Source organism: Methylobacterium cerastii (genome assembly GCF_022179125.1).
GTDB lineage: Bacteria > Pseudomonadota > Alphaproteobacteria > Rhizobiales > Beijerinckiaceae > Methylobacterium > Methylobacterium cerastii.
Genome location: NZ_BPQG01000006.1, coordinates 220,826 through 269,374 on the forward strand (window position 1 = coordinate 220,826; position 48,549 = coordinate 269,374).

Genomic DNA, 48,549 nt, shown 5'->3' on the forward strand with positions numbered 1-48,549 from the left:
ACCCGCGGCTGCGCCGCCTTGAGAGCGTTCGGATCGCGCGGCCCACAATCGACGCCGATGTCGGCGCGGCGGATCTGGCCGGGCAGCGTCTCGACGCTGCCGTCACCGGTGAACGGGCGGCATCCGCTGCCGCGCAAGGCCGTGCGCAGCCAAGCAAGGACGTTCACGACGATGTCGTCGTGGACGTTGCGAGCACCCGCCATCATCCGTACCGGCACTCCGCCGACGAGCTCGTAGCGCTCCGCCTGGGCTTCCTGCCAGGCGAAGAACGCATCCAGGCTCATCGGGCTCTCGCGGCGGTCCAGCATCCCGGGATCTGCGGTGGTCGCGAAAACGGGCAGTGTAGCGCGGGCGGCGGACAAGCCCTAGCCGGCCAGCGCTTCCGCGACCGCACCCTGGTCGAAACCCTTGAGGCCGATCACCACCAGGGTGCCGTCGCGCGGCTCGCTCGCGGTCCAGGGCCGGTCGAAATGATGGGTGATGCGGCGGCCGACGCCCTGCACCACGAGGCGCATCGGCTTGCCCTCGACGGCGCAGAAGCCCTTGATCCGCAGGACGCCCTTGGTCTCCGCCGCCTTCTCGACGCGGGCGGCGAGGTCGGCGGCGGTGATCGCGGTGCGGACCGGGAGCGCCACGGTCTCGAAGTCGTCGTGGTCGTGGTCCTCGCCCTCGCCGTGATGCGACGGGCGCGCGTCGAGGTCGTCCTCGGCGGCGGCCTGGAGGCCGAGCAGCACGCGCGGGTCGATCCGCCCGTGGGCGGTCTCGACCACCTTCACCGCGCGGGGAAGCTGGCGCTCCACCTCGACCCGGACTGCGGCGAGGCCGGCGGCGTCCATCATGTCGGCCTTGTTGAGCACGACGAGGTCGGCGCAAAGGAGCTGGTCCTCGAACACCTCTTCCAGCGGGTTGTCGTGGTCCACGGCCGTGTCGGCGGCGCGCTGGTTCGCCAGCGCCTCGGGGTCCTCGGCGAAGGCGCCGGACGCCACCGCCGGCCCGTCCACCACCGCGACGACGCCGTCCACGGTCACCCGCGAGCGGATCGCCGGCCACTGGAAGGCCTGGACCAGGGGCTTCGGCAGGGCGAGGCCGGAGGTCTCGATCAGGATGTGCTCGGGCGGGTTCGGGCGGTCGAGGAGCGCCGTCATCGCCGGCACGAAGTCGTCCGCGACGGTGCAGCAGATGCAGCCGTTGGGCAGCTCGACGATCGAATCCTCGGTGCAGCCCTCGATGCCGCAGGCGGCCAGGAACGACTTGTCGAAGCCGACGTCGCCGAACTCGTTGACCAGGATCGCGAGCCGGCGCCCGCCGGCGTTCTCGACCACGTGGCGCACCAGCGTCGTCTTTCCGGCACCGAGGAAGCCGGTGACGATGGTGCAGGGGATCTTCGCAACGATGGTCATGGGGATCTCGCCGATGGCTCAGGCCGCGCGCGGCGGAAACGGGGGGATGCGGGCGACGACGCCCTTGCGGAACTCTTGCGGGCGCTGCTTCCACGGCACGATCCCGTCGGGCGTGCCGGCGTAGAGCCCGACGCCGTCGAGGATGATGCGTGCCGACGCCGCGGGGTCGAGGTCGCCGTAGACGTAGGTCCAGCGATCCTCCGCCGCCACCGCGACGGTGCAGGGCCGCTTGCAGACGGAGAGGCACTCGACCGCCTCGATCGTCACTCCGTCGGGCGCCGGCAGCGCGCGCAGCGCGTCGAGCAGGCGGGCGCCGGCACGCGGGCCGTCCGGTGCGTCGCCTTCCATGCGGCAGGTGGTGCAGACGTAGAGGACCGTGTCAGCCACGGGCGCCTGCCGCGGTCTTCGGCCCGAAGGTCTGCCACGCGCGGCCGAACGCCAGCCCGATCACCGCCCAGAACACGAAGGCGATGGCGAGCGAGCGCGCGGCGAACTGCGCGGCGAGGCCGGCGGGAAGCTCGGAGGGCGTCGCCGCCACCTCCGGCGCGCCGGCCAGATGCGGCGCGACGATGAGCACAAGTCCGCCGAGGATCGTGATCGGCACCCGGCGGATCGCGATGAGGTAGATCCCCATCGCGGTGGCGGCGGCGGTCATCAGCCACCAGACCTGGCGCGCGACCAGAGGAGCCGCCTCGCTACCGGGCAGCTCCGGCGGCAGGCCCAGCGCCGGCGCGAGCGCCACGGCGAGGAAGCCGGCCACCGCGAAGGCGAGGCCGCGTTCGGGCGACGGCTCGCGGCCGGTCGCCAGCATCACCGCGCCGAGCAGCAGCGCGTAGCCGATCCCGCCGACGAGGGTCGCGAGCCCGGTGAACAGCATGCGCGGCAGGCCCGCGCCCGGCTGCCACTCGGGCGCGGCCTTGGAATCGTGGTCGTGCCCGGCATGCGCCAGCACGATCGGCAGGCGATCGGGCATCGGGGCGACGGCGGCTGCGGAGCCGGGGGTGGCCTGGGTCTCGTAGCGCTCGGCCGCGATGATCAGCGGCGAGGTGAGCGCGAGTTCGAGGCCCGTCACCAGGACGGCCGCGAGGAAGCCGGCGGCGAGCGCCGCCGACAGGAGCCGGATGAGCATGGGAGCGCCTGGGTTCAGGCGGTCAATGGCAGGGGAAGTTCTGCGTGTGCCGGAAGTCGTGCGCCGCGTTGTGCAGCGCCGAGGCGGGCGAGAAGCCGGCGAGGAACACGAGCCCGAGGCCGAGCATGGCGGCGACGGCGATGGCGACGAAGCCTTCGTTCGCGCGGGTGCCGGTTTGGGTGAGGGTCTGGGTGGTCATGTCGACAACATCTCCGGCCGCCCCGCCGGCGGCGTTCGAGAAAGCGCGGGGGACGGCAGGTCTCCTGGCTCGCGGATCGCCGCGCCTGCCGCCTTCCCGAAACATCGGTGGCCGAGGGCAGGAGTTAACCGCTCACAGTTGCGGGGGCAGCCGCGGAATCGGGTTTCCCCTCACCGCATTCCCTTTTCACCCCGTCTCCGGGGCACCGTCTCCACCAGCCATAGCCTGTCCGGCGCACCCGCACAACGGAGGCTTTGACGGGCACGCCACGGTTGGGGCATGGGTCTTCGCCATGCAGCAGGCCGCGCCTCGGACGACCCTCGTGCTCGGCGGTGCGCGCTCGGGCAAGAGCGCCTACGCCGAGAGGCTGATCGAGGCGGAGCCCGGCCCCTGGTTCTACCTCGCAACGGCGCAGGCCTGGGACGACGAGATGCGCGCGCGGATCGCCCTCCACCGGTCCCGCCGGTCCGGCGACTGGATCACGCGGGACGTGCCGACGGCGCTGGCCGCGGCGATCGCCGACGCGCCGGGACCGGTGCTGGTCGACTGCCTCACGCTGTGGCTCACGAACCTGATCCTCGCCGACGCCGACCTCGACGCCGAGACGCAGGCCCTGGTCATCGCCTGCCGGGCGGCGCGGGGCCCCCTCGTTCTGGTCTCGAACGAGGTCGGCCTCGGGATCGTCCCGGACAACGCGCTCGCCCGCCGCTTCCGCGATGCGGCCGGGCGCCTCCACCAGGCCCTCGCGGCCGAATGCGACCGCGTCGTGCTGACGGTCGCCGGGTTGCCGCTGACCGTGAAACCGCAGGGAACGTCATGACCGACGACGCCAAGCCCGACGACGCCAAGCCTGACGACGCGACGCGCCATCGCGAGAAGATGGAGAAGCGCAAGGCGGTTCAGGACGCCGAGGTGGCGGCCAAGACGATCGAGAAGGGGCTCCTCATCGTCAACACCGGCCCCGGCAAGGGCAAGACCACGGCGGCGCTCGGCCTTGCGCTCCGCATGCTCGGACGCGGGCACCGGGTCGGCATCGTGCAGTTCATCAAGGGCGCCTGGGACACCGGCGAGGCGCATGCGCTCAAGGTCTTCGGCGACCGGGTCGCGTGGCACGCCATGGGCGAGGGCTTCACCTGGGAGACGCAAGACAAGGCTCGCGACATCGCCGCCTGCCTCAACGCCTGGAACCAGGCGACCGACCTGATGGCCGACCCCGGCATCCGCCTGCTCATCCTCGACGAGCTCAACATCGCGCTGCGCTACGACTACCTCGACCTCGATGCGGTGGTCGCGACGCTCAAGGCCCGCCGCCCGGACCTCCACGTCGTCGTCACCGGCCGCAACGCCAAGCCCGCGCTGATCGAAGCCGCCGACCTGGTCACCGAGATGGGCAGCGTGAAGCACCACTTCGCAGCGGGCGTGAAGGCGCAGGAGGGCATCGAGTTTTGATCGGTCGTCGGCGCGGCGTGGTGCGCCTTCCAGGCCAGCCAGTCCTCGATGCGCAAATTTTCGACGCGGTCGAACTCGCGGCCGTTGTCCGCGAATGCGGGCAATGTGCGAGCGCCGCGCAAGCATCGGCCTACAAATCCACTGGGTCCGGCTCTGCCCGATCGACAGGCTCGATATCGCCTTCGCGATCGAGCGATGGAAGCCCGTCGAGCGGGGCGATCAGGGTCGGGTGCACGATCGTATCAATGGCGAAATGGTCGCCGTCGCTTTGCATGACGGCGTGGTTCCGATTTTCAGGAAGCACTCTGATCGTTCGCTTCATTGCATCCGATCGCTCCGCTTTCTGGCGAGCTTATGCCGCGCGGAAGGAGGAAGGACATCTTTCTTCCTTCGCCATGCCTTCGGTGACGGCATGACCCGCGCCCTGATGATCCAGGGCACCGGCTCCGACGTCGGCAAGTCGCTGATCGTCGCCGGGCTCGCGCGGGCCTTCACCCGGCGCGGGCTGCGCGTGCGCCCGTTCAAGCCGCAGAACATGTCGAACAACGCCGCCGTCACCGCCGACGGCGGCGAGATCGGGCGGGCGCAGGCGCTGCAGGCGCGGGCGGCCGGCGTCGCGCCGTCGATCCACATGAACCCGGTGCTGCTCAAGCCGCAGAGCGAGGTCGGCTCGCAGGTTGTGGTGCAGGGCCGCATGGTCGCGACCGTGAAGGCACGCGACTACCAGGCCTGGAAGCCGAGGTTGCTGGAAGCGGTGCTCGACAGCTTCTCGCGGCTGAAGGCCGAGGCCGACCTCATCCTCGTCGAGGGTGCTGGCTCGGCCTCCGAGGTGAACCTGCGCGCCGGCGACATCGCCAACATGGGCTTCGCCCGCGCCACCGACACGCCCGTGGTGCTGCTCGGGGACATCGACCGCGGCGGGGTCATCGCCAGCCTCGTCGGCACCAAGGCGGTGATCGACCCGGACGACGCCGCGATGATCGTCGGCTTCCTGGTCAACCGCTTCCGGGGCGACCCGACCCTGTTTTCCGACGGGATGGACCTGATCGCGCGCCACACCGGCTGGGCGAGCCTCGGCCTGATCCCGCATTTTCCGCAGGCCGCGCGCCTGCCGGCCGAGGACGTGCTCGGGCTCGTTGGGTCGGCCGGCCCGGCCGCGACCCGCATCGCCGTGCCGGTCCTGCCCCGGATCGCCAACTTCGACGACCTCGATCCGCTTCGCGCCGAGCCGGCGGTGGAGGTGGTGCTGGTGCGTTCCGGCGAGCCGATCCCGGGCGACGCGGCCCTGGTGCTGCTGCCGGGATCCAAGACCACGATCGACGACCTCGATTTCTTCCGCGCGGAGGGATGGGACGGGGATCTGCGGGCGCATCTACGCCGCGGCGGGCGGGTCCTGGGGCTGTGCGGCGGCTACCAGATGCTCGGGCGGACGCTGTCCGACCCAGACGGCATCGAGGGCGCGCCGCGCACCGTTCCGGGGCTCGGGCTGCTCGAGGTCGACACGGTGATGACGCCCCTGAAGCGCCTCGAGGCGGTTTCCGGCACGAGCCTGCCCGACGGCATCCCGTTCTCCGGCTACGAGATGCATGTCGGCGACACGACCGGCGCCGATTCGAGCCGGCCGCTGCTGCGCCTGGCCGACGGACGCGCCGACGGGGCGGTGTCGGCCGACGGGCTGGTCTGCGGCACCTACGTTCACGGGCTGTTTTCCGACGACCGGCAGCGGGCCGCCTGGCTCGCCCGCCTCGGCGCGCGATCCGACGGCGCCTCCTACGAGGCCGGCATCGAGCGGGTGCTCGACGCGCTCGCCCTGCACCTCGAACGCCACGTCGACTGCGACCGGCTGCTGGCGCTGGCCCGGTAGGGACTCGCGCGCGTGACAGGCGAGCGGGTCCTGTTCCCGTCGCGGGTGATACGCGCTCCGAACCGCGCCACCGCCCGATAGGCAGGCGCCGCGTCCCGGCCTAGGCTCCGCCGAAAGCGCGGTCCTTCGCGAAGGGACCGCCGGACGCCGAGGAACGCCCTATGACGCCCATTGACACCGCGGCCGACGACGCGCTCGCCCGGCGCACGATCGCGACGGTGACGTGGCGGCTGATGCCGCTGCTCGGGGTGATGTACCTGGTCGCCTACATCGACCGGCAGAACATCTCCTACGCCAAGCTGCAGATGGTCGGGGATCTGGGATTGAGCGAGAGCGTCTACGGGCTCGGCGCGTCGCTGTTCTTCCTCGGCTACTTCCTATGCGAGGTGCCCGCCAACGTCATCCTGGAGCGGGTCGGCGCGCGGCTGTGGTTCGCCCGGATCATGGCGACCTGGGGCCTGATCACGGTGCTGCTCGGCTTCACCCAGAACACGGTGATGTTCTACGTGCTGCGCTTTCTGCTGGGCGTCGCCGAGGCCGGCTTCTTCCCCGGCGTGCTGTTCGTGCTGACCCTGTGGTTCCCGCAGAAGCACCGCGCCGCGATGATCGGCTGGTTCATGATCGCGAGCGCGGTGGCCAACGCCGTCGGCGCGGCGGTCGGCGGGGCGCTGCTCGACCTCGACGGCGCGCTCGGGCTCAAGGGCTGGCAGTGGGTCTTCGTCAGCACCGGCGTGCCGGCGCTGTTCCTTGCGGTGATCGTCCTGCTCGTCCTGCCGGAGGGACCGGAGAAGGCGCCCTGGCTCGATCGCGCCGGCCGCGACTGGCTCAGCCGGACGCTGGAACAGGAGCGCGAGGCCGGCGGCAAGGTCGAGCACGGCAACCCGTTCGCGGCGCTCCTCGACCGGCGGGTGTGGATGCTCGCCAGCGTCTACGTCGCGTTCCCGCTTGGCGCCTACGGCCTGAGCTACTGGCTGCCGACGGTGGTGCGGAGCTTCGGCGTCACCAACACCGTCAACGGCTTCATCAACATCATCCCGTGGGTGGTCACCGGGTTCGCCCTGTGGTGGGTGCCGCGGCATTCCTCGCGGACGGGCGAGCAGACCTGGCACGTGGTCGGGCCGGGGCTCGTCGCGGCCGCGGCGCTGGCGCTGAGCGTGGTTGTGCCGGGGTCGGGCCTGAAGTTCGCCTGCCTGTGCGTGGCCGCCGCCGGCATCTTCTCGGCGCAGCCGGTGTTCTGGTCGCTGCCGCCGACCTTCCTGAAGGGCGCCTCGGCCGCGGCCGGCATCGCGGCGATCAACTCGGTAGGCAACCTCGGCGGCTTCATCGCACAGAACGCGGTGCCGATGATCCGAGACCGCAGCGGCAGCGACCTCGTGCCGATGATCTTCCTCTCGGCCTGCCTCGTGGTCGGCTCGTGCCTCGTCTTCGTGGTGCTCGGCGCCCTGCAGCGCGACGCCGGCCGCCGCGCCGCGGTTCAGAGCGTAACGAGCAAGGCGCCGACGGTCGCGAGCCCCCACAGCAGTGCGCAGGCGGTGCGGTAGAGGCGCAGCGCCCGCGCGATGTCCTCGGCGGTGGCCGCCGCGCGGCCGTCGCCCATCCAGGCATCCTCGACCGCGACGCCGGCGTAGACCCGCGGGCCGGCGAGCCGCAGGCCGAGCGCGCCCGCCATCGCCGCCTCCGGCCAGCCGGCGTTCGGCGACCGGTGGCGGCGTGCGTCGCGGCGGATCGCGCGCCAGGCGCCGGCCGGCGAGGCGCCGCGATGGAGCCCGGCGGCGGTGACGATCAGCACGGCGGTGAGCCGCGAGGCCGGCAGATTCACGAGGTCGTCGAGGCGGGCCGAGGCCCAGCCGAACGCTTCGTGACGCGGGGTGCGATGGCCGACCATGCTGTCGGCGGTGTTGATCGCCTTGTAGAGCGCACCGCCCGGCAGGCCGCCGAGCCCGATCCAGAACGCCGGCGCGACGATGCCGTCGGAAAAGTTCTCCGACAGGCTCTCGATCGCGGCGCGACAGATCGCGGCCTCGTCCAGAGTCTCCGGATCGCGCCCGACGATCATCGCGACCGCACGGCGACCGCCGACGAGGCCCTCGGCCCGCAGGCCCTCCGCCACGCGGGCGACGTGCTCGTCGAGGCTGCGCTGCGCCGGCAGGCTGGCACTGGCGAAGGCGAGCAGCGCGATCGCGGGAAGCGTGCCGGCCAGTCCCGCCAGCGCCGTGAGGCCGAGCGCGACGGCGCCGACGACGGCGACGAGGATCAGGAGGGCGAGCACCCCGCCGAGCCGCCGCGCCCGGGCAGCCCCTCGGTTCAGCCCGCGGTCGAGCGCGGCGATCAGCCGGCCGATCCAGGTGACAGGGTGGCCGAGCGCCCTGTAGAGCGCGTCCGGATAACCGAAGGCCGCCTCGATCGCGAGGGCGAGGGCGAGGATGGCGAGCGTGTCGGGCGGATGAGCGAGCGCGGAGGACATGGCGTCTGGGATTTCGGTGTGCCCGAGGGGGAGCCGATCGCCCATGGCGGCGACCTCGACGCGGCGCGCCGGATGTTCCCGCAGGCGCCGGAGCCGTGGCTCGACCTCTCGACCGGGATCAATCCGGTCCCCTATCCCTGCCCGCCGCTCGACGCCACCCTGTTCCACCGGCTGCCCTCGGTGGCCGACCACGCGGCCCTGCGCGCGGCGGCGGCGCGGGCCTACGGCGCGGCGGCTTCCTGCATCGTGCCGGCGCCGGGCACGCAGATCCTGATCGAGACGATCCCGCGCCTCGTCGCGCCGAGCGCGGCCGCCGTCGTCGGGCCGACCTATGCCGAGCACGCGGCGGCCTGGGCGCGGGCCGGGCATGCGGTCTCGGCGGTGCGCGACCTCGGCGAGGCCGGGGACGCGCAGGTCGTCGTCGTGGTCAACCCGAACAATCCCGACGGCCGGACCTGGCCGGCGTCGACCCTGCTGGCGGCGGCCGACGACCTGTCCGCCCGCGGCGGGATGCTCCTCGTCGACGAAGCCTTCGCCGACTTCGAGTCCGTCGTGAGCCTGTGTCCCTATCTCCGCCCGGGACTCGTGGTGCTGCGCTCCTTCGGCAAGACCTACGGGCTCGCGGGCCTGCGGCTGGGCTTCGCCGTCGCCGAGGCGGGCCACGCGCGCCGGATCGCCGCCGCGCTCGGGCCGTGGGCCGTCGCCGGGCCGGCGCTGGCGATCGGCCGAGCCGCCCTCGGCGACGCGACGTGGCGCAGCGAGGCCGCAGCCGCGCGCGCCGCCGACGCGGGACGGCTTGACCGCATGATCGCGCGGGCAGGCGGTACGTCGGTCGGCGGGACCGTCCTGTTTCGCACCGCCGACTTCCCCGATGCGCCGGGCCTGTTCCGACGGCTCGGCGAGGCCGGCATCCATGTCCGGCGCTTCACGGAGGCGTCGGCGCGCCTGCGCTTCGGGCTTCCCGCGGACAAGGACGCCTGGTGCCGCCTGTCGCGGATCCTCCGGTGAGGGCGGATCCTCAGGTCAGGGTGGGGCGCCGATCGAACACGGCGACGAGGAGGGCGGCGACGGCGAAGGCGATGCCCACCAAGCAGACCCCGGCCCAGCCGGCGAGCAGGAAGGCCTGCGATCCGGCGTAGGCGCCGATCGCCCCGAACACGAACATCGCCGTGAACAGCACTGTGTTGATCCGCCCGCGGGCGCCGGGGACGAGGGCGTAGGCGCGGGTCTGGTTGGCGATCAGTGCCCCGTTCATGCCGATGTCGATCAGCAGCACGCCGACGGCCACGGCGCCGAGCGACCACGTGCCGCCGGCCCAGAGCACCGCGAAGGCCGCGACGACGAGGAGGCTGCCGCCGACCACCACGGGCCGCGCCCCGCGCAGGTCGGTGAACCGGCCCGAGACCGGTGCCACCAGCGCGCCGCAGACGCCGATCACCCCGAACAGCCCGGCGCCGGCCGCGGTCAGGTTGAACGGCTCGGCCTCCACGAGGAGCGCGAGCGTCACCCAGAACGCATTGAAGGCGGCAAACAACAGCGCCTGCGACAGGCTGGCGTTGCGCAGCACGGGCTGCGTCTTCGCCAGGTGCAGGATCGACAGCATCAGCGCGCGGTAGCGCAGACGCTTGGCCTCCGTGCGCGGCAGGGTCGCCGCCGCGATCGCCGCCATCCCGAGCGAGACCGCGGCGGCCGCGAAGAACACCGCCCGCCAGCCGAGATGCGCGCTGACGAAGCCGCTGACCGTCCGGGCGAGCAGGATGCCCGAGAGCAGCCCGGTCATCACCTGCCCGACGACGCGCCCGCGGCTGGCATCCGGCGCGAGTTCCGCCGCGAAGGGCACCGCCTGCTGCGCCGCCGACGAGAGGAAGCCGATCAGCAGGCTCGCGAGCACCAGGACGGATAGATTCGGGCTGAGTGCCGCGACCACCAACACCACGCTCAGCGCGAGCAACTGCGCGATGATCAGCTGGCGCCGGGGCCAGGCGTCGCCGAGCGGCACGAGGCCGACGATGCCGAGCCCGTAGCCGACGAGGCACGCGGTCGGCACCCACAGGGCGGCGCGCGGCCCGAAATCGGCCACGAGCAGCCCGAGCAACGGCTGGTTGTAATAGATGTTGGCGACCGCACCGCCGGCGATCAGCGTCAGCCCGATCCGCGCGGTCGTGCTCAGAGCCGGATGCGGCGAAACCGTCGAGACGTCGCTCACGAGCGGGCTTTCGGATCGCGCGAGCGGTTCGGCGCTGTGAGCATGTCGGTCGGCTCTCGCATGGTGGGTGATCGAAAGTCGCCTAGGCGGGGTCCGGTGCCATGGCAACGGCGGGTGGCGCAGGGCACGGCCGCGTAGGAGTGGCGCACCCGGTGTCGATTCCGGACCCGCCTCCCTATGTTCCTTTGCGGAACGTTGTTCCGCGCACGGCCCGATCGCTCGCAATCGATTTGTCGATCGAGGCGTTCCGGGTTCTGATGCCGTTCATGCGACGGATGACACCGATTCGTGCCGCGGAGCGCATCCGACGCTTCGAGAAGGAGAGGATTTTCATGCCGAACTACCGGGTGGATTTCGAGAAGCAGATCTTCGGGCTTCCCTTCACCATCGGATCGGTGGAGATCCATCGCGCGCGCGACCCCGACCGCGCCCGGCGGGCCGCCGAGCTGAAGTTCGCCCGCCAGTACGGCCTGGGCGACTGGCGCGAGCGCGCCGACAGCGCCGTGGTGGCGCAGGCCGGCGACGAGCGCCGATAGGGCGTCGTACCTCGCCCGGAGGGTCTGGTCCCGCGCGCCGTCACGCCGTAAACGGTGTGGCCGACGGCATCGCCGTCCGGGACGACCGGGGCCTCCGCGGCGGCCGGTTTCGAGGCGAGACGCGGACGGCGATCCATGGCGGCGATCTCTTTCTTCGGCGACCTCCTCCAGACCATCAGCGATCGCGGTCGCGACCTCATCGGCATCGGCCGCGGCGACCTCGCCGCCCGGGCCAACGCCGCCGAACTGGTCAAACTCTGCGACGACCTGATCTCGCGGCGCGGCGAAGCCTCCGGCGTCGCCCTGGCGCGGCTGATCCTCGACCGTTACGCGACGCTGGGCACCGACGAGCGCCACGCCTTCATGCGGCTCATCGCCATCGAGTTCGACGCGGATCACGACGCGGTGGACGCCGCGATCGAGGCCTACCGCGCCGACCCGACCCGCGCGCGCCTCGGAAGCCTGCACGAATCGGCCGAGCCGCGCTCCCAGGAGCTGATCCGCCGCCTCAATCTCGCCCGCGACGGGACGCTCAGCCTCGTGCGCATGCGCGAGGACCTGTTCGACCTGCGCCGAATCCTGCGCGACGAGGGCGAGCCCAACCTGATCGACGCCGCCGACAGCCTCGATTCGGATTTCGAGCACCTGTTCGCCTCGTGGTTCAATCGCGGCTTCCTGGTGCTGCGCCACATCGACTGGACGACGCCGGCCCACATCCTCGAAAAGATCATCCGCTACGAGGCGGTCCACGAGATCGCCGGATGGGACGACCTGCGCCGCCGCATCCAGCCGGTGGACCGGCGCTGCTTCGCCTTCTTCCACCCGGCGCTGGTCGACGAACCGCTGATTTTCGTCGAGGTCGCCCTGACGAGCGCGATCGCGCCGGCGATCGCGCCGATCCTGTCGCAGGCGCGCGACCCGCTGCCGCTGAAGTCGGCGACCACGGCGATCTTCTACTCGATCTCGAACTGCCAGAAGGGCTTGGCCGGCGTCACCTTCGGCAACTTCCTGATCAAGCAGGTGGTGGAGGACCTCGCCCGCGAGATCCCGACCCTGAAGACCTTCGTCACGCTCTCACCAGTCCCGGGCTTCGCGCGCTGGCTCGACCGCGAGCGGCGCGCGGACGCCCCGCAGGGCCTGACCCGCGACGACATCGAGGCGTTGCGCCAACTCGACGAACCGGATTGGGCGACCGATAAGGCGAAGTCCGACGCCGTGCGCAAGGCGCTGCTGCCGGCCGCCGCCGCCTACTTCCTGCGCGCCAAGAACGAACGGGGCCGACCGCTCGATCCGGTGGCCCGCTTCCACCTCGGCAACGGTGCCCGGCTCGAGCGGATCAACTTCCTCGGCGACGTCTCGGAGAAGGGGCTGAAGCAGTCCTACGGGCTGATGGTCAACTACCTCTACGACCTGTCGGCGATCGAGAAGAACCACGAGACCTATGCCAACCTCGGCACGGTGTCGGCCTCCGGCGCCGTTTCGCGCGAGTTGCGCGCCAACCTGCCGCCGCCGCGCTCCGTCGCCCTCGCCGAGGCGTGAGGCGGGTGGGCCGAAGTCGATCATCCGTTCCGCTGGGCGTTGTGTCATGACGAATCATCTCTTCGCGCTGATCCGCGAGGCCTTGCCGGCGGAGGCCGCGGCCAAGACCTTCATCGAGACTCCGGACGGGCGCCGCCACAGCTACGCCGACATGCTCGCGCGCAGCGGCGCCTACGCGAACGCCCTCGTTGCCGCCGGCGTCCGCCCTGGCGACCGGGTCGCGGTGCAGGTCGAGAAGAGCGCCGAGGTGGTGTTCCTCTATCTCGGCGCGGTCCGGGCCGGCGCGGTCTTCCTACCGCTGAACACCGCCTACACGGCGGCCGAGGTCGCCTACTTCCTCGGCGACGCCGAGCCCGCCCTGTTCGTCTGCGACCCGGCCAAGCGCGCGGCTTTGGCGCCGGTCGCCGAGAATGCGGGTACCACCCGCGTGCTCACCCTCGACGCCGCCGGCCGAGGCACCATCGCCGAGGCGGCTGACGCGCAAGGGGCGGACTTCGCGGACGTGGCGCGGGGGCCGGAGGATCTCGCCGCGATCCTCTACACCTCCGGCACCACGGGGCGCTCGAAGGGCGCCATGCTCAGCCACGATAACCTCGCCTCGAACGCGCGCACGCTGGTCGAGGCCTGGCGCTTCACCGCCGACGACATGCTGATCCACGCGCTTCCGGTGTTCCACACCCACGGGCTGTTCGTGGCGATCAACACCGTGTTGGCCTCGGGCGGCAGCATGCTGTTCCTGCCGCGGCTCGACGCCGGCCTGATCCTCAAGCTGATGCCGCGGGCGACCAGCATGATGGGCGTGCCGACCTTCTACACCCGCCTGCTCAAGGATCCCGGCCTGACCCAGGCGGCGACCGCGCATATGCGGCTGTTCACCTCCGGCTCGGCGCCGTTGCTCGCCGAGACCCACGCCGAATGGCAGGCCCGCACCGGCCACGAAATCCTCGAGCGCTACGGCATGACCGAGACCAACATGAGCACCTCGAACCCCTATGGCGGCGAGCGCATCGCCGGCACGGTCGGGTTCCCGTTGCCGGGCGTCGAGCTACGCGTCGTGGATCCGGACACGGGGTCCGCGCTCGGTCCCGAACAGGTCGGGATGATCGAGGTGAAGGGTCCGAACGTGTTCAAGGGCTACTGGCGCATGCCCGAGAAGACCGCGGCCGAGTTCAAGGTGGACGGCTACTTCGTCACCGGCGACCTCGGCAAGGTGGACGGGCGTGGGTACGTCCACATCGTCGGCCGCGGCAAGGACCTCATCATCACCGGCGGCTTCAACGTCTACCCGAAGGAGGTCGAGACCGAGATCGACGCGATGCCGGGCGTCGTCGAATCGGCGGTGATCGGCCTGCCGCACGCCGACTTCGGCGAGGGCGTCACCGCAATCGTGGTCGGCGCCGAGGACGCCCCCGACGAGAAGGCGGTGCTTGCCTACCTCGAAGGGCGCCTCGCCCGCTTCAAGTGCCCGAAGCGGGTGCTATTCGCCGACGACCTGCCGCGCAACGCCATGGGCAAGGTCCAGAAGAACATCCTGCGCGACCAGCACGCCGGCCTGTATCGCGACGGTGCCGGCGCAGCCTGACCGGTCAAGGATTGAGCGTTCGCCGCGTTCGCTTACCGAGGCGGCGTGCCGCCCGCGCCTCCGGCAGGCGCGTCCGAGCGAGAGCCCGCTGGATCACTCCGCCGCCTGCTGCATCCGCAGGCGCTGGTTCTGTCCGATGGTGCGGGAGATCAGGGAGCGGCGCGCGCTGTAGCTGGCCGAGACCAGGGGATAGTCCACCGGCAGGCCCCACTTGGTGCGGTAGGCCTCGGGCGACAGGCCGCGCAGCGTGAGGTGCCGGCGCAGCGCCTTGTAGGGCTTGCCGTCCTCGAAGCTGACGATCGTGTCCTGGCGGATCGAGGCGCGGATCTGCGCATCGGTCGGCTTGGCCAGCACCGGCTTCGGCGGGGTCGCCAGGCCCGTGAGCGAGCCGTGGACCGTGCGGATCAGGTCCGGCAGGCCTGTCGCCGGTACGGAGTTGCGCGCGACGTAGGCGGTGAGGATCTTCGCGGCGAGGGCGATGGGGTCCGTCGTGGTCTGCACGGTTCGTCTCCTTCCGAAGGCTGTCGGGTCGGTGCGTGTCCAAACGTGCTGTCGCCGGGAACTCGATGTCGGCGTCGTCGATCACCCGGAACGGTCGCGGCAGGTCGGCCTGCCCCGGCACGATTATGCGCGCGGAAGGCCGAAACACAACTTCTGCGCGACTCAATCAGTGATTTAAATCTACTTAGAATTGATTAACAGGCTCAAGTCGGTTGCAATAAGACGCCTCTGAGGTCGTCGCCCTGCGGTTTCGCGTTTGGGAGCATGAGGTTGGCCACCACCGACGCGTCGACGCCTCGACAGTCCAAGCTATACAATTCCCGGTTGCATTTGCGGTCATCGGCCGAGTGCGGCGGTTTGGGCGCGGCTCAGGTCTTTACCGCTGGGCGATCGTCGCCGAGAACCGGATGCGGAGGAGCGCATCATGGAAGTCCTGGTCGTCGGTGCGGGCGTCGTCGGTCTCGCGGTGGCGCGCGCCCTTGCACTGCGGGGACACGAGGTGGTCGTGGCGGAAGCGGCCGAGGCGATCGGCACCGGCGTGTCCGCGCGCAACTCGGAGGTGATCCACGGCGGGATGTACTACCCGGCGGGCTCGCTCCGGGCGAAGCACTGCGTCGCCGGCGCGCGGATGCTCTACCGTCTCTGCGCGAGCCACGGCATCGGCCACCGCGCCTGCGGCAAGCTGATCGTCGCCACGACGGACGCCGAGGCCGGGACGATCGCCGCGATTCGCGATCGTGGCGTCGAGAACGGCGTCGAAGGCCTGGAGCTGCTGGACGCCGCCCAGGCCCGGCGCCTGGAACCCAACATCTCCTGCACCGCAGCGCTGCTGTCGCCGCAGACCGGCATCGTCGACAGCCACGGCCTGATGCTCGCCCTGCAGGGCGAGCTCGAGGATCGCGGTGGGGCGATCGCGCTCCATACTCCCGTCACGGGTTTGGCGCGCAAGGCTGGCCGCTGGGTCGCGATCTTCGGTGGCGCGACGGCGGGCGAGTACCCGTGCGATGCCGTCGTCAACGCCGCCAGCCTCGACGCGCAGACGCTCGCCGCCCACACGGACGGGTACCCGGCCGAGCGGGTGCCGCGTCGCGTCCTGGCCCGGGGCAACTATTTCGGCTTCACCGGCAAGGCGGCCTTCGGACGCCTGATCTACCCCGCGCCGGTCGAGGGCGGGCTCGGCACCCATCTCACCCTGGATCTCGCCGGCCGCATGCGCTTCGGGCCCGACGTCGAGTGGATCGATGCGATCGACTACCGGGTCGACCCGTCCCGCGGCGACGCCTTCTACGCCGCGATCCGGCGCTACTGGCCGGGCCTGCCCGACGGATCGCTGGTCGCGGATTATGCCGGCATCCGGCCGAAGCTCACCGGCCCCGGCGAGCCGGCCGCCGACTTCCGCGTGGACGGGCCGGCGGAGCACGGCCTGCCCGGCCTCGTCCACCTGTTCGGGATCGAGAGCCCAGGCCTGACCGCGAGCCTGTCGCTCGCCGAGGACGTGGCCGACCGGCTGGCGGCGTGACGCGCACGGGCTCGGAAGGCCCGCGAACCGTCAGGACAGGATGCGCAGGGCCAGCGGCACGAAGATCGCGGTGAGGAAAGCGTTCAGACCCATGGCGATGCCGGCGAAGGTGCCGGCGACCTCGCTGACCTGGAACGCCCGCGCGGTGCCGACCCCGTGGGCCGCGAGCCCTACCGCGAAGCCGCGCGCCCGCATGTCCCGGATGCCGAGGGCCTGCATCAGCGGCGTCACCAGGATCGCGCCGGTGATGCCCGTCAGCATCACCAGCACCGCGGTGAGCGTTGGGTCTCCGCCGAGCGCCTCCGAGATGCCCATGGCGACGCCGGAGGTGACGGATTTCGGGCTGAGCGAGACGATCACCGCTTCCGGGATGCCGAGGGCGCGCCCGAGCAGGATCGCGCTTCCCAGGGCGACCGTGCAACCGGAGACCAGCGCCGCCAGCATCGGCAGGAGCGCGCGCATCACCGTGGCGCGGTGCTCATAGAGCGGCATCGCCAGCACCACCGTCGCCGGCCCGAGCAGGAAGTGGACGAATTGCGCGCCGTCGAAATAGGTGGCGTAGGGGGTGCCTGTGAGCGTCAGCACCGTGCTGGTGATCGCGATGGCGATGAGCACCGGGTTTACCACCGGGTGCCGCCCGCTCGCCGCCGAGATCCGGTCGGCCACGAGGTAGGCGACGAGCGTCACCGTCAGCCAAAGCAGCGGCGTGCGCGCGAGGTAGACCCAGACCGCGAACTCGCCGCTCACCGCTCGCTCCCCGTCCGCGCCGTCAACCGCGCGACCCAGAGGAAGACCAGGACGGTGGCGACCAGCGCAGCGGCGGTGGAGACCACCACCACGACGGCAAGGCGCAGGCCCTGCGCCTGGACCACGTCGAGGCGCCCGACGATCCCGGCGCCGGCCGGCACGAACATCAGCGACAGGTTGGAAAGCAGCCCGCGCGCCGTCGTCTCCAGCGTTCCATCGGTGAGCGGCTTCGGCAGGATTTGCGCGAGGCGCAGCGAGCGCCGGTCGCGCAGCACGAGGAAGGCCAGCATCAGCGCCATGCCGAGGACCGGGCCGGGGACGGGCAGGCCGGCGCTGCGAGCGAGGCCTTCGCCCAGCAGCTGCGCCAGCAGGATCAGGGTGAGGCTCGCGATCATCGATCGCCGCCGCTCAGGCCGGATCGAGGGCGATGCCGGGAACACCCTCGCCGCGGGCCCGCGCGATCCCGGCCTCGTCGAAGCCCAGGAGCTTGCCGAGGCGCCAGACCAAGGCCTCCTCGAACTCGTCGATGGTGCCGTCGGCGGCGGCCACCGACCACGCCATCGCCAGGATGCGCCCGCGCTCGCCGGCATCGGCCTCGTGCGGCAGCATCTCGACGAGGCTCGCCACGTCGCGGGTCTCCGAATCGAAGGCGGCGGCGCGTGCGATCAGGGCGTCGGCGGATTCGGCGCTCACGGCGTAGCGCCCGCGCACCAGCCGCGCGAGGCGCTCCGATTCCGCCGGCGCCAGGATGCCGTCGGCCCGCGCCACGTGGACGAGGAGCGCGGTGGCGGCCAGATGGGTGTCGTCGCCCGGCGCCTCGTGCGCGGCGACGCCGAGGGCCTCGGCGGCATAGGCCCGCAGGCGTGCGATCAACGACATGGCGATGTTCCGGCAACCGGCGCGCCCGGTACGACCGGACCCTTCCCGCCACATCCGCGCCCGTCAAGGACGCGCGGGGCCGCTCATGCGCTTCCCCGTCCCGGCGTGTCCCGCCTGCATCGCCGAGCGCGCGCTGCACGGTCTCGCCTTGCCAAGCGGGGACCGGACGGCTATGCACCGTGGCCTCGGCATCCGCCTTCGACGCGGCCGCCGACGGATGCCGCTTTAGCTCAGCTGGTAGAGCACCTCATTCGTAATGAGGGGGTCGGGGGTTCGAATCCCTCAAGCGGCACCACTACTTAGTGCTTTCCTCGTTTCCTTAAGACGATCGCAGGCCGGCGAAGGCTGAGCGGGCTCCACGGAACCGTTCGTCGGATTTCGCTGGAATATTCGAGTCGATGGCGCGACGCACAAGGCGGCGCTAAGGTGCCTGCGCGGCGTACAGGACCCTCGATATGCGAAGCTTCATCCTCGCTCTGGCGATCGCGAGCGCGCCATTCCCCGCGTTCGCGATCTGCAACTGCGCGTGCGTGAATGGCAACGCTGTGGCGCGATGCTCCTCGACGGCGGACAACATCCCGATCTGCCAGGTGCTGTGCCCGCCATCCGTCGCCACGCAGTCTATCTCCGGGCCTTCGGTCGCGCCCCCCGGTGCACCGCAGCGTCGGCCCGACACCGTGATCATCAACCAGCAGAACGACGAGCTGAGATCCCAAGGCATCACGCCAAGAGATGGGCAGCCGCTCCGCTGACCGGCGGACAGTCGGCTGAGGCGGAGCACGCGTTTCGGCGTGACGGAGCGGATGCTGGAGCGCGCGGCGACTGGTTGTTCTCAGGTCTGATCTCGAGTTTCAGAAGGCGCGGCTCCCTTCGGAAACGCACGCGGCGCGGCCGAGGGTCGCTGCGCCGACGATGTCCGGAACGGCGCCCCTGAACGCCGGGTTTGCCACCGACCGAGCGCGGCACGCAGGACGCGCCGCCCGATCGATGGGAAGACACGATGTCCAACAAGCATCTCAAGACCGACGTGCCGACCGATGCCGACCTGAAGGGGAACCCGGGGATCGGGCAGTCGAAGGGCCTGACCGGCCACGACATCGCGGACATCGAGGCGGACTCGACTGTCGAGGGCGACACCGCCAACGAGACCAAGCTCGACGGTGGCATCGATCCGAACCATCGGGGCCGGACGAACAAGTGACCGTGTCGTAGATCGAAGGCTGAGGCGGCTTGCGTCGGATGGCGGCCCGCCTCAGTCCCCGGCCTTCTTCGAACGCGGGCCAAGCGTCGATGCGATGCTCGTCCATCGCCACGGCTTCTGTGCTCTATCATCGGAAAGGTTTTAATCCCGAATGCTGCGTGCGCGTCGGCACGTCGAGACGGAAAGCGGCTCCCCATCTTGGGTTCAGGCAGAGAGAAACGAACCCAAATCCGGGTTTGACCTGCACAGGAGCCACGCCGTCACCATGAAGACCCGTATCGCCGCCTTCGCCGCCGCTGCTATTCTCGGCGTTGCCTCGATCTCGTCCGCGATGGCCTACGAGACCCCTTCCCGCTACACCGGCTATTCGCCCTACGCCGTCGAGACGACGGGTTCGTTCGGCGGATACGGCCCGCGCTTCGACCGCGACCCGGCCAACTGCCGCATGAGCTCGGCGGCCGAGGGCAACGCCAACCAGCAGAACTTCCCGGTGAAGCAGTACGGCCAGACCTCCGGCGGCAACCGCTGCTGATCGGTCGCGCGACACTGAGCGTCAGGTTCGAGCGGCGGGGTGCGAGCCCCGCCGCCTTCGTTTGCGCCTCCGCGGCTTCCCATCCGGCGTCCATGGCGACATGGTCCGCGCAGGTCCGATCCCGCGCGAGCTGCCGATGACCCCGTCCGACCCCGTCGCCGCCTTCCGCACCGCCCTCGGCGAGGGCGGCGTGCTCACCGGCTCCGACACCGCACGCTACACCCGCGACCAGCGCGATTTGATGCAGGGCGAGGCCGACGCCGTCCTGCGGCCGAGATCGGTGGCGGAGGTGCAGGCGCTCGTTTGCCTGGCGAAGGCCGAGGGTTTTGGGCTGGTGCCCCAGGGCGGCAACACCGGCTACGTCGGCGGGGCGACGCCGCAGGCCGGCCGGCGGCAACTGGTGGTGAGCCTGGAGCGGATGGCGCGCATCCGCTCCGTCGACCCGCTCGACTTCACGCTAACCTGCGATGCCGGCGCGATCCTCGCCGACGCGCAGGCTGCGGCGGCCGCGCACGACCTGCTGCTGCCGCTGAGCCTCGGCGCGGAGGGAAGCTGCCGCCTCGGCGGCAACCTCGGCACCAATGCCGGCGGCCTGCAGGTTCTGCGCTACGGCATGACCCGCGACCTCGTCCTCGGCCTGGAGGCGGTGCTGCCGGACGGCTCGTTATTTTCCGACATGAAGCGTTTGCGCAAGAACAACATCGGCTACGACCTCAAGCAGCTCTTCGTCGGCGCCGAAGGCACGCTCGGCATCGTCACCGGCGTGGTGCTGAAGCTGTGGCCGGCGCAAAACCACCGCGCCACCGCATGGCTGCAGCTCGCCGCCGACGCGCCGATCCCCGAGATCGCCGCGTTCCTCCGTCGCGAGACCTCGGACCTGGTCACGACCTTCGAGCTGATCTCGGCCTCCTCGCTCGCGCTGGTCGCCGAGATGCGCGGCGCCCCGACCGGGTTCGCCACCGGGGAGGGCGGAGCGGTGCTGCTCGAGCTCTCGTCCTCGTCTCGGCACATCCGCCTTGACGACGTGCTGATGGCCGCCCTCGAATCGCTGATGGAGCGGGGGTGGATCACCGATGCGGCGTTGGCGAGCTCCGAGGCGCAGCGCCGGGCGATGTGGGCCGTGCGCGAGACCATCCCTGAGGGCGAGAAGCACGCAGGCGGCTCGGTGAAGCTCGACATCGCCGTGCCGCTCTCGCAGCTCGGCGTCTTCCTGGTCCGGGCCGGCGCCGTGCTGGCGGAACGGATGCCGGGCGTGCGCCTGTCGTTCTACGGCCATGTCGGCGACGGCAACGTGCACTACAACCTGATGGTGCCGGCGGGCGAGGACCGGCTCGCCTTCACCCGCCGGGTCGAGGACGGCATCGCCCACGAGATCTACGCGGTGGCGATCGACCTCGGCGGCAGCTTCAGCGCCGAGTACGGAATCGGCCGCTTCAAGCGCGACCTGCTCCATCGCTACGCCGACCCGACCCGTCTGACCTTGATCGAGACGATCAAGCACGGCCTCGATCCGGACGGGCTGATGAACGCCGGGGCGATGACCGAGCGGCCTTGATGCCGGCCGCCGCCTTTCCACGACTCGCGCCTCTCATCGAGTCCACGCTTGGCGCCCGACGAAAATACATGCATATGCCTGTTTCGGGTGAGGCGCACCGATTCGCGCGAGGGTGATATGATCGTGGCCAGTCCGTCCCATGCCCTGTCGGGATCGCTCGCCTGCGTTCTGGCGCGCCGCGGGGTGCATTACGGCTGGGTCTCGGCCGCGGTCACCTTCCTGACCATGCTGGTGACGGCCGGCGCGGTCGGCGCCCCCGGGGTGCTGATCCTGCCGTTGCAACGGGAATTCGGCTGGGACACGGCCTCGATCTCGTCGGCGCTGGCGATCCGCCTCGTGCTGTTCGGCTTGATGGGCCCGTTCGCTGCCGCCCTGATGAACCGCTACGGCCCGCGTCGGATCGTGCTCTTGGCGCTGGCGCTGATCGCCTCCGGCCTGCTGGCCTCGCTCGCCATGACCCAGCTCTGGCAGCTGATCCTGCTCTGGGGCGTCGTCGTCGGCGTCGGCACCGGGCTCACCGCGCTGGTGCTCGGGGCGACGGTGGCGACGCGCTGGTTCTCGCACCGCCGCGGCCTCGTCGTCGGCCTGCTCACCGCGAGCTCGGCCACGGGACAGCTGATCGTTCTGCCGGTCCTCGCGGCGCTCACCGAGGCGATGGGCTGGCGTGCGGCCCTGCTCACGATCTGCGGCCTGCTCGGGCTGGCGGCGACCTTCGTGTTCCTGCTTCTGCGCGACCGACCGGAAGATGTCGGCCTGCTGCCCTATGGCGAGACCACCGCGAACGCCGCCCCGACGCGCGGGCTGGCCGTGGGCGCCATCGCAGCCCTGCGCGGGGCGGCGCGGACAAAGGTGTTCTGGGTGCTGTTCTTCACCTTCTTCATCTGCGGCGCGAGCACCAACGGGCTGATCCAGACCCACTTCATCCCGCTCTGTGCCGACTATGGGCTGCGCCCGGTCCAGGCGGCGAGCGTGCTCGCCGGCATGGGCGTTTTCGATTTCGTCGGCACCGTCGCCTCGGGCTGGCTGTCGGACCGCTACGACAACCGCTGGCTGCTGTTCTGGTACTACGGCCTTCGCGGGCTCTCGCTGCTGTGCCTGCCGTTCTCGGACTTCTCGTTCACCGGGCTGTCCCTCTTCGCGGTGTTCTACGGCCTCGACTGGATCGCCACAGTGCCGCCGACCGTGAAGCTCGCCGCGCAGCGGTTCGGGCGCGAGCGCGCCAACGTGGTCTTCGGCTGGGTCTTCGCCGGGCACCAGCTCGGCGCGGCGACGGCGGCCTTCGGCGCCGGCCTGTCGCGCACGGAGCTGCAGAGCTACCTCCCGGCCTTCTTCGCCGCCGGCGCGCTCTGCCTCGTCGCCTCGGCGCTGATCCTCACCCTGAGCCCGCCGCGGCGGGAGGGCGTGCCGGGCGCGTTGCCCGCCGCCGGCTGAAGCCTCATACCGGCCTCCGCGCCGCCGCGACCGGGCATCGACCCCCGTCGCCGCTGCGGCCCACAATGGAGGACGCAGCACGGTGTTCAGCCACATCACGATCGGCAGCAACGACCTCGCCCGGACGAAGGCGTTCTACGACGCGCTCTTCGCCGCGACCGGCGGAGAGCCCGGCTTCGAGGATGCGAAGAGACGCCTGATCTACGCGCACCGCGGCGGCCGACTGATCGTCACCAAGCCGGTCGACGGGAAGGCCGCGACCGGCGCCAACGGCGGCACCATCGGGTTCACGATGGAAAGCCCGGACGAGGCCAAGGCTTGGCACGACGCCGGCGTCGCGAACGGCGGCACGTCGGTCGAAGACCCGCCGGGCGAGCGCACGGGGTCCGCCGGCAGGATGTACCTCGCGTACCTGCGCGATCCGGACGGCAACAAGCTCTGCGCGTTCTACCGTTTCCCGGGCTGACGCGGCCGGCGGCTACACCGTCCGGTCGACGAGCCGCCCCTGGCCGGCGGGTGCCGGCGGCGAGGCGGACGCCGCCGTCTCCGCGACCAGGGCGGCGACCGCCTTCTGCGCGTCGACCTGCTGACGCGCGACCGCGGTGCCGATCGACTGAGACAGGGCGCCGCCCTGCATCTGGACGGCTTGGGCAACGAGGCTGGTCATGCCCCATCCTTGCCCCGCGACGATGAAGGACGGGTTACGCGGGTGCTGCGAGGTTCGTCGCGGTCTTCGGCAGGGGGCCGGCTTCGGCCCAACGTCTGCTTCGCGAGCCGAAGCCGGTAACGCCTAGGTCTTCTGCGGGTCCAGCATGACCCACAGTCGCTCGATCCGGCCGTCGACGACGTCCGCCACGTCCGAGCCGGTGACGACGACGGGTCCGCCGCTGGGGCCGGCACGCCAGCGCAGGACGCCGAAACCGTGATGCCCGACCGCGGCGCCGTCGGGCACGAAGCGGAAGTCCGGCCCGAACTGTTCGAGAAGCTTGCCGGCGACCTCGGAGATCGCCGCACGACCCCTGACGACGTTCGCGGGCTCGTACATGACGGGGTCGGCGCCATAGAGCTCGTCCAGAGCGCGCGCACGCATGCTGCCGTTACGTTCGTTGAACACCCGTTCCAGGTTCGCGCGGAGCAGGCGGTCGTAGTCCGGCACATCCGTCGTCGCGGGCGTGATTGCGTCCGGCACGGTGCATCCTTTCGCGGTAGTGATGTCACACGCGAGCGTATCGGCCGGGATGGCGGGTGAGAAGGTGCGGGCGGGTGGAGATCCGCCCATCGCAGACACGACGATTCGCTGTCTCGTCTGGAACCGTCCCCCGCCAGGTCACCCGATCACGATCCGCGTCCGCGGCCCCAGCCGCCGCAGCAGCCGCAACAGGTCCGCGCGCTTCAGCGCGACGCAGCCCTCCGTCGGCGTGTAGCCCGGGCGGGCGACGTGCAGGAAGATCGCGGAGCCGCGGCCGGGGCGGATCGGGCCCCGGTTGTGGTCGAGGTCGATCACCACGTCGTAGAGGCCGTCGTCGCGCCACATCCGCTCCGCGCTCACGCCGGGCGCGGGGAGGGCGATCGGGCGGTTGTAGCGCCGGTCGCGGACGTCGTCGCACCAGCCGTCGCCGGGGGCGGTCCGGCGCAAGGGTAGGGCGGTGACGGGGCGGGCGAGGTTGTCCGGCCTGTAGCTACCGCCGCGCAGGCGAAACCGGCCGCGCGGCGAGCCGCCGTCGCCCTCGCGCTTCACCTGCACGATACCGCCGGCGCCGAGCGCGCAGGGGATGATCGCGGCGCCCGCCTGCAGCAGGCCCTTGCGCCGGTCGCCGACCCGCGGATGCACCTTGAGCGTCGCCAAGGTTCGCGCCGTGCCGGAATCGCGGTGGCGTTCATGAGGACGGGGACGCTTCGTCATGATGCTGGGTGAACCGGAGGTGCGGGCGGCCGGAGGGCGGGAACGTGGCGTCCCTGCGCAGTGAAGCGTGGCGGCGGCGGGTTGGCTGTCACGAAAAGGGTCGTATAATTGTGCACAAGCCAATTCCCCGCCGCGAAAAGCACGTTATTCTAAGGCGTCTACCCGGGTCGAAGAACCCTCGGGTCCTTTGGGAGCGAGATCGTCCGAGCACCGGAACTCCGGGGCGCGATCCGTTCCGGTCGTGCCCAGTCGAAGAGTTCCACGGACGATGTCCAACGCCTACCGCCTCCTCATCTGCGACGACGACGCGATCCTGCGCGAGACCCTGACCGAACAGCTCGACCTCTGCGAGGAGTTCACGGTGGTCGCCGAGATCGATGCGGGCCGCGCCATCGCCCGCGTCGCCTCCGACCGGATCGACCTCGCGGTGATGGATGTCGGCCTGCCCGACATGGACGGCCGAGAGGCCGTCCGCCTGATGCGCAAGAACGGCTTCAAGGGCCCAGTCATCATGCTGACCGCCCAGGATTCCGAGGCCGACACCGTCGAGGGCCTCGAGGCGGGGGCCAACGACTACGTCACCAAGCCGTTCAAGTTCGCGATCCTGCTCGCCCGCATCCGCGCGCACCTGCGCAGCCACGAGGCCTCCGAGGACGCGGTCTTCCAGATCGGTCCCTACACCTTCAAGCCGGGGGCGAAGCTCCTGGTCGGCGAGCGCGGCTCGAAGCTGAAGCTCACCGAGAAGGAGACCGCGATCCTGCGCTTCCTCTACCGCGCCGGGCGCGAGGTGGTCGGCCGCGACACGCTGCTCGCCGAGGTCTGGGGCTACAACGCCCAGGTCACGACCCACACGCTGGAAACCCACATCTACCGGCTGCGGCAGAAGATCGAGCCGAATCCCGGGCTCGCCGCGATCCTCGTCACCGAGGGCGGCGGCTACAAGCTGCTGCCGTGATCCCGGCATGAGCGCCACCCCGTTCGCCCTGCTCCGCGAGACCCTGGCAAGCCCGATCGGGACGCTCGTGCTCCTGACCGATGCCGACGGGCGCCTGCGCGTCGCCGACTTCGACGAGGACCAGGACCGGATGGAGGCGCTTCTCGACCGCGCCTACGGACGCGGCGGCAGGTCGGTCTCCGCATCCCGGCATCTCAGCCGGGCACTCCGCGCATTGACGCGCTACTTCGACGGCGACCTCACGGCGGTCGACGAGGTCGAGACTGCAACGGGCGGCACAGTGCTTCAGCGCGCGGTCTGGGCGGCCCTGCGGACCGTGCCCGCCGGCACCACCGAGAGCTACGGCGCGCTTGCGGCGCGGATCGGCCATCCCCGCGCGGTGCGCCCTGTCGGCGCGGCCAACGGCGCGAACCCGATCTGCATCGTGGTGCCGTGCCACCGCGTCGTCGGTGCGAACGGCACGCTCACCGGCTACGGCGGCGGATTGGACCGCAAGCGCTGGCTCCTCGACCACGAGGCGCGCCATGCCGGCGTCGGCGACAGAAAACCGCCCACCGACTTGTTCGGGGCGGCCCTGCTCCGCTGACCCGGCACCCGGCCGCATCCGCTCGCCCGTGACGACCGGATCACGGACGAATCCAACCCGCTGCGTGGTCGCATTTACTTCATGGGCGCCGGTACCCACCCGGCTCCAAAATGCTCTAAGCATCGTCGATCGGACGCAAAGGATCTCTGCGGGTTGGGCATCGAAGACGACATCGCGATCCTCGCCGCCGCGCCGGTCTTCGAAGCGTTCGGGCGCGACGCCCTGCGCCTGCTCACCTTCGCCGCCGAGCGCCGATCGCTGGAACCGCGAGAGACTCTGTTCAGCCGCGGCGATCCGGCCGATGGCGGCTTCGTCGTCTTGTCCGGCACGATCGCCCTCGCGCCCCGTGTCGCCGGCGGCGACACGGTGCTGGCCGGCCGTTCGGCGCTGATCGGGCGCCTCGCGTTGTTCGTCCGCGGCGAACGCCCGGGCGACGCCGCCGCGCAAGGTGCGGCCGAGGTCACGCGCATCACCCCGACCCTGATGCGCCGCGTGCTGGAGGAGTTTCCCGATGCCGCCGCCGTGATCCACGACGCGCTGGCCGACGACCTGTCCGCGCTGAACCAGGATTTCGCGCGCGTGCGCGCCATGCTCGACGCGGATTGATCGGGCTCGACGCCTGGTCAGGTTTGCGGCAGCAATGCGCGGGCTGCCTCGACCACGGCGTCGCCGCGGATGTGATGAAGCATGTGGCCGATTCCCGCGAGGCGCTCGAAGCGCGCGCCCGGGATCATGCGGGCGGCCAGGGCACCGTGCATCATCGGGTTGACCACGATGTCGGCGTCGCCCGCCAGAATCCGAACCGGCACCCGGCAGGTGGCGTAGGCAGCCGCACTCCGGCTCAGCGCCGCCCAGAGCGAGAGCGCGTCCTCGGCCTCGGCGACGATCTGGCCCGGGCGCCCGGCGAAGCCGAACGGGAACGCTTCGGCGAAGGCGCGCGGCATGGTCTGGGGCAGGAACATCGCGTTCCACAGCAACGGCAGCAGCGTCGGGTCGGCGGAGGCGCCGAGCGCGTCCGACAGCATCGGCCCCGAGACGGGCGCGGCGCGCGGGCCGAACAGCACCTGCTCGAGGCGGAGTTCCGGGAAGCAGACCGGGGCGAGCGCCACGATGCCCGCGACGGAATCCGGGTAGAGCATCCCGTAGGCGAGGGCGACGGCGCCGCCGTAGGAATGCCCGAGGATGACCGGGCGATGCAGCCCCAACGCCTGCACGGCTGCGTGGATCAGCTCGGCCTGTCGCCAGGGCGACGCGTCGGCGCCGCGCACGCGGGCGCTGTCGCCATGCCCCGGCCGGTCGACGGCGACGACCCGGAAATGCCGGGCCAGCGCCGGCACCGGGCCGAACCACATGTCCTCCAGCGTCATCAGCGTGCCGTGGATCGCGACGAGGTCCGGCCCGGTCCCTGTCTCGGCGTAGGCGATGGTGCGCCCGCCCGGCAGGTCGACGACCTTGCGCCGGACGATCCGCTCGGTCACCGCGGCGGGACCGGGCGGCCCGGAGGCGTCGAGCAACAAAGCCGCCATCTCAGGCCGAGCGCCCGCGTCCGCGCGAAGAGCCCGGCTTTCCGGTGCCGACGCCCGCGAGGGTCAGGGCTGCAAGGCCGAGGCCGATCAGCCCCGCCGTGGCGGCGACGGGGTGCAAGGTCGCGCGGGTGTAGGCGCTGGTGCGCATCACGTAGCCCGGCTGCGTGCCCCGGACCTCGCCCGCGTCCTTCGGCGCGTGCAGCGCGCCGGCCGGGTCGCGCGGGTCCTCGCCGCGCTTCTGCATGGCGATGATCGCGGGGGCCAAGAGATCGTAGGCGCCCGGCGCGAACTCCTTGCCGGCCACCATCAGCTTGCCGCCGCCGCCGACGACGATGTCGCGCTGCGGATGCACGGCGGCATGCAGGATGGCGTTCGCCACCTCCTCGGGCGGGTAGATCGGAGGCGGCAGCATCGGCTCCCGGTCCATGTAGTTGCGCGCCCGCTGCGGCAGCGGCGTATCGATCGAGGTCGGCTTGACCAGCGTCACCGAGACCGGCGCATCCTCGGCCAGCAGCTCCATCCGCAGGGCGTCGGTGAAACCCTTCACCGCGTGCTTGCTCGCCACGTACATGCCCTGGAAAGGGAAGGCGAGGTCGGAGGCGACGCTGCCGAGGTTGATCAGCGCACCGCCGCGCCGGCGCAGGTGCTCGACCGCGACGAGCGAGCCGAACACCGTGCCCCAGAGGTTGGTCTGGATCAGGCGCGCGTTGTCCGCGTCCGAAACCTCGCGCAGCGGACCGTAGATGGTGAGGCCGGCGACGTTGACCCAGGTGTCGAAACCGCCGAACGCGGCGATCGCCCGGTCGGCCACGGCCTGGACATCGGCGCGGTCGCCGACATCGCAGGGGACGGCCAAGGCGCGGCCGCCGGCCGCCTCGATTTCCGCCTGCACCGTCGCCAGCACGTCTGCGCTGCGGGCGGCGAGCACGACGGTCGCCCCGCGCTCCGCGGCCATCCGGGCGGTCGCGAGCCCGATGCCGCTCGACGCGCCGGTGATGACGACGACCTGGTCGCGCAATGCCTTGTGTTTCATGGCCCTGTTTCCCGCCAACGCTCCGCGCACCGGTCGGCGCGGCGCCGCAATGTCCGGGACCTACCCACGAGGCGCCGAGATGTTGCCGGAGCGCGGCCCGATTCCGTCCGCGTCGGTTGCACGCAGGTGCGCGATCGCTCCGTCGGCGCCCTCAGGTGACAGAGCGGACGGCCGCTTGTAAGCACGGGCGCTCGCTGAAAATCTGCCCGGAAGCCCCATGTCGCACGCTGCCCTCGCCCAGACCATCGAAGCCGCCTGGGAGGACCGCGCCGGCGTCGACACGAACACGCGCGGCGCCGTTCGCGAAGCCGTCGAGGCGGCGCTGGCGCTGCTCGACTCCGGTGAGGCCCGGGTCGCCGAGAAGAGCGGCAACCAGGATTGGGTGGTCAACCAGTGGCTGAAGAAGGCGGTGCTGCTCTCCTTCCGCCTCAACGACATGGCGCCGATCTCCGGCGGCCCCGGCGCGGCGCCGTGGTGGGACAAGGTGCCCTCGAAGTTCGAGGGTTGGAGCGAGGCCGAGTTCCGGGCCGCCGGCTTCCGCGCCGTGCCCGGCTGCTTCGTGCGCCGCGGCTCCTACATCGCCCCCGGCGCAGTGCTGATGCCCTCGTTCATCAACCTCGGTGCGCGGGTCGGCAAGGGCACCATGGTCGACACCTGGGTGACGATCGGCTCGTGCGCCCAGGTCGGCGACAACTGCCACATCTCGGGCGGCGCCGGCATCGCCGGCGTGCTCGAGCCGCTGCAGGCCAACCCGGTGATCATCGAGGACAACTGCTTCATCGGCGCCCGCGCCGAGGTCGCCGAGGGCGTGATCGTCGGCGAGGGCAGCGTGCTCTCGATGGGCGTCTACATCGGCGCCTCGACCCGCATCGTCGATCGCACCACCGGCGAGGTCTTCTACGGCCGCGTGCCGCCCTATTCGGTGGTCGTCTCCGGGACGATGCCCGGCAAGCCGCTGCCGGACGGCTCGCCCGGCCCGGGCCTGTACTGCGCCGTCATCGTCAAGCGCGTCGACGCCGGCACCCGCTCCAAGACCGCGATCAACGAACTGCTGCGCACCTGATCCGGGCAGGGCACGACCCGATGCACGGGACCCTGACCCTCGACCTCATGGTGGCCGGCCACGCCGTGCCGACCCCCTGCGAACGGGTCGGGTCCGGCGCCGACGTGCTGCTGCTGCCGGCGCTCTCGACGATCGCGTCGCGGGCCGAGATGGCCGGGCTCGCCGCGCGTCTCGCCGCGGACCATCGCTGCCTGATCCCGGATTGGCCCGGCTTCGGCGCGCATCCGCGGGCGCGGCTGCCGCTGAACCCGGCGACGTTCCACGCCTACCTCGACGCCCTGCTGGCCGCGGCCCCCGGCCCCTACGCGATCGGGGTCGGCGCGGGGCACGCGGCGGCCTACCTCGTCGCCGCCGCGCGACGGCATCCGAAGGCGTTCGCGCGGCTGGTGCTGGTGGCCCCGACATGGCGCGGCCCGCTTCCCACCGTGATGGGGCCGGAGCGACAGGGCCTGTTCACCGCGATCCGCCGCGCCGTCGAGGCGCCACTCCTGGGCGACGCCCTCTACGGCCTCAATATCCGCCCGAAGGTGATCGGCCGGATGATGCGCGCCCACGTCTACGGCGACGCCGCGCATGTCACCGATTCGCTGATCGCGGAGAAGACCGCGATCACCCGGCAGCGGGGCGCGCGCTTCGGCACGGCGGCCTTCGTCACCGGCGGGCTCGATCCGGTGCCGACGCGCGACGCGTTCCTCGGCCTGTTCGGCGACGGCCTGCCGCCGGTCCGGGTGCTGCGCCCGAGCCGCGCCCCGCGCCGGTCCGCTGCCGAGATGGACGCGCTCGTCGCCTCCGGCCGCGTCGAGGGCCGACCGGTGCCGGGTGCCCTGAGCCCGCACGAGGAATACCCGGACGAAATCGCCGAGGCGATCCGCGCAGCCTGAGTCCCCCTCTCCCCGCAGGTCGGGAGAGGGGATGCGCGCTCAACAATCGTCCAGGGCGACGTGGCGATCGATCGCTCCGGCAGAGATGGCGTCGAACAAACCGCTCAGCTCCAGGCGTGCGACGGCGGCGCTACGCCGTTCAGCGCGTGGTTGCCAACGATCGCCACCTTCCAGCGGACGGGGTCGTGCAGCGTGTGCGTCCGCGCGTTGCGCCAGTGGCGGTCGAGGTTGTGCTCGGCGAGCGTCGAGCGCGTGCCGGCGAGCTCGAACAGCTTGTTCGAGGCCGCGAGCGCAATCTCGGTGGTGAGCACCTTCGATTCCGCCACCGCGATCTTGGCCGCGTCCACCAAGGCCGCGTCGTGGTCGGGGAGGGCGGCGTCGATCGCGAGGCCGGCCCGGTCGAGGATCGCCTCGGCCGCGTGCAGGCGGATGGTGAGGTCGCCGACCGCCTGGATGGTGTAGGGGTCGTCGGACGCCCGCGCCTGGTCGGCGTCGATCCAGGGCCGCGCCTTCTCGCGCACGAAGGCGATGGTGTCGTCGAGCGCCGCGCGGCCGATGCCGGCGTCGATCGCCGCCTGGATGATCTGGAAGATCGCCCCGTCGAGGCGCGGCAGCTCCTGGTAGGCCTTCCAGGCCGGGACGAGGTGGCTCTTCTCGACGCGCACATTCTCGATCAGCACCGTGCCGCTCGCCGTGCCGCGCTGGCCGAAGGCCGACCAGTCGTCGATCACCGTGAGCCCGGGCGCGTTGCGGTCGGCGATCGCGTACCAGGCGCGGCCGGCATCGTCGACGGCGACGATCGGCACGAGGTGGGCGAGCAGCGCGCCCGTTGCGTAGAACTTCTGGCCCTGCACGATCACGTGGTCGCCGTGATCGGTGAAGTGGGTGGCGAACTCGGCGGCACGCGGCGTACCCTTCTCCGAGAACGCGTTGCCGAAGCGGGTGCCGCGCAGCACCTCGGCGAAGAGCAGCGCCTGCTGGTCCGGGTCCGACACCGTACGGATCGCCGCGACGATGCCGAGATGGTTCTGCGCGATCTGCGCGATGGAGGGGTCGGCCGCCGCGACGATGGCGACGACCTGTGCCAGCGTCCGGTACGAGACCTCCGGGCCGCCGTAGGCGCTGGGCACGTTGATCGACCACAATCCGCTCTGCGAGAACCGGTCGAGCTCCGCCAGCGGCCGGGCATGCGCCAGGTCGCGTTCGGACGCGCCGGCGCGGATCGAGGCGGCGAAGTCATGCGCGACCCGGATCGCCTCGGCGTCGTCGCGGATGACGTGGGCGGGCTCGGACGGCTGGGCGGGGCCGGGGGTGCCCTGCGCGGGCAGGGTCCCGGCGAGGGCGCGGGTGTCGACGGCGATGTTCATCGGTGTCTCCAGAGTGAGAGTGCTCGCTCGCGCCTTTCCTCCCCTCACTGCGAGGGGAGGGGGCAGGGACCGGCTCGGCGCCTACGCCGCCTCGGCGCGCTCGGCCCGCGCCGCCTCGAGCGCGCGCACCCGCGGGATGATGTGCTCGCCGAAATACGCGACCTCTTCCTGGAAGTGCAGGAAGGCGAGGAGCGCCAGGTCGGTGCCGGCATCCTTCAGGGCGAGGATGCGCTCGGCGATCTGGTCCGGGGTGCCGATCAGGTTGGTCTTGAAGCCGTCGTTGTACTGGACGAGGTCCTCGAAGGTGGACTTCGCCCAGTTGCCCTCGCCCTCGGGCGAGGCCTTGCCGGCATTCTTCGCCTCGTGGCCGAACGCCTTCACCGCGTCTGCGTTGGCGTGGTCGATGATCTCCTGCAGCACAGCGCGCGCCTCTTGCTCGGTGTCGCGCGCGATGACGAAGGCGTTCACGCCGACCTTCACCGTGTGGCCGTTGGCGGCGGCCTTCGCTTGGAGGTCGTCCACCTGCGCGCGGACGCCCGCCGGCGTGTTGCCGTTGGTGAAGTACCAATCGGAGACGCGGGCCGCCATGTCGCGCGCCGCCCGCGACGACCCGCCCTGGAAGATCTCCGGCGTCACCGCAGGCTTGGGCTTGAGGTTGTAGTTGGTGTAGCGATAGAAATCGCCGCGGAACGTATAGTTCTCCTGGGTCCAGATCCCGCGCAGCGCGGTGATGAACTCCTCGGAGCGGCGATAGCGCTCGTCGTGGTCGAGCCACGGCTCGCCGATGGCGCGGAACTCGCCCGAGAACCAGCCGGAGACCAGGTTGATCGCGATGCGGTTCTCGGTCAGCTCGCTGATCGTGGCGATCTGCTTGGCGGCGATGGTCGGGTTCCACGGCCCGGGCAGCAGCGCGGCGATCACCTTCAACTTCGTGGTGGCAGCGAGCAGCGCGTGGCTGAACGCCACCGATTCGTGCTGGAACTCGGCGCCGTAGCCGGCGGTGAAGCGGATCTGGGTCAGCGCGTAGTCGAAGCCGGCCTCCTCGGCGATCCGCACGAGCTTTCGGTTGTAGTCGGCATCCCAGCTCGTGCGCTGCGGGATCGTGCTGATCACGAGCCCGCCAGACACGTTCGGCACCCAATAGGCGAAGCGGATCGGCTCCTCGGTCGCGTTGCGGTTGGTCATCGGATGTCCCCCTCCTCGTCCGTCGTCACTTGTCGGTGCGATACGATCGTCCAGCGCATGTCCCTGATGGGTTACGCGCCGATCGGCCGAACAGATGCGCCCTGTAGGCGTACCTTCAAAGTATTTCCAAAGTCCTGATCCAGGTCAAAGGAAGCAAAGCGCAAATTTTTGCTGGATCAGGCAAGGACGTTCCACTGGCCGCAGGTCCGGCGGGAGAAACCTTCCATCGTGGGCATCCAGGAGGCGGGGCCGCCCGTGGAGAAACGGCATCGCACCCACTTCGTTCTTCTTAAAGAACGTTTCAGTCCGCTGATGCGCGGGATGATTGCAAATTTCGCCTCGTACTCACGTCCGAGAGAACAAAACCCCTCGATCCGATCGCTTGAGAAGACGTTCGCCTCGTTCGCCGCGTTCTTTTGCAAGAACGTTTCATTGACCGCGCAGGCGGTACGCCTCACCTTCAGGAGGACATCGCGGCAGGGTCCGGAACGATGGGGGCGGCCTTCGCCCTCCAGCCCCGTCTTTGTCCCGCGACACCCTCAATTCGAGACGAGACCTTGACGATGACGCGACCAAAACTCGTGGGCTTCAGCGCCAACCTCCAGCGCCCGTCCAAGACCCGCGCCCTGGTCGAGGCCGTGGGCGAGTCCGCCGCGGCGGATGGCGGCTTGGACCTGCGCCTGTTCGACCTCGTCGACGCCGGCACAGGCCTCGGCGCGGCCTGGTCGCGGGATGCGCTGTCGCTGCCGGCCCGCCGCGTGGTCGAGGCGATCGAGGGGGCGGATGCGCTCGTCGTCGGCTCGCCGGTCTACAAGGGCAGCTTCACCGGCTTGTTCAAGCACCTCTTCGACCTGATCGACCCGCTGGCCTTGGCCAACAAGCCGGTCGCGATCGTCGCCACAGGCGGCGGCGCCCGCCACGCGCTGGTGGTCGAGCATTCCTTCCGGCCGCTGTTCGGGTTCTTCGGCGCCCTGCAGGTGCCGACCACCGTCTACGGCTCCGACCCCGACTTCACCGACGGGCTCCCGACCGATCCCGGCGTGCGCGACCGCATCGCCCAGGCCGGCGCCCAGCTTGCCGCCCTCGTCCGCGCCGCGGGAGCAGCGGAGGCCGCCGCCCCCGCGGCCCGCGCGGTCGCACGCTGAGGCCGGCGATGCTCGACCGTCGCCGCCTGCTCGCCACGGCTTTCGCCGCGGCGCTGCCCCTGTCCCGTGCCGCGCGCGCCGCGGAGCCCGGCGTCCTGCGCATCGGCTACCAGAAGAACGGCATCCTCGTCGTCGCCAAGCAGCGCGGCGTCATCGAGGAGCGGCTGGCGCCACTCGGCCATTCGGTGCGCTGGGTCGAGTTCTCGTTCGGGCCGCCGTTGCTGGAGGCGCTCTCCCTCGATGGCATCGATTTCGGGCAGACCGGCGACGCCCCGCCGATCTTCGCGCAGGCCGCGCGATCGAGCCTCGTCTACGCCGCGGCGCAGGAGGCCGGCGGCTCCGGCTCGGGCATCCTGCTGCCGAAGGGCTCGGCGATCAAAACGCTCGCCGAGCTGAAGGGCAAGCGCGTCGCCTTCGCCAAGGCGTCGAGCGCCCACAATCTCACCGTCGCCGCCTTGGAGAAGGCCGGCCTCACCTATGCCGACATCGAGCCGGTGACGTTGGCGCCGGCCGACGCCGCGGCGGCGTTCTCGCGCGGCAGCATCGACGCTTGGACGATCTGGGACCCGTACTATGCCATCGCCGAAGGCGGCGACGGCGTCCGCGTGCTCGCGACCGCCAAGGAGATCGCCCCGCAGAACAACTTCTTCCTGGCGAGCCGCGCCTTCGCCGAGGGCCGCGGCGCGGTGCTTTCCGAGGTGATCGACGTGCTCGGGGGCGTCGCGCGCTGGTGCGGCGAGAACCGCGGCGCGGTCGCCGACCTGCTCTCGAAGGGCACCGGCGTGCCGCTCGCCGCCACGCGCCGCGCGGTAGACCGCACCGACTACCTCATCGGCCCGATGAACGACCGCGTCGCCGCCGAGCAGCAGGCGATCGCCGACCGCTTCCACGCCCTGAAGCTGATCCCGAAGCCCATCCGCGTCGCCGACGCGGTCTGGACGCCACCCGCACGCAACGGCTGATCCGCGATGACCGACGCCCCCCTTTCCCCCGCGCCGCGCGCCGCACTCGACACCCTGACGGAGGCCGGCGCGCCGATGCGCCGCCGCACCGTGCTCTCGGCCGGGCTCGGCCTCGCCGCCGCCTTCGCCCTGCGCCCGGCGCGCGCCGCCGCCACCGTGCGGATCGGCTACCAGAAGTACGGCTCGCTCGTCCTGCTGAAGGGCCGCGGCAGCCTCGCGAAGGCGTTGGCGCCGCTTGGCTACGACGTCGCATGGTCGGAGTTTCCCTCCGGTCCGCCCTTGCTGGAGGCGCTGAACGCCGGGGCGATCGACCTCGGCTCGGCCGGCGAGGCCCCGCCGATCTTCGCGCAGGCCGCGAGCGCCGACCTGCGCTACGTCGGCACCGAGCCGCCGGCCCCGCGCGGCGAGGCGATCCTCGTGCCCAAGGACAGCCCGGTCCGGTCCGTGGCGGAGCTGCGCGGCAAGACCATCGCGCTCAACAAGGGCTCCAACGTGCACTTCCTCGTGGTGCGCGCCCTGGAGAAGGCCGGCGTTCCCTACGACGCGGTGAAGCTCGTCTTCCTGTCGCCGGCGGATGCCAACGCTGCCTTCGTGCGCGGTGCCGTCGACGCCTGGGCGATCTGGGACCCGTACCTCGCGGCGGCCGAGCGCTCCACCGGCGCGCGCGTGCTGGCCGACGGCAGCGGGATCGCACCGAACCGGCAGTTCTACCTGTCGCGCCGCGGCTTCACCGAGGCGAGCCCGGAGGTCGTCGTCGCGATCCTGCGGGCGGTCGCCGAGGTCGACACCTGGGCCGCCGGCAACGGCGCCACGGTCGCGGCCGAGCTTGCGCCTTCGGTCGGCATCCCGGCGCCCGTGCTGGCGGTGGCGCTCGAGCGCCTGTCCTACGGCGTCGCCCCCCTCGACACGCAGGCGATCGCCGACCAGCAGGCCGTGGCCGACGCCTTCCACGCCCTCGGCCTCCTGCCCAAAGCCATCCGGGTCGCCGACGCGGTCTCGACCCATCCGGAACGGAAGGCGGAGATCCGATGAGCACCACCCCCTCCCGCATCCGCGACGCCGCGCTGCCCTGGCTCTTGCCCGTCGCGATCGTGCTCGGCTGGCAGGCGGCGGTCTCGGCCGGCCTGGTCTCGAACCGTTTCATGCCGGCCCCGCTCGACGTGGTCCGGGCCGGGATCGAGGCGGGGCGCACCGGCGAGCTCTGGACCAACCTCGGCGTCAGCACGCTGCGCGCGCTCGCCGGCTTCGTGGTCGGCGGCGGCATCGGCTTCGGCCTCGGCCTCGCCAACGGCCTGTCGCGCCTGTCCGAGCGGCTCACCGACACCTCGGTGCAGATGGTGCGCAACGTGCCCCACCTGTCGCTGATCCCGCTGGTGATTCTGTGGTTCGGCATCGGCGAGGAGGCCAAGCTGTTCCTGGTGGCGCTCGGGGTGTTCTTCCCGATCTACGCCAACACCCTGCACGGCATCCGCTCGGTCGACCCGGCGCTGGTCGAGATGGGCCGCGTCTACGGCATGTCGAACGCCGAGCTGTTCCGCCGCGTGGTGCTGCCGGGGGCGCTCCCGTCGATCTTCGTCGGCCTGCGCTACGCGCTGGGCATCATGTGGCTGACGCTCATCGTCGCCGAGACCATCTCGGCCTCGTCCGGTCTCGGCTACATGGCGATGCAGGCGCGTGAGTTCATGCTCGTCGACGTCGTGGTGCTGGCGATCCTGATCTACGCCGCGCTCGGCAAGCTTGCCGACGCGCTGACGCGGCAGCTGGAACGCAGCTGCCTCGCCTGGAACCCCGCCTACAGGAGCGCCTGATGCTGCGCGACGCCAACCTTCGCGACACCCCGCAGCCGCCGGACGCCGACACGAACGCGAGTGCCCTCGCCCTTGGCGACAGGGAGAGGGGCGTGACCTCTTCGGAAACGCTTGATCCCTCACCCCATTCCTCTCCCGACCGGGAGAGGGGAGCGCGCGGCATCGCCGTCACCGTTCGCGACCTGCACAAGAGCTTCGACGGCAACGCCGTCATCTCCGGGCTCGACCTGTTCCTGCCCGCGGGCGGCTTCACCGCGGTCGTCGGCCGGTCCGGTTGCGGCAAGAGCACCCTGCTGCGCCTGATCCTCGGGCTCGAGGCGCCGACCGCCGGCCGCGTCGCGCTCGACGCCGGCGAACCCGGCCTGCGGCGGAGCGAGCGGCCGCGGCGCATCATGTTCCAGGAGCCGCGGCTGCTGCCCTGGGCGCGGGTCGTCGACAACGTCGCCGTCGGCCTGTCGGGCATCGGCACGAAGCCGGAACGGCGCGAACGCGCGCTCGTGGCCCTCGACCAAGTCGGGCTCGCGGACAAGGCCGGCGCTTGGCCCGCGACCCTGTCGGGCGGCCAGCGTCAGCGCGTGGCGTTGGCGCGCGCGCTCGTCAGCGGCCCCGGCCTGCTGGCCCTCGACGAGCCGCTGGGCGCCCTCGATGCGCTCACCCGCATCGGCATGCAGGACCTGATCGAGCGGATCTGGCGTGCGGACGGGTTCACCGCGCTCCTCGTCACCCACGACGTCGGCGAGGCGGTGGCGATGGCCGACCGCATCCTCGTGGTGGATTCCGGCCGCATCGCCCTCGACCTGCGGGTCGATGTGCCCCGGCCGCGCCGCCGCGGCGACCCCGACCTCGCGCGCCTCGAAGGCCGCATCCTCGAACACCTGCTCGGCGCGCCCCAGGCCGCCTGAGCCGACACGGAGATCTTTCGATGACCGCCTCGACCGACAGCACGATTCAGGACGGGAAGACGGACGTCCTCTGGTTCCTGCCGACGCATGGCGACGGCCGCTACCTCGGTGCGTCCGAGGGCGCCCGCGACGTGTCGCTCTCCTACCTTCGCCAGATCGCGCAGGGCGCCGACGCGCTCGGCTATTACGGCGTGCTGCTGCCGACCGGCCGCTCCTGCGAGGACAGCTGGGTCGTCGCGTCCGCGCTCGCCCCGCTGACGCAGCGCCTGCGCTTCCTCGTCGCCGTGCGCCCGGGTCTGATGGAGCCCTCGGCCGCCGCCCGCATGGCCTCGACCCTGGACCGGATCTCCGGCGGGCGCCTGCTGATCAACGTCGTCACCGGCGGCGACCCGGTGGAGCTGCGCGGCGACGGCGTGTTCCTCGATCACGACGCGCGCTACGCGGTGACCGACGAGTTCCTTCACATCTGGCGCGGGCTGATGGCCGGCGAGACGGTGACGTTCGAAGGCAAGCACCTGTCGGCCGAGAACGGCCGGCTGATCTTCCCGCCGGTGCAGAAACCCTACCCGCCGCTCTACTTCGGCGGTTCGTCGCCGGCCGGCATCGACGTCGCGGCCGAGCATTGCGACGTGTACCTGACCTGGGGCGAGCCCCCGGCGGGCGTGGCCGAGAAGATCGCCACCGCACGCGCCGCCGCCGAAAAGCGCGGCAAGTCCTTCTCCTACGGCATCCGCCTGCACGTGATCGTGCGGGAGACCGAGGGCGCCGCCTGGGAGGCGGCCGACAGCCTGATCTCGAAGCTCGACGACGCCACCATCGCCAAGGCGCAGGCGACGCTGAAGCGCCAGGATTCCATCGGGCAGAGCCGGATGATGGCGCTGCACGGCGGCAGCCGCGACAAGCTGCAGGTCTCGCCGAACCTCTGGGCCGGCGTCGGCTTGGTGCGCGGCGGCGCCGGCACGGCGCTCGTCGGTTCCGCCGACCAGGTCGCCGACCGGATGAAGGAGTACATCGACCTCGGGATCGACCGCTTCATCCTGTCGGGCTACCCGCATCTTGAGGAGGCCTACCGCTTCGCCGAGCTGGTCTTCCCGAAGCTGCCGCTCCGCGCCACCACCGGCATCGGACCGACCAACGCCCGCAACGACGGCCCGTTCGGCGAGGTGATGGCCAACGACATCGTGCCGACGCGCCAAGTCTCTGCGCACTGAAAGCTAGCCTCGGACGTGCCACCCGCGCGGCGCATCCGGTCTTCTCAAGCCTCCCGCGCCATGCTATCCGGCGCGGATCGCGGGTGTAGCTCAATGGTAGAGCAGCAGCCTTCCAAGCTGAATACCCGGGTTCGATTCCCGGTACCCGCTCCACTCATTTCCCCTCTGCGGAATGCTTTTTGAGGCCCGGCAAAAGGCCGGGCCGCGGGCCCGTCTCACAGACTGATCTCACACAACGAATCTTCCACGGTCCCTCGGGTGCGATGGTTGATCCCGTCGGACACCAACGGATAGCTGTTCCTCGTTCCGAGGAGGCGACGTTGAAAATCTCATGGATCGTCACGGCCGCGGCGCTGATCTCCGTTTCCAGCTGGTACGCCTCTGGCCCCGGCTCGGCCTACTCGTTCGGCGTCGAGTTCGGTTGCGTGGACGCTGCGTGGCGGCGCGGCCAAGAAAAACCCTGCGGGCAATTCGAATGGCAGCGGACGATGCGTTTCCGCGTGGACGTCGCCAATAATCGCGTCGTCGCGCTACCCGGCGCCGGTTGGTTCGCCTCCGGACCCACCAACCTAACGGAATGCAGCGTCTATGACCAAGACACTTGGCGTTGCCGTGACAGTGGCTCGCACCAGACGATGACCGCCGGTCAGTACCTGCGTGAAGGCGGTTTGGCCGGCTATACGGAATATGGGTCTACGCGCCTGTTCGACGTCGCGCGATACATGGTCGGCGCGCCCCCACCGAATTCGTTCAAATGGCGTGCAGGAACATGAACATGTTCATAGATTGACATCGATAGGCGCCGGCGAATGTAGCCGGAACCAAATTGACTCGTCAGAGGGCTGCGCGCTTAGCTGGAGACGCTGAACATCCGCGGGCGAAGGGCAGCCTGAAATGAAGCACAACGCCCGCAACGACATCCCGGCCACCGTCATCGCTATTCGATTTGGCGATGTGATGGCCCAGGTCGACGTCGAATTGGTTGGCACTTCCTACCGGATGTCGTCGGTTATGACGGTCGACTCGCTCGACGAGTTGGGCCTGACCGTAGGCGACACCGTCCGCGTGCTCTCGAAGGCCGTGAATGTGCTCTTGGTAAAACCGTAGAAGGGGGTTCAGCGGTCCTGCTGCTTTTTGGCAAGCGGTCGATGGAGCCGGGCGACGCTCCTGGTTGTTCTAGGATTGCTGCGGCGCTGATGGAGCGTCGATGCCCACGGGTCACTCCATGAAACGCGCCCTCGTCGCTCTTACCATGTTGATCGGCGTCCAGACCTGTCTCGCAGCGCAGACAAAGGATGAGGAACAGGCCGAGATGGTCCAGGGGCTGGTGCGTATCGTCGGCGCGCAGGCTGGCATCACGCTTTACTGCCGGAAGGCTTACGCGATCGACGACAAGGTGTCGGAGGGCCTGCTACGAACCGTCCGCCCGACGCTCGACAAGGCAATCGGCCATCGACAAGCGCTGGCGGCGATCGACGAAGAGGGCCAGCGCTTGTCCAAGGAAATCGCCGAGATCGGCGCCGAGCGCTGGTGCGCCGATCAGCGCGAGCTCCTCAACACCGATGGCCTCCGCGTCTTTTTGGACTGAACGCCTGCCGCGGATCAGCCTCTTTGATCATTCAACGACACGCTTCGATCAACCGTAAGGGTGCATGCGTGCCGAAGATCCCGACTATCGCTGCTGCCGGTCTATGGTCTGCGATTACCGTGGCCGCGCTGACCGTCGTGGCGCTGGGGCAATCGCAGCCTGCAAGGAGCACCGACCAGACTGCAGCCCCGGCCGGCATTGCAGCCGATCCCACGAGGACGGCCTCGATCATCCTCACCGACGCCACCGGAAAGCAATACCGGACGCGTCGGGATTGAGGGCTGCCTAGCTCGGCTGCTCCTCTGCTTCTTTGATCGCCGCAACACGCGAGATCGCGCCCATGTTCCGGGTACTTCTTCTGGTCGCCATCAGTCTTGCCTCGGGCGGAGCAGCCGCTGGAGCTGCGGAGGCGATCGTCGGCCGGGCTAGTGTCACCGACGGCGACACGGTCGTCATTCACGGCACGCGCATCCGTCTCCACGGCATTGACGCCCCTGAGAGCGCGCAGCTATGCCAAGACGTCGCCGGCAAGTCTTACCGGTGCGGTCAGACCGCCGCCCTGGCCCTTTCCGACCGGATCGGCGAGGCGCCAATCTCTTGCGAGCCCCGGGACACTGATCGCTATGGCCGCACCGTCGCCATCTGCCGGAAAGGCGCCGAGGATCTGAACGCCTGGATGGTCGCCCAGGGCCACGCCGTCGCCTATCGCCGCTACGCCACCGACTACGTCGAGGCCGAGGCAACCGCGAAAGCGGCCAAGCACGGCATCTGGGCCGGCTCCTTCACGACCCCGTCCGAGTGGCGCAGGGGCGAGCGCGGCATGTACATGGGGTTCGCAGCACCCGGCGGCCCGGACGGGCCGATCCCCGCGCCGGTCTCGCGCGCGGAGCCGCCGGCTGCTGGCGGCTGCACGATCAAGGGAAATATCAGCCGGAAGGGCGAGCAGGTCTACCACCTGCCGGGCTCCCGCGATTACGACCGGACCCGGATCGACGCAAAGACCGGCGAGCGGATGTTCTGCACCGAGGATGAGGCGAAGGCTGCGGGCTGGCGGGCGACGCGCAGATGAGGCGGGCGCTTCGGTTCTGTGCCGTGCTTTTAGGGGGTTGCGGTTCGTCCGAGAACGTCGAAACGCTGTACCGCAACTCGCCTCTCGACGAGAACGCTCGGATTCACGTGGCGACCTTCGACGCTACCGAGAGCCGCGCCTACAACCAGCAAAACTGTCGGCAGGCTCAAGAGCTGTTCCAGGCGCAGCCTGGCGCGCGAACCCGCTTCTGGTGCGAGGCCGGTCGGTACAAACAGTAAGCAGGTTGAGGCTGCGCTGGTGCGGCCATGATCCAATTTTAAGCCACCGCGATCGGCAACTCCCCGACCTGCGTCGTGTAGCGCAACGTCCGCATCTCGAACTTCGTGCTCCACGTCCGCTTGGCTTCCAGGCCGGCGCGGGCCGGGACGACGCTGCCGCGGCCGAAGCGGGCGTTGCAGGCGTCGATCGCCGCCATCAGCGGACCGGAGCGCTCGCGATCGAACTGGCCGATCAATAAGCGCGGGCTGGTATCGAGCAGCATCAGGTCGGTGGTGACGATACCGGCCTTGCTAAACCGCCACGGCGGGGCGCCGGGCTCGCGCTACATCTTGGTCACTTCGAGCCAAGACGCTTCCATTATCCCGGACGATCCAGGGTTATTGGAGAGGTCGAGCGAGGGCCACGGATCTCACGAGATCGATTGCCCACGATATACTTCGCATTTGAAGCGCTTCCTGAGGCCTTTTTGGCCTAATTGCTCGCCAGCTAACCAAAGCGTTGCCTGGATGCAACATTCCCACAGCACCGCGGCGCTCTCGAAGATTCCACGTTGATCGCGAGGATGTGCTGGCACACAGTGTTTTCGCACTGGGGGCACCGCAAAAGCGGGCCCGATGAGCCCGCACCCAAAAAGCGGGCCGCACAAGAAACGTACGTCGCGATCGGCTCCGGCTGCGCGACCGTACGATCCTCGGGTCTCGAAGCTTTTGGAGATATCTATGTCGCTCTTGAAGAGCACCCTGCTCGCTTCGGCCGCCGGCTTCGCCGCCGTCGCCGGCGCACAGGCTGCCGATCTGCCGGTCAAGAAGGCCGCCCCGATCGAATACGTCCGCGTCTGCACCGCCTACGGCGCCGGCTTCTTCTACATCCCCGGCACCGACACCTGCATCCGCCTCTCGGGCCGCGCCCGCCTCGAGGCCGGCTACCAGACCAGCTACTCCCGCGCCGCCGGCAACGGCGACCTGACCGGCTACCAGGGCCGCATGCGCATCAACGTCGATGCCCGCACCCAGACCGCCTACGGCACGCTCCGCGCCTTCATCCGCCTCGATGCCGGCAGCCGCTCCGGCTACTCGGGCGTCGGCACCTCCGGGACCCAGCAGCGCCAGGGCACGGCCTTCGCCGCCACTGGCGTCGACGGCTTCGGCCGCCTGCAGCAGTACTCGAACGTCGACAAGGCCTTCGTGCAGTTCGCCGGCTTCACCGCCGGTCGCGCCGCGTCGTTCTTCGACTTCTACGCCCACGACTTCGAGTTCGCCGGTGCCACCGCCGGCTCCGACATGGCCTCGACCAACCTCGCCGCCTACACCGCGACGCTCGGCAACGGCTTCTCGGCAACGATCTCGATGGAAGACCCGGCCTATCGCCGCACGCCGATCTTCTCGCCGTCAATCAACGTCTCGAACGTCACCACCAACTCGGCGCTCGCCAACTCGGGCCTGCTGCTCGGCAGCTCGCCGGTTCCGGTGTTCATCGGCTACACCGGCGTGACCCCGACCCGCTACAGCACCATCGATGCGATCGAGCGCAGCCGGATGCCCGACTTCGTCGGCGCGGTCCGCTACGACGCAGCGTGGGGCTCGGCCCAGCTTTCGGCCGCCGTGCACGAGCTGAACGTCGGTAACGTCGCTGCAGGCGCCGGCACCGGTGCAGGCACGAACGTCAGCATCGCCCACACCGACAACACCTACGGCTACGCCGTGCAGGGCGGCGTGAAGGTCAACCTGCCGTTCATCGCCCCCGGCGACACCCTGTACCTGCAGGGTGCCTACGGCAACGGTGCGCAGCTCTACACCGGCTACTCCTCGTACACCGGCTCGTTCACGCAGAGTACCACGACCATCCAGGGCCAGAAGTTCGCGCAGTACTTCTCCGACGCGGTGATCAATCCCTTCACCGGTCAGCTCTCGACCTCCGACAGCTTCACCGCCGTCGCCTCGCTTCTGCACTACTGGTCGCCTGAGTGGCGTTCGGCCTTCTTCGGCTCCTACGGCGAACAGTCGTTCACGGCGGGCGCCCGCGCCGGCCAGGGCAACGCCTACGCGCTCTACAACAGCCTCAACACCGTCAACTTCGGCGCCAACTCGGTTGGCGCCCCCGGCACCCGGTTCTACAATCTCAGCCAGGCGCTTCGCGACACCTACCAGTTCGTCGCCGGCGCGAGCCTGATCTGGTCGCCGGTCAAGGACCTCGATATCGGTGTGGAAGGCTTCTACACCCAGATCGGCGTCAAGAACGGCCGCGTGATCGACACCGACAAGGATCCGACCGCCTACTCGGTCGCCCGTGTCGCCGCGATCAACGCCGGCGGGTTCGTGCGCACCACCACCAGCGACGACGTCTTCCAGGTCCGCGCCCGCGTCCAGCGCGACTTCTAATCTTGCTTCGCATCTGCGCGGTCTAGAAAAGCCGCGCAGAGTTTGATCAGGATTGTCGAGACTTTCTTGAGGCCCGGCTGTGAAGCCGGGCCTTTTTGTCTACTAGCTGCGCTCTATCGCCCTCATATTTTCTACAGGTGAAGTCCAAGGCGACTGAGGATCACTTTATCTTTCAGCAGAATAGCTTGCCGGTCATGCACCGACGGACCTAAAGGGCGAAGGACCGACTCAACCTTTTTCTCGCTGATAGTGACGATCCCCACATTCAGAAGGCCAAGTTCATCCCTCAATGTTTGTAGATCGAGGGTCGAGACCCAGCTTGGCGTGCACCAGTAGTACTGCGAGAAAAACGTGGCTTCGACCGCTGCTTTCAGTGCGGCTTTGGTCGCTACCTGAGAGGTTACATCTCCGTAGAACCTCAGTCCTTCGAAAGCCGCGAGTTGAAGCCTGTCGTTAATCAGGAAACCCACGTGGAAATCTGGATGGGCATACGGATAACGGCCAGGCCAGACCTTCAGTTGTCCAAGCGGAACATCTTGATCAAGGCTTAATAGGTCTCGAAGAATTTCTACGTCGGAAAGCTCGCTAAACATATTTCTCGTAAAAGCCTTGGCCGATTGATGTCCCGCGCTCATCGCCGAGATGCTGCTTCCGGCTTCATTTCGAACGGCATCGTACAAATCGCGCAATTCACGAAGAGTATGCCGCTTTTTACTTATTAAAATATCTTGAGCGCGTCTCGAATTTATTTTCGATATTCGCGTCAAGACTTCAAGATTTGAGATTGGCCATTCCAATGCATGGCCTGGAAGTTGGTTTTCTTGAATTATGTTTTTTATTAGAGCGAATGTTCTCTGCCCAATACGTAAATGATTTGTGGAATATCCTGTTAGATGTGCTGCGACTTCGATCCAAGGGCGTCCGTGCTCATCAATGCTACCGTTTTTTGATATATCATGTAGAGCTTCCACAATAAGAGGCCAAGGCACTTCCCGTGACCGGGCATTGGTGAGCACCTCGATCGGGTTCATCAAAGATCCATTTTCAGATCACAGAACGCAGACTCTGCGGAGGCGCTAATGTGAGCCCCCGTCGCAGATGAGTCGACTGTGCCACCACCGCTAGGCGGCCTCCAGTGAATCTACGACCATCGCATCGCCGAGCCACGCCGTCGCTGCGTCCAGCGTCGGAAAGGTGTGCTCGATCTCCCGAAAGGGGCTCGGGCACCGATCCGGCGGCAGGTCTTCGAGTAGCTCAGCGTGCCAGGCACGATGCCCGCCATCCGCGGTGACCTCCCGAACCACACTGCCGACGATGATGCCGTCGAGGACAAGGTCGTAGCTGCCAGCTGCGAGGCGGTGCAGCGTGTAGGTCATCGCGCGCGCCCCGCAGCCGGGGCTTGTACCGTCATCCTCATGAAGGCATCGGCGAACGGCGTCTCGGCGCGCCGTGCCGCGATGGCGCGGATCTGCTGAACGCTGTCCGGTGCCGACAGGATTTCCGCGAGCACCGCGTTGTTGCGCCCGAGGTAGGCGCGCTTCGAGGCGTCGCCGACGTTCAGCAGAATCGAGCGGCCGCCGGCCCGCAGTGCCGTCAGGGATTTGATTGGCGATCGCGGATGCTCACATGCACACGCTGACGGTCTAGCTCGGTGGTGCCTTAACGGGCGTCTTCAGCGCCGTAAGCTGTTTTGGCTCGCCGTCCGCCCCGAGCTCGCGTAACGCGACCTCGAGAACCAAGGATCACGATGCCCATGACCGACAGTCCGCTCGCCTTCGGCATCATCGGCGCGGGCATCATGGGCGAGCGCATGCTCGCCGCCGCCGCGGGACAGCCCGAATCGCCGGTGCGGATCGCCGCCATATGGGACCCGTCTCCGGTGGCACTCTCCCGCATTGCCGTCGCCTTCCCTGACGTGCCGCAGGTCGCGGATGCGGCCGCGGTGGTCGCGGCGAGCACTTGCGTCTACGTGGCTTCGCCGCCGGCGTCTCATCTCGGCCATGCCAGCGCTGCGCTCGCCGCCGGGCGCAGCGTCTTCTGCGAAAAGCCGCTCGCCATCGACATCGGAGACGCACGCGCATTCGTGGCGGGCGCAGGCGCTTCTGGCGCAGTGAATTTCCCCTTCGCCTCTTCGCCGGGCGTGGCGATGCTCGAACGTTGGCTCGAGAATGGCGTCGTGGGGACACCGCGGCAGCTGACGATCGAAGTCGGCTTCGCCGCCTGGCCGCGGCCCTGGCAGGCGGATGCGGCAGCTTGGCTCGACGGGCGAGCAGAAGGCGGATTCACGCGTGAGGTTGTCTCGCATTTTCTCTTCCTGAGCCAACGCCTGCTCGGCCCGCTGACCGAGCTGCAGGGTACCGTCGCATTCCCCGAGGACGGCAGATCGGAGCGCGCAATCGACGTGACGCTTCGCGCCGGCGCTATCCCGGTCCGCCTCAGCGGCCGCGTCGGAGGCACGGAACAGGACGATCACAATACCTGGACGCTGGCGGGTGATGCCGGCACCGTGCGCTTGCGCGACTGGGCCATACCTGAGCGTCTCGGCGCGGATGGGCTTTTCGCTGCCGCACCGGACGCGATACCGAACGCACAGGCGCGCCCGATCGCCCTTCGCCGGCAGCTCGAAGGTGTAGTGCGGATGACGCGAGGCGAGCCGCATCGGCTTGCCAGCCTAGCCGAAGCACTGGAAGTCCAGGAGACGGTCGAGGCTATCCTCGTTCTGTGAGTTGGCGGCTTAGACATCGCCCGCCATGGGCTCGACGGTGCTTCCTGATTTCACAGCTCAGCGGTTGATTGTGGTGAAACGACGTGCCGAAGAATGTGAGTTCGCCCGACGAAATGCTCGTGCTCGAACTCGCCACCGAGAACGCGGAGCTGCGTCTCCAACTCGCTGAGGTTCAGGACCAGTGCATCGAGTTGGCGGTCGACGCCGGCGAGCTGCACGCCGAAATTGAAGCCCTACGCGCAGAGGTGGAAGAATTCCGAGCCCACGCGGCGAAGTGGCAGCGGATCGCATAGGCGCCATGGCTCGATCCCGCATTTCGACCGGCTTCCATCGAATCGGCTTTGTACTGGCCGTGCCTATGATCGTCGTCGCGGGTGTCGCGGCGTTCGTGGCGTGGAACACAGCTCCGTGGCCTTCTCTCTGCACGAACGTCTTCGAACAGTTCGACGCCCGTTCGACGTGCAAACTCGTCGTGATGCAGAAGAGCGGCGGGATCTTGGTGCGCGGACCGCTCGGGGCCCCGATGCAGTTTCCGTCTGACGCAACCGCAACTGAAATGCGGGCAGCCATCCAACAGTATCGAGCCAGCCTTCCAAACCAAGCCGCGCTGGAGCCCATTCCGTCCGATCTCACGCCCGGAACGGCGCATCCGGATTACCTCTGGGCCTGGCTCGCTCTCGCTACTGCCGCCCTGCTCTACGCCGCGTCGTGGGCGCTGGGCTGGATCATTGACGGCTTCGCAGGGTCGAAAGCCGCCCGCGAGTAGAGGGCTAAGCGTCCTCAAACGCAGTTGAGATTGGCGCACCGCCGAGCCACTCCGCCACCGCTTCCAGGGAGTGGAACTGGTGCTCGATCGCGCTGAACGGGCGGGGTATCTGCTCCACCGGGACGTCATCGAGCAGCTCGGCACGCCACCCTTTGACCTGGCCGCCGGGTGTGACGTCGCGAACCACATCGCCCACGATCACCCCGTCTAGGGCTAGGTCGTAGCTACCGGCGGCGAGCTGATGAAGCGTGTATGTCATCGCCGGCCCATAGCTCCCGATGTCTGAAGGCTTTGCCGCAGCAGCGCGTTCGCGAACACCGGCTCGACGCCACGCTGCACGATGTCGGCGATGCGGTCGGCGCTGTTTGGCGCGATGAACAGGTCGGCCAAGCGGCCAGTCTGCCGGCCAAGAGCCACCTGCCGTGCCTTGCCGCCGACATTGGCGCACAGAGACCGGCCTTGCGTCCGGAGCGCCGTGACGCATTCCGTCAACGATGCTTGAGAAGTAAGCGGTGTCTGGACG

Annotated in this window: 59 protein-coding genes, 2 tRNA genes, 1 pseudogene and 1 riboswitch (1 of these 63 running past the window's edge); of the genes and pseudogenes, 37 read left to right on the plus strand and 25 right to left on the minus strand. The window is 69.8% G+C overall.

Annotated elements, in window-relative coordinates:
• The 5 genes in view from MFF13_RS03145 to MFF13_RS03165 are tightly spaced (at most 57 nt apart) and all read right to left on the minus strand, a layout consistent with a single transcriptional unit that may run on beyond the window.
• Window positions 1-308, minus strand: partial view of a Uma2 family endonuclease gene (locus MFF13_RS03145; RefSeq protein ID WP_147761375.1) — the 5' portion only. 301 nt of this gene lie to the left of the window's left edge; the window shows 308 of its 609 coding nt (coding positions 1-308); its start codon is at window positions 306-308; its stop codon lies off the left edge, out of view.
• A gap of 57 nt (window positions 309-365) precedes the next feature.
• The gene (gene cobW, locus MFF13_RS03150; RefSeq protein WP_147761374.1) at window positions 366-1,400 is read right to left on the minus strand and encodes a cobalamin biosynthesis protein CobW; all 1,035 of its coding nucleotides are present in this window, start codon (window positions 1,398-1,400) and stop codon (window positions 366-368) included.
• An 18-nt stretch (window positions 1,401-1,418) separates the two neighbouring features.
• Complete coding sequence (locus MFF13_RS03155) at window positions 1,419-1,787, minus strand: DUF1636 family protein (protein ID WP_147761373.1); 369 nt, start codon at window positions 1,785-1,787, stop codon at window positions 1,419-1,421.
• Window positions 1,780-2,529, minus strand: coding sequence for a CbtA family protein (locus tag MFF13_RS03160; protein ID WP_147761372.1), 750 nt, complete (start codon window positions 2,527-2,529; stop codon window positions 1,780-1,782). Before MFF13_RS03160 ends, MFF13_RS03155 begins: the two co-directional genes overlap by 8 nt.
• A gap of 22 nt (window positions 2,530-2,551) precedes the next feature.
• Window positions 2,552-2,728, minus strand: a complete 177-nt coding sequence (locus tag MFF13_RS03165) for a CbtB domain-containing protein (RefSeq protein WP_147761371.1) — start codon at window positions 2,726-2,728, stop codon at window positions 2,552-2,554.
• A 37-nt stretch (window positions 2,729-2,765) separates the two neighbouring features.
• Window positions 2,766-2,953, minus strand: a riboswitch (cobalamin riboswitch).
• Between the two features lie 67 nt (window positions 2,954-3,020).
• Between MFF13_RS03165 and cobU the strand changes: the two genes are divergently transcribed.
• Window positions 3,021-3,548 carry a bifunctional adenosylcobinamide kinase/adenosylcobinamide-phosphate guanylyltransferase gene (gene cobU, locus MFF13_RS03170; protein WP_147761370.1) on the plus strand — a complete coding sequence of 176 codons (528 nt, stop codon included), beginning with the start codon at window positions 3,021-3,023 and terminating at the stop codon, window positions 3,546-3,548.
• Window positions 3,545-4,177, plus strand: a complete 633-nt coding sequence (gene cobO / locus MFF13_RS03175; RefSeq protein WP_238270781.1) for a cob(I)yrinic acid a,c-diamide adenosyltransferase — start codon at window positions 3,545-3,547, stop codon at window positions 4,175-4,177. The genes cobU and cobO overlap by 4 nt, the downstream gene beginning before the upstream one ends.
• 130 nt (window positions 4,178-4,307) lie before the next feature.
• On the opposite strand, the gene MFF13_RS03180 is transcribed toward cobO, so the two are convergent.
• Window positions 4,308-4,499, minus strand: coding sequence for a hypothetical protein (locus MFF13_RS03180; RefSeq protein WP_147761368.1), 192 nt, complete (start codon window positions 4,497-4,499; stop codon window positions 4,308-4,310).
• A 90-nt stretch (window positions 4,500-4,589) separates the two neighbouring features.
• On the opposite strand from MFF13_RS03180, the gene MFF13_RS03185 reads away from it, so the two are divergent.
• Together MFF13_RS03185 and MFF13_RS03190 are read left to right on the plus strand one after the other, a co-directional pair.
• Complete coding sequence (locus MFF13_RS03185; RefSeq protein WP_187278692.1) at window positions 4,590-6,041, plus strand: cobyric acid synthase; 1,452 nt, start codon at window positions 4,590-4,592, stop codon at window positions 6,039-6,041.
• 161 nt (window positions 6,042-6,202) lie between these two features.
• Entirely contained in the window at window positions 6,203-7,582 is a 1,380-nt protein-coding gene (locus MFF13_RS03190) for an MFS transporter (RefSeq protein WP_147761367.1), read from the plus strand.
• Here the strand turns inward: MFF13_RS03190 and cbiB are convergent.
• Window positions 7,516-8,505: an adenosylcobinamide-phosphate synthase CbiB gene (gene cbiB / locus MFF13_RS03195; RefSeq protein WP_147761366.1), complete on the minus strand. Its 990-nt coding sequence runs from the start codon at window positions 8,503-8,505 to the stop codon at window positions 7,516-7,518. The genes MFF13_RS03190 and cbiB overlap by 67 nt on opposite strands.
• Between cbiB and cobD the strand changes: the two genes are divergently transcribed.
• On the plus strand, window positions 8,485-9,513 hold the full coding sequence (gene cobD / locus MFF13_RS03200; RefSeq protein ID WP_147761365.1) for a threonine-phosphate decarboxylase CobD: 1,029 nt from the start codon (window positions 8,485-8,487) through the stop codon (window positions 9,511-9,513). The two genes, cbiB and cobD, sit on opposite strands and share 21 nt — an antisense overlap.
• Window positions 9,514-9,523: 10 nt before the next feature.
• Here the strand turns inward: cobD and MFF13_RS03205 are convergent, their stop codons facing one another.
• Window positions 9,524-10,711 carry an MFS transporter gene (locus MFF13_RS03205; protein ID WP_238270783.1) on the minus strand — a complete coding sequence of 396 codons (1,188 nt, stop codon included), beginning with the start codon at window positions 10,709-10,711 and terminating at the stop codon, window positions 9,524-9,526.
• A 152-nt stretch (window positions 10,712-10,863) separates the two neighbouring features.
• Here MFF13_RS03205 and MFF13_RS26530 point away from each other — a divergent pair, with 152 nt between their 5' ends.
• The 3 genes from MFF13_RS26530 (at window position 10,864) to MFF13_RS03220 (ending at window position 14,368) form a co-directional block, all read left to right on the plus strand.
• Window positions 10,864-11,247 carry a hypothetical protein gene (locus tag MFF13_RS26530; protein WP_373322476.1) on the plus strand — a complete coding sequence of 128 codons (384 nt, stop codon included), beginning with the start codon at window positions 10,864-10,866 and terminating at the stop codon, window positions 11,245-11,247.
• A 135-nt stretch (window positions 11,248-11,382) separates the two neighbouring features.
• Window positions 11,383-12,786, plus strand: a complete 1,404-nt coding sequence (locus MFF13_RS03215; RefSeq protein ID WP_238270785.1) for a malonyl-CoA decarboxylase — start codon at window positions 11,383-11,385, stop codon at window positions 12,784-12,786.
• A gap of 46 nt (window positions 12,787-12,832) precedes the next feature.
• A complete protein-coding gene (locus tag MFF13_RS03220) occupies window positions 12,833-14,368 on the plus strand; it encodes a malonate--CoA ligase (protein ID WP_238270787.1) in 1,536 nt (511 codons plus the stop codon).
• Window positions 14,369-14,461: 93 nt separating this feature from the next.
• Here MFF13_RS03220 and MFF13_RS03225 read toward each other — a convergent pair whose 3' ends face one another.
• On the minus strand, window positions 14,462-14,869 hold the full coding sequence (locus tag MFF13_RS03225) for a Ros/MucR family transcriptional regulator (RefSeq protein WP_147761361.1): 408 nt from the start codon (window positions 14,867-14,869) through the stop codon (window positions 14,462-14,464).
• A 424-nt stretch (window positions 14,870-15,293) separates the two neighbouring features.
• Here MFF13_RS03225 and MFF13_RS03230 point away from each other — a divergent pair, with 424 nt between their 5' ends.
• On the plus strand, window positions 15,294-16,388 hold the full coding sequence (locus tag MFF13_RS03230; RefSeq protein WP_238270789.1) for an NAD(P)/FAD-dependent oxidoreductase: 1,095 nt from the start codon (window positions 15,294-15,296) through the stop codon (window positions 16,386-16,388).
• A gap of 30 nt (window positions 16,389-16,418) precedes the next feature.
• Here the strand turns inward: MFF13_RS03230 and MFF13_RS03235 are convergent, their stop codons facing one another.
• The 3 genes from MFF13_RS03235 to MFF13_RS03245 are packed head-to-tail and all read right to left on the minus strand — an operon-like array spanning window position 16,419 to window position 18,014.
• Window positions 16,419-17,135, minus strand: a complete 717-nt coding sequence (locus MFF13_RS03235; RefSeq protein ID WP_147761359.1) for an LrgB family protein — start codon at window positions 17,133-17,135, stop codon at window positions 16,419-16,421.
• Window positions 17,132-17,530: a CidA/LrgA family protein gene (locus MFF13_RS03240; RefSeq protein ID WP_147761358.1), complete on the minus strand. Its 399-nt coding sequence runs from the start codon at window positions 17,528-17,530 to the stop codon at window positions 17,132-17,134. The genes MFF13_RS03235 and MFF13_RS03240 overlap by 4 nt, the downstream gene beginning before the upstream one ends.
• Before the next feature lie 13 nt (window positions 17,531-17,543).
• Complete coding sequence (locus tag MFF13_RS03245) at window positions 17,544-18,014, minus strand: tellurite resistance TerB family protein (protein WP_147761357.1); 471 nt, start codon at window positions 18,012-18,014, stop codon at window positions 17,544-17,546.
• 219 nt (window positions 18,015-18,233) lie between these two features.
• On the opposite strand from MFF13_RS03245, the gene MFF13_RS03250 reads away from it, so the two are divergent.
• From MFF13_RS03250 to MFF13_RS03280, 7 genes are all read left to right on the plus strand, one after another.
• Window positions 18,234-18,309 (plus strand) — tRNA-Thr (locus MFF13_RS03250).
• Between the two features lie 160 nt (window positions 18,310-18,469).
• Window positions 18,470-18,766: a hypothetical protein gene (locus MFF13_RS03255; protein ID WP_147761356.1), complete on the plus strand. Its 297-nt coding sequence runs from the start codon at window positions 18,470-18,472 to the stop codon at window positions 18,764-18,766.
• A 248-nt stretch (window positions 18,767-19,014) separates the two neighbouring features.
• Window positions 19,015-19,215 carry a hypothetical protein gene (locus MFF13_RS03260; RefSeq protein WP_147761355.1) on the plus strand — a complete coding sequence of 67 codons (201 nt, stop codon included), beginning with the start codon at window positions 19,015-19,017 and terminating at the stop codon, window positions 19,213-19,215.
• Window positions 19,216-19,480: 265 nt separating this feature from the next.
• Window positions 19,481-19,747 carry a hypothetical protein gene (locus tag MFF13_RS03265; protein ID WP_147761354.1) on the plus strand — a complete coding sequence of 89 codons (267 nt, stop codon included), beginning with the start codon at window positions 19,481-19,483 and terminating at the stop codon, window positions 19,745-19,747.
• Window positions 19,748-19,883: 136 nt separating this feature from the next.
• A complete protein-coding gene (locus MFF13_RS03270) occupies window positions 19,884-21,302 on the plus strand; it encodes an FAD-binding oxidoreductase (RefSeq protein ID WP_187273540.1) in 1,419 nt (472 codons plus the stop codon).
• Window positions 21,303-21,419: 117 nt separating this feature from the next.
• Window positions 21,420-22,733: an MFS transporter gene (locus tag MFF13_RS03275; protein WP_238270791.1), complete on the plus strand. Its 1,314-nt coding sequence runs from the start codon at window positions 21,420-21,422 to the stop codon at window positions 22,731-22,733.
• A gap of 82 nt (window positions 22,734-22,815) precedes the next feature.
• Window positions 22,816-23,199 (plus strand): VOC family protein, encoded by a 384-nt coding sequence (locus tag MFF13_RS03280; protein WP_147750085.1) that lies wholly within the window; start codon window positions 22,816-22,818, stop codon window positions 23,197-23,199.
• Between the two features lie 12 nt (window positions 23,200-23,211).
• Here MFF13_RS03280 and MFF13_RS03285 read toward each other — a convergent pair whose 3' ends face one another.
• From MFF13_RS03285 to MFF13_RS03295, 3 genes are all read right to left on the minus strand, one after another.
• Window positions 23,212-23,400 carry a hypothetical protein gene (locus MFF13_RS03285; protein WP_147827781.1) on the minus strand — a complete coding sequence of 63 codons (189 nt, stop codon included), beginning with the start codon at window positions 23,398-23,400 and terminating at the stop codon, window positions 23,212-23,214.
• 123 nt (window positions 23,401-23,523) lie between these two features.
• Window positions 23,524-23,922, minus strand: coding sequence for a nuclear transport factor 2 family protein (locus tag MFF13_RS03290; RefSeq protein ID WP_238270793.1), 399 nt, complete (start codon window positions 23,920-23,922; stop codon window positions 23,524-23,526).
• Window positions 23,923-24,060: 138 nt separating this feature from the next.
• Complete coding sequence (locus MFF13_RS03295) at window positions 24,061-24,636, minus strand: L,D-transpeptidase family protein (protein ID WP_147827782.1); 576 nt, start codon at window positions 24,634-24,636, stop codon at window positions 24,061-24,063.
• A 268-nt stretch (window positions 24,637-24,904) separates the two neighbouring features.
• Here MFF13_RS03295 and MFF13_RS03300 point away from each other — a divergent pair, with 268 nt between their 5' ends.
• The 3 genes from MFF13_RS03300 (at window position 24,905) to MFF13_RS03310 (ending at window position 26,783) form a co-directional block, all read left to right on the plus strand.
• The gene (locus MFF13_RS03300; RefSeq protein WP_147750089.1) at window positions 24,905-25,591 is read left to right on the plus strand and encodes a response regulator transcription factor; all 687 of its coding nucleotides are present in this window, start codon (window positions 24,905-24,907) and stop codon (window positions 25,589-25,591) included.
• A gap of 7 nt (window positions 25,592-25,598) precedes the next feature.
• Window positions 25,599-26,177, plus strand: a complete 579-nt coding sequence (locus MFF13_RS03305; RefSeq protein WP_147827783.1) for a methylated-DNA--[protein]-cysteine S-methyltransferase — start codon at window positions 25,599-25,601, stop codon at window positions 26,175-26,177.
• 153 nt (window positions 26,178-26,330) lie between these two features.
• A complete protein-coding gene (locus tag MFF13_RS03310; protein ID WP_147827784.1) occupies window positions 26,331-26,783 on the plus strand; it encodes a Crp/Fnr family transcriptional regulator in 453 nt (150 codons plus the stop codon).
• Between the two features lie 17 nt (window positions 26,784-26,800).
• Here MFF13_RS03310 and MFF13_RS03315 read toward each other — a convergent pair whose 3' ends face one another.
• Window positions 26,801-27,703: an alpha/beta fold hydrolase gene (locus tag MFF13_RS03315; protein ID WP_147827785.1), complete on the minus strand. Its 903-nt coding sequence runs from the start codon at window positions 27,701-27,703 to the stop codon at window positions 26,801-26,803.
• Between the two features lies 1 nt (window position 27,704).
• Window positions 27,705-28,736, minus strand: coding sequence for an SDR family oxidoreductase (locus tag MFF13_RS03320; RefSeq protein ID WP_147827786.1), 1,032 nt, complete (start codon window positions 28,734-28,736; stop codon window positions 27,705-27,707).
• Window positions 28,737-28,953: 217 nt separating this feature from the next.
• Between MFF13_RS03320 and dapD the strand changes: the two genes are divergently transcribed.
• Window positions 28,954-29,799 (plus strand): 2,3,4,5-tetrahydropyridine-2,6-dicarboxylate N-succinyltransferase, encoded by an 846-nt coding sequence (gene dapD, locus MFF13_RS03325; RefSeq protein WP_147750094.1) that lies wholly within the window; start codon window positions 28,954-28,956, stop codon window positions 29,797-29,799.
• A gap of 20 nt (window positions 29,800-29,819) precedes the next feature.
• Window positions 29,820-30,680: an alpha/beta fold hydrolase gene (locus tag MFF13_RS03330; protein ID WP_147827787.1), complete on the plus strand. Its 861-nt coding sequence runs from the start codon at window positions 29,820-29,822 to the stop codon at window positions 30,678-30,680.
• A gap of 104 nt (window positions 30,681-30,784) precedes the next feature.
• On the opposite strand, the gene MFF13_RS03335 is transcribed toward MFF13_RS03330, so the two are convergent.
• The gene (locus MFF13_RS03335; RefSeq protein WP_147827788.1) at window positions 30,785-32,047 is read right to left on the minus strand and encodes an SfnB family sulfur acquisition oxidoreductase; all 1,263 of its coding nucleotides are present in this window, start codon (window positions 32,045-32,047) and stop codon (window positions 30,785-30,787) included.
• Between the two features lie 81 nt (window positions 32,048-32,128).
• On the minus strand, window positions 32,129-33,232 hold the full coding sequence (gene sfnG / locus MFF13_RS03340; protein ID WP_238270802.1) for a dimethylsulfone monooxygenase SfnG: 1,104 nt from the start codon (window positions 33,230-33,232) through the stop codon (window positions 32,129-32,131).
• Between the two features lie 563 nt (window positions 33,233-33,795).
• On the opposite strand from sfnG, the gene MFF13_RS03345 reads away from it, so the two are divergent.
• The 12 genes from MFF13_RS03345 (at window position 33,796) to MFF13_RS03400 (ending at window position 41,917) form a co-directional block, all read left to right on the plus strand.
• The gene (locus tag MFF13_RS03345) at window positions 33,796-34,377 is read left to right on the plus strand and encodes an NAD(P)H-dependent oxidoreductase (protein WP_147750098.1); all 582 of its coding nucleotides are present in this window, start codon (window positions 33,796-33,798) and stop codon (window positions 34,375-34,377) included.
• An 8-nt stretch (window positions 34,378-34,385) separates the two neighbouring features.
• On the plus strand, window positions 34,386-35,339 hold the full coding sequence (locus MFF13_RS03350) for an aliphatic sulfonate ABC transporter substrate-binding protein (RefSeq protein WP_238270812.1): 954 nt from the start codon (window positions 34,386-34,388) through the stop codon (window positions 35,337-35,339).
• A gap of 6 nt (window positions 35,340-35,345) precedes the next feature.
• Entirely contained in the window at window positions 35,346-36,371 is a 1,026-nt protein-coding gene (locus MFF13_RS03355; RefSeq protein ID WP_238270814.1) for a sulfonate ABC transporter substrate-binding protein, read from the plus strand.
• Window positions 36,368-37,147, plus strand: a complete 780-nt coding sequence (gene ssuC, locus MFF13_RS03360; protein WP_147750101.1) for an aliphatic sulfonate ABC transporter permease SsuC — start codon at window positions 36,368-36,370, stop codon at window positions 37,145-37,147. The genes MFF13_RS03355 and ssuC overlap by 4 nt, the downstream gene beginning before the upstream one ends.
• Entirely contained in the window at window positions 37,147-38,049 is a 903-nt protein-coding gene (locus tag MFF13_RS03365) for an ATP-binding cassette domain-containing protein (protein WP_147827792.1), read from the plus strand. Before ssuC ends, MFF13_RS03365 begins: the two co-directional genes overlap by 1 nt.
• Window positions 38,050-38,069: 20 nt before the next feature.
• Window positions 38,070-39,260 carry an FMNH2-dependent alkanesulfonate monooxygenase gene (gene ssuD / locus MFF13_RS03370; RefSeq protein WP_147761338.1) on the plus strand — a complete coding sequence of 397 codons (1,191 nt, stop codon included), beginning with the start codon at window positions 38,070-38,072 and terminating at the stop codon, window positions 39,258-39,260.
• Window positions 39,261-39,339: 79 nt separating this feature from the next.
• A tRNA-Gly gene (locus tag MFF13_RS03375) sits at window positions 39,340-39,413 on the plus strand.
• Between the two features lie 167 nt (window positions 39,414-39,580).
• Window positions 39,581-40,033, plus strand: a complete 453-nt coding sequence (locus MFF13_RS03380; RefSeq protein ID WP_238270816.1) for a hypothetical protein — start codon at window positions 39,581-39,583, stop codon at window positions 40,031-40,033.
• Between the two features lie 121 nt (window positions 40,034-40,154).
• Window positions 40,155-40,367: a TOBE domain-containing protein gene (locus tag MFF13_RS03385; RefSeq protein WP_238270818.1), complete on the plus strand. Its 213-nt coding sequence runs from the start codon at window positions 40,155-40,157 to the stop codon at window positions 40,365-40,367.
• A 118-nt stretch (window positions 40,368-40,485) separates the two neighbouring features.
• Window positions 40,486-40,848 (plus strand): hypothetical protein, encoded by a 363-nt coding sequence (locus MFF13_RS03390; protein ID WP_238270820.1) that lies wholly within the window; start codon window positions 40,486-40,488, stop codon window positions 40,846-40,848.
• A 68-nt stretch (window positions 40,849-40,916) separates the two neighbouring features.
• Window positions 40,917-41,126 (plus strand): hypothetical protein, encoded by a 210-nt coding sequence (locus tag MFF13_RS03395; protein WP_238270822.1) that lies wholly within the window; start codon window positions 40,917-40,919, stop codon window positions 41,124-41,126.
• Window positions 41,127-41,188: 62 nt separating this feature from the next.
• Entirely contained in the window at window positions 41,189-41,917 is a 729-nt protein-coding gene (locus MFF13_RS03400; RefSeq protein ID WP_373322477.1) for a thermonuclease family protein, read from the plus strand.
• A gap of 277 nt (window positions 41,918-42,194) precedes the next feature.
• Here the strand turns inward: MFF13_RS03400 and MFF13_RS03405 are convergent.
• Window positions 42,195-42,479 (minus strand): annotated as a pseudogene (locus MFF13_RS03405) (DUF4113 domain-containing protein); the annotation flags it as partial.
• 397 nt (window positions 42,480-42,876) lie between these two features.
• Here MFF13_RS03405 and MFF13_RS03410 point away from each other — a divergent pair.
• Window positions 42,877-44,535 (plus strand): porin, encoded by a 1,659-nt coding sequence (locus MFF13_RS03410; RefSeq protein ID WP_238270826.1) that lies wholly within the window; start codon window positions 42,877-42,879, stop codon window positions 44,533-44,535.
• 131 nt (window positions 44,536-44,666) lie between these two features.
• On the opposite strand, the gene MFF13_RS03415 is transcribed toward MFF13_RS03410, so the two are convergent.
• From MFF13_RS03415 to MFF13_RS03425, 3 genes are all read right to left on the minus strand, one after another.
• The gene (locus MFF13_RS03415) at window positions 44,667-45,566 is read right to left on the minus strand and encodes a hypothetical protein (RefSeq protein WP_238270828.1); all 900 of its coding nucleotides are present in this window, start codon (window positions 45,564-45,566) and stop codon (window positions 44,667-44,669) included.
• A gap of 90 nt (window positions 45,567-45,656) precedes the next feature.
• A complete protein-coding gene (locus MFF13_RS03420) occupies window positions 45,657-45,911 on the minus strand; it encodes a hypothetical protein (protein WP_238270831.1) in 255 nt (84 codons plus the stop codon).
• The gene (locus MFF13_RS03425; RefSeq protein WP_238270834.1) at window positions 45,908-46,045 is read right to left on the minus strand and encodes a hypothetical protein; all 138 of its coding nucleotides are present in this window, start codon (window positions 46,043-46,045) and stop codon (window positions 45,908-45,910) included. The genes MFF13_RS03420 and MFF13_RS03425 overlap by 4 nt, the downstream gene beginning before the upstream one ends.
• Window positions 46,046-46,288: 243 nt before the next feature.
• Between MFF13_RS03425 and MFF13_RS03430 the strand changes: the two genes are divergently transcribed.
• The 3 genes from MFF13_RS03430 (at window position 46,289) to MFF13_RS03440 (ending at window position 48,026) form a co-directional block, all read left to right on the plus strand.
• On the plus strand, window positions 46,289-47,260 hold the full coding sequence (locus tag MFF13_RS03430) for a Gfo/Idh/MocA family protein (RefSeq protein WP_238270836.1): 972 nt from the start codon (window positions 46,289-46,291) through the stop codon (window positions 47,258-47,260).
• Between the two features lie 83 nt (window positions 47,261-47,343).
• Entirely contained in the window at window positions 47,344-47,553 is a 210-nt protein-coding gene (locus MFF13_RS03435) for a hypothetical protein (RefSeq protein ID WP_306422401.1), read from the plus strand.
• Window positions 47,554-47,558: 5 nt separating this feature from the next.
• A complete protein-coding gene (locus tag MFF13_RS03440) occupies window positions 47,559-48,026 on the plus strand; it encodes a hypothetical protein (protein WP_238270839.1) in 468 nt (155 codons plus the stop codon).
• Between the two features lie 4 nt (window positions 48,027-48,030).
• On the opposite strand, the gene MFF13_RS03445 is transcribed toward MFF13_RS03440, so the two are convergent.
• Together MFF13_RS03445 and MFF13_RS03450 are read right to left on the minus strand one after the other, a co-directional pair.
• A complete protein-coding gene (locus tag MFF13_RS03445) occupies window positions 48,031-48,285 on the minus strand; it encodes a hypothetical protein (RefSeq protein WP_238270841.1) in 255 nt (84 codons plus the stop codon).
• Window positions 48,282-48,549: hypothetical protein (locus tag MFF13_RS03450; protein ID WP_238270843.1), on the minus strand; the 268-nt coding region annotated here is incomplete at its 5' end. The genes MFF13_RS03450 and MFF13_RS03445, both read right to left, overlap by 4 nt.

Bases quoted from the DNA above. Each gene is read 5' to 3' on its own strand.
- cobW (WP_147761374.1), bottom strand. From the start codon at position 1,400: ATGACCATCGTTGCGAAGATCCCCTGCACCATCGTCACCGGCTTCCTC.
- MFF13_RS03160 (WP_147761372.1), bottom strand. From the start codon at position 2,529: ATGCTCATCCGGCTCCTGTCGGCGGCGCTCGCCGCCGGCTTCCTCGCG.
- MFF13_RS03165 (WP_147761371.1), bottom strand. From the start codon at position 2,728: ATGACCACCCAGACCCTCACCCAAACCGGCACCCGCGCGAACGAAGGC.
- cobU (WP_147761370.1), top strand. From the start codon at position 3,021: ATGCAGCAGGCCGCGCCTCGGACGACCCTCGTGCTCGGCGGTGCGCGC.
- cobO (WP_238270781.1), top strand. From the start codon at position 3,545: ATGACCGACGACGCCAAGCCCGACGACGCCAAGCCTGACGACGCGACG.
- MFF13_RS03180 (WP_147761368.1), bottom strand. From the start codon at position 4,499: ATGAAGCGAACGATCAGAGTGCTTCCTGAAAATCGGAACCACGCCGTC.
- MFF13_RS03185 (WP_187278692.1), top strand. From the start codon at position 4,590: ATGACCCGCGCCCTGATGATCCAGGGCACCGGCTCCGACGTCGGCAAG.
- MFF13_RS03190 (WP_147761367.1), top strand. From the start codon at position 6,203: ATGACGCCCATTGACACCGCGGCCGACGACGCGCTCGCCCGGCGCACG.
- cobD (WP_147761365.1), top strand. From the start codon at position 8,485: ATGAGCGAGCGCGGAGGACATGGCGTCTGGGATTTCGGTGTGCCCGAG.
- cbiB (WP_147761366.1), bottom strand. From the start codon at position 8,505: ATGTCCTCCGCGCTCGCTCATCCGCCCGACACGCTCGCCATCCTCGCC.
- MFF13_RS03215 (WP_238270785.1), top strand. From the start codon at position 11,383: ATGGCGGCGATCTCTTTCTTCGGCGACCTCCTCCAGACCATCAGCGAT.
- MFF13_RS03220 (WP_238270787.1), top strand. From the start codon at position 12,833: ATGACGAATCATCTCTTCGCGCTGATCCGCGAGGCCTTGCCGGCGGAG.
- MFF13_RS03230 (WP_238270789.1), top strand. From the start codon at position 15,294: ATGGAAGTCCTGGTCGTCGGTGCGGGCGTCGTCGGTCTCGCGGTGGCG.
- MFF13_RS03240 (WP_147761358.1), bottom strand. From the start codon at position 17,530: ATGATCGCGAGCCTCACCCTGATCCTGCTGGCGCAGCTGCTGGGCGAA.
- MFF13_RS03245 (WP_147761357.1), bottom strand. From the start codon at position 18,014: ATGTCGTTGATCGCACGCCTGCGGGCCTATGCCGCCGAGGCCCTCGGC.
- MFF13_RS03255 (WP_147761356.1), top strand. From the start codon at position 18,470: ATGCGAAGCTTCATCCTCGCTCTGGCGATCGCGAGCGCGCCATTCCCC.
- MFF13_RS03260 (WP_147761355.1), top strand. From the start codon at position 19,015: ATGTCCAACAAGCATCTCAAGACCGACGTGCCGACCGATGCCGACCTG.
- MFF13_RS03265 (WP_147761354.1), top strand. From the start codon at position 19,481: ATGAAGACCCGTATCGCCGCCTTCGCCGCCGCTGCTATTCTCGGCGTT.
- MFF13_RS03270 (WP_187273540.1), top strand. From the start codon at position 19,884: ATGACCCCGTCCGACCCCGTCGCCGCCTTCCGCACCGCCCTCGGCGAG.
- MFF13_RS03275 (WP_238270791.1), top strand. From the start codon at position 21,420: ATGATCGTGGCCAGTCCGTCCCATGCCCTGTCGGGATCGCTCGCCTGC.
- MFF13_RS03285 (WP_147827781.1), bottom strand. From the start codon at position 23,400: ATGACCAGCCTCGTTGCCCAAGCCGTCCAGATGCAGGGCGGCGCCCTG.
- MFF13_RS03295 (WP_147827782.1), bottom strand. From the start codon at position 24,636: ATGACGAAGCGTCCCCGTCCTCATGAACGCCACCGCGATTCCGGCACG.
- MFF13_RS03300 (WP_147750089.1), top strand. From the start codon at position 24,905: ATGTCCAACGCCTACCGCCTCCTCATCTGCGACGACGACGCGATCCTG.
- MFF13_RS03305 (WP_147827783.1), top strand. From the start codon at position 25,599: ATGAGCGCCACCCCGTTCGCCCTGCTCCGCGAGACCCTGGCAAGCCCG.
- MFF13_RS03315 (WP_147827785.1), bottom strand. From the start codon at position 27,703: ATGGCGGCTTTGTTGCTCGACGCCTCCGGGCCGCCCGGTCCCGCCGCG.
- MFF13_RS03320 (WP_147827786.1), bottom strand. From the start codon at position 28,736: ATGAAACACAAGGCATTGCGCGACCAGGTCGTCGTCATCACCGGCGCG.
- dapD (WP_147750094.1), top strand. From the start codon at position 28,954: ATGTCGCACGCTGCCCTCGCCCAGACCATCGAAGCCGCCTGGGAGGAC.
- MFF13_RS03330 (WP_147827787.1), top strand. From the start codon at position 29,820: ATGCACGGGACCCTGACCCTCGACCTCATGGTGGCCGGCCACGCCGTG.
- MFF13_RS03335 (WP_147827788.1), bottom strand. From the start codon at position 32,047: ATGAACATCGCCGTCGACACCCGCGCCCTCGCCGGGACCCTGCCCGCG.
- sfnG (WP_238270802.1), bottom strand. From the start codon at position 33,232: ATGACCAACCGCAACGCGACCGAGGAGCCGATCCGCTTCGCCTATTGG.
- MFF13_RS03345 (WP_147750098.1), top strand. From the start codon at position 33,796: ATGACGCGACCAAAACTCGTGGGCTTCAGCGCCAACCTCCAGCGCCCG.
- MFF13_RS03350 (WP_238270812.1), top strand. From the start codon at position 34,386: ATGCTCGACCGTCGCCGCCTGCTCGCCACGGCTTTCGCCGCGGCGCTG.
- MFF13_RS03355 (WP_238270814.1), top strand. From the start codon at position 35,346: ATGACCGACGCCCCCCTTTCCCCCGCGCCGCGCGCCGCACTCGACACC.
- ssuC (WP_147750101.1), top strand. From the start codon at position 36,368: ATGAGCACCACCCCCTCCCGCATCCGCGACGCCGCGCTGCCCTGGCTC.
- MFF13_RS03365 (WP_147827792.1), top strand. From the start codon at position 37,147: ATGCTGCGCGACGCCAACCTTCGCGACACCCCGCAGCCGCCGGACGCC.
- ssuD (WP_147761338.1), top strand. From the start codon at position 38,070: ATGACCGCCTCGACCGACAGCACGATTCAGGACGGGAAGACGGACGTC.
- MFF13_RS03385 (WP_238270818.1), top strand. From the start codon at position 40,155: ATGAAGCACAACGCCCGCAACGACATCCCGGCCACCGTCATCGCTATT.
- MFF13_RS03390 (WP_238270820.1), top strand. From the start codon at position 40,486: ATGAAACGCGCCCTCGTCGCTCTTACCATGTTGATCGGCGTCCAGACC.
- MFF13_RS03400 (WP_373322477.1), top strand. From the start codon at position 41,189: ATGTTCCGGGTACTTCTTCTGGTCGCCATCAGTCTTGCCTCGGGCGGA.
- MFF13_RS03410 (WP_238270826.1), top strand. From the start codon at position 42,877: ATGTCGCTCTTGAAGAGCACCCTGCTCGCTTCGGCCGCCGGCTTCGCC.
- MFF13_RS03415 (WP_238270828.1), bottom strand. From the start codon at position 45,566: ATGAACCCGATCGAGGTGCTCACCAATGCCCGGTCACGGGAAGTGCCT.
- MFF13_RS03420 (WP_238270831.1), bottom strand. From the start codon at position 45,911: ATGACCTACACGCTGCACCGCCTCGCAGCTGGCAGCTACGACCTTGTC.
- MFF13_RS03430 (WP_238270836.1), top strand. From the start codon at position 46,289: ATGACCGACAGTCCGCTCGCCTTCGGCATCATCGGCGCGGGCATCATG.
- MFF13_RS03440 (WP_238270839.1), top strand. From the start codon at position 47,559: ATGGCTCGATCCCGCATTTCGACCGGCTTCCATCGAATCGGCTTTGTA.
- MFF13_RS03445 (WP_238270841.1), bottom strand. From the start codon at position 48,285: ATGACATACACGCTTCATCAGCTCGCCGCCGGTAGCTACGACCTAGCC.